The sequence below is a fragment of the Glycomyces terrestris genome, from assembly GCF_003933745.1.
GTDB classification, from domain to species: domain Bacteria; phylum Actinomycetota; class Actinomycetes; order Mycobacteriales; family Micromonosporaceae; genus Glycomyces; species Glycomyces terrestris.
The window spans coordinates 502,092-559,072 of record NZ_RSEB01000001.1 but is presented as its reverse complement, the minus strand read 5'-3'; the positions used below and the strand labels follow the sequence as shown (position 1 = coordinate 559,072).

The 56,981-nt window shown below is 72.0% G+C and carries 51 protein-coding genes (2 of these 51 cut by a window edge); 30 read left to right on the top strand and 21 right to left on the bottom strand.

Annotated features, from left to right (window positions below; genetic code table 11):
- From EIW28_RS02640 to EIW28_RS02625, 4 genes are all read left to right on the top strand, one after another.
- Positions 1–771, top strand: the 3' end of a protein-coding gene (locus EIW28_RS02640) for a 5-oxoprolinase/urea amidolyase family protein (RefSeq protein WP_125246154.1). The gene continues 2,751 nt to the left of window position 1, outside the view; 771 of the gene's 3,522 nt are visible here — the last part of the coding sequence; its start codon lies beyond the left edge, outside the window; it ends in the stop codon at positions 769–771.
- Positions 772–981: 210 nt separating this feature from the next.
- Complete coding sequence (locus EIW28_RS02635) at positions 982–2,127, top strand: alkaline phosphatase PhoX (RefSeq protein WP_125246153.1); 1,146 nt, start codon at positions 982–984, stop codon at positions 2,125–2,127.
- Between the two features lie 103 nt (positions 2,128–2,230).
- Positions 2,231–3,196 (top strand): NAD(P)/FAD-dependent oxidoreductase, encoded by a 966-nt coding sequence (locus EIW28_RS02630; protein WP_197717091.1) that lies wholly within the window; start codon positions 2,231–2,233, stop codon positions 3,194–3,196.
- Positions 3,197–3,298: 102 nt separating this feature from the next.
- Positions 3,299–4,264 carry an NAD(P)H-quinone oxidoreductase gene (locus tag EIW28_RS02625; RefSeq protein ID WP_125246152.1) on the top strand — a complete coding sequence of 322 codons (966 nt, stop codon included), beginning with the start codon at positions 3,299–3,301 and terminating at the stop codon, positions 4,262–4,264.
- Positions 4,265–4,588: 324 nt separating this feature from the next.
- Here the strand turns inward: EIW28_RS02625 and EIW28_RS02620 are convergent, their stop codons facing one another.
- A complete protein-coding gene (locus EIW28_RS02620; protein ID WP_125246151.1) occupies positions 4,589–5,023 on the bottom strand; it encodes a MerR family transcriptional regulator in 435 nt (144 codons plus the stop codon).
- Positions 5,024–5,182: 159 nt separating this feature from the next.
- On the opposite strand from EIW28_RS02620, the gene thrS reads away from it, so the two are divergent.
- Positions 5,183–7,201 carry a threonine--tRNA ligase gene (thrS, locus tag EIW28_RS02615; RefSeq protein ID WP_125246150.1) on the top strand — a complete coding sequence of 673 codons (2,019 nt, stop codon included), beginning with the start codon at positions 5,183–5,185 and terminating at the stop codon, positions 7,199–7,201.
- A gap of 48 nt (positions 7,202–7,249) precedes the next feature.
- On the opposite strand, the gene EIW28_RS02610 is transcribed toward thrS, so the two are convergent.
- The 6 genes from EIW28_RS02610 to EIW28_RS02590 form a co-directional block, all read right to left on the bottom strand.
- Entirely contained in the window at positions 7,250–9,304 is a 2,055-nt protein-coding gene (locus EIW28_RS02610; RefSeq protein WP_125246149.1) for an Hsp70 family protein, read from the bottom strand.
- A gap of 25 nt (positions 9,305–9,329) precedes the next feature.
- A complete protein-coding gene (locus EIW28_RS02605) occupies positions 9,330–11,198 on the bottom strand; it encodes a dynamin family protein (protein ID WP_158630264.1) in 1,869 nt (622 codons plus the stop codon).
- Positions 11,195–11,752: a nucleotide exchange factor GrpE gene (locus EIW28_RS24060; protein ID WP_158630263.1), complete on the bottom strand. Its 558-nt coding sequence runs from the start codon at positions 11,750–11,752 to the stop codon at positions 11,195–11,197. The genes EIW28_RS02605 and EIW28_RS24060 overlap by 4 nt, the downstream gene beginning before the upstream one ends.
- 2 nt (positions 11,753–11,754) lie before the next feature.
- Positions 11,755–13,344 carry a dynamin family protein gene (locus EIW28_RS02600; RefSeq protein WP_158630262.1) on the bottom strand — a complete coding sequence of 530 codons (1,590 nt, stop codon included), beginning with the start codon at positions 13,342–13,344 and terminating at the stop codon, positions 11,755–11,757.
- Between the two features lie 85 nt (positions 13,345–13,429).
- Positions 13,430–13,840: a hypothetical protein gene (locus EIW28_RS02595; protein WP_125246146.1), complete on the bottom strand. Its 411-nt coding sequence runs from the start codon at positions 13,838–13,840 to the stop codon at positions 13,430–13,432.
- Between the two features lie 41 nt (positions 13,841–13,881).
- Entirely contained in the window at positions 13,882–15,375 is a 1,494-nt protein-coding gene (locus tag EIW28_RS02590; RefSeq protein WP_125246145.1) for a potassium/proton antiporter, read from the bottom strand.
- A gap of 81 nt (positions 15,376–15,456) precedes the next feature.
- On the opposite strand from EIW28_RS02590, the gene EIW28_RS02585 reads away from it, so the two are divergent.
- The 6 genes from EIW28_RS02585 (at position 15,457) to pdxS (ending at position 20,414) form a co-directional block, all read left to right on the top strand.
- Positions 15,457–16,002, top strand: a complete 546-nt coding sequence (locus EIW28_RS02585) for an HIT family protein (protein WP_232013775.1) — start codon at positions 15,457–15,459, stop codon at positions 16,000–16,002.
- A gap of 113 nt (positions 16,003–16,115) precedes the next feature.
- Positions 16,116–16,745, top strand: a complete 630-nt coding sequence (gene pgsA / locus EIW28_RS02580) for a phosphatidylinositol phosphate synthase (protein WP_125246144.1) — start codon at positions 16,116–16,118, stop codon at positions 16,743–16,745.
- Positions 16,738–17,622 (top strand): phosphatidylinositol mannoside acyltransferase, encoded by an 885-nt coding sequence (locus EIW28_RS02575; RefSeq protein ID WP_125246143.1) that lies wholly within the window; start codon positions 16,738–16,740, stop codon positions 17,620–17,622. The genes pgsA and EIW28_RS02575 overlap by 8 nt, the downstream gene beginning before the upstream one ends.
- 10 nt (positions 17,623–17,632) lie before the next feature.
- The gene (locus EIW28_RS02570) at positions 17,633–18,751 is read left to right on the top strand and encodes a glycosyltransferase family 4 protein (RefSeq protein ID WP_125246702.1); all 1,119 of its coding nucleotides are present in this window, start codon (positions 17,633–17,635) and stop codon (positions 18,749–18,751) included.
- 131 nt (positions 18,752–18,882) lie between these two features.
- A complete protein-coding gene (locus EIW28_RS02565) occupies positions 18,883–19,362 on the top strand; it encodes a hypothetical protein (RefSeq protein ID WP_125246142.1) in 480 nt (159 codons plus the stop codon).
- Between the two features lie 131 nt (positions 19,363–19,493).
- Complete coding sequence (pdxS, locus tag EIW28_RS02560; RefSeq protein ID WP_125246141.1) at positions 19,494–20,414, top strand: pyridoxal 5'-phosphate synthase lyase subunit PdxS; 921 nt, start codon at positions 19,494–19,496, stop codon at positions 20,412–20,414.
- A 58-nt stretch (positions 20,415–20,472) separates the two neighbouring features.
- Here the strand turns inward: pdxS and EIW28_RS02555 are convergent, their stop codons facing one another.
- Positions 20,473–20,892, bottom strand: coding sequence for an SSI family serine proteinase inhibitor (locus EIW28_RS02555; RefSeq protein ID WP_125246140.1), 420 nt, complete (start codon positions 20,890–20,892; stop codon positions 20,473–20,475).
- Positions 20,893–20,952: 60 nt separating this feature from the next.
- Between EIW28_RS02555 and EIW28_RS02550 the strand changes: the two genes are divergently transcribed.
- Positions 20,953–21,252 carry a hypothetical protein gene (locus EIW28_RS02550; protein WP_125246139.1) on the top strand — a complete coding sequence of 100 codons (300 nt, stop codon included), beginning with the start codon at positions 20,953–20,955 and terminating at the stop codon, positions 21,250–21,252.
- On the opposite strand, the gene EIW28_RS02545 is transcribed toward EIW28_RS02550, so the two are convergent.
- The gene (locus EIW28_RS02545) at positions 21,249–21,848 is read right to left on the bottom strand and encodes a hypothetical protein (protein WP_125246138.1); all 600 of its coding nucleotides are present in this window, start codon (positions 21,846–21,848) and stop codon (positions 21,249–21,251) included. The two genes, EIW28_RS02550 and EIW28_RS02545, sit on opposite strands and share 4 nt — an antisense overlap.
- Before the next feature lie 34 nt (positions 21,849–21,882).
- A complete protein-coding gene (locus EIW28_RS02540; protein ID WP_125246137.1) occupies positions 21,883–22,293 on the bottom strand; it encodes a hypothetical protein in 411 nt (136 codons plus the stop codon).
- A gap of 178 nt (positions 22,294–22,471) precedes the next feature.
- Between EIW28_RS02540 and pdxT the strand changes: the two genes are divergently transcribed.
- Positions 22,472–23,086, top strand: coding sequence for a pyridoxal 5'-phosphate synthase glutaminase subunit PdxT (gene pdxT, locus EIW28_RS02535; protein WP_125246136.1), 615 nt, complete (start codon positions 22,472–22,474; stop codon positions 23,084–23,086).
- A gap of 40 nt (positions 23,087–23,126) precedes the next feature.
- Positions 23,127–23,888, top strand: coding sequence for a YebC/PmpR family DNA-binding transcriptional regulator (locus EIW28_RS02530; RefSeq protein WP_125246135.1), 762 nt, complete (start codon positions 23,127–23,129; stop codon positions 23,886–23,888).
- A gap of 54 nt (positions 23,889–23,942) precedes the next feature.
- On the opposite strand, the gene EIW28_RS02525 is transcribed toward EIW28_RS02530, so the two are convergent.
- Entirely contained in the window at positions 23,943–25,127 is a 1,185-nt protein-coding gene (locus EIW28_RS02525; RefSeq protein ID WP_158630261.1) for a multidrug effflux MFS transporter, read from the bottom strand.
- 350 nt (positions 25,128–25,477) lie between these two features.
- On the opposite strand from EIW28_RS02525, the gene ruvC reads away from it, so the two are divergent.
- From ruvC to secF, 6 genes are all read left to right on the top strand, one after another.
- Positions 25,478–25,996: a crossover junction endodeoxyribonuclease RuvC gene (gene ruvC, locus EIW28_RS02520; protein WP_187350560.1), complete on the top strand. Its 519-nt coding sequence runs from the start codon at positions 25,478–25,480 to the stop codon at positions 25,994–25,996.
- A complete protein-coding gene (ruvA, locus tag EIW28_RS02515; RefSeq protein WP_125246132.1) occupies positions 25,993–26,592 on the top strand; it encodes a Holliday junction branch migration protein RuvA in 600 nt (199 codons plus the stop codon). Before ruvC ends, ruvA begins: the two co-directional genes overlap by 4 nt.
- A gap of 3 nt (positions 26,593–26,595) precedes the next feature.
- A complete protein-coding gene (gene ruvB / locus EIW28_RS02510; protein ID WP_125246131.1) occupies positions 26,596–27,654 on the top strand; it encodes a Holliday junction branch migration DNA helicase RuvB in 1,059 nt (352 codons plus the stop codon).
- Positions 27,655–27,748: 94 nt separating this feature from the next.
- Positions 27,749–28,189, top strand: coding sequence for a preprotein translocase subunit YajC (yajC, locus tag EIW28_RS02505; RefSeq protein WP_197717028.1), 441 nt, complete (start codon positions 27,749–27,751; stop codon positions 28,187–28,189).
- A 165-nt stretch (positions 28,190–28,354) separates the two neighbouring features.
- Positions 28,355–30,190: a protein translocase subunit SecD gene (gene secD / locus EIW28_RS02500; RefSeq protein ID WP_125246130.1), complete on the top strand. Its 1,836-nt coding sequence runs from the start codon at positions 28,355–28,357 to the stop codon at positions 30,188–30,190.
- Positions 30,191–30,196: 6 nt separating this feature from the next.
- A complete protein-coding gene (gene secF, locus EIW28_RS02495) occupies positions 30,197–31,390 on the top strand; it encodes a protein translocase subunit SecF (RefSeq protein WP_125246129.1) in 1,194 nt (397 codons plus the stop codon).
- Positions 31,391–31,469: 79 nt separating this feature from the next.
- On the opposite strand, the gene EIW28_RS02490 is transcribed toward secF, so the two are convergent.
- Positions 31,470–31,661 carry a YtxH domain-containing protein gene (locus tag EIW28_RS02490; protein WP_125246128.1) on the bottom strand — a complete coding sequence of 64 codons (192 nt, stop codon included), beginning with the start codon at positions 31,659–31,661 and terminating at the stop codon, positions 31,470–31,472.
- A 144-nt stretch (positions 31,662–31,805) separates the two neighbouring features.
- Here EIW28_RS02490 and EIW28_RS02485 point away from each other — a divergent pair, with 144 nt between their 5' ends.
- On the top strand, positions 31,806–33,032 hold the full coding sequence (locus tag EIW28_RS02485) for an FAD-dependent oxidoreductase (RefSeq protein WP_125246127.1): 1,227 nt from the start codon (positions 31,806–31,808) through the stop codon (positions 33,030–33,032).
- Positions 33,033–33,542: a hypothetical protein gene (locus EIW28_RS02480; RefSeq protein ID WP_125246126.1), complete on the top strand. Its 510-nt coding sequence runs from the start codon at positions 33,033–33,035 to the stop codon at positions 33,540–33,542.
- A 54-nt stretch (positions 33,543–33,596) separates the two neighbouring features.
- On the opposite strand, the gene EIW28_RS02475 is transcribed toward EIW28_RS02480, so the two are convergent.
- The 4 genes from EIW28_RS02475 to EIW28_RS02455 form a co-directional block, all read right to left on the bottom strand.
- Complete coding sequence (locus tag EIW28_RS02475; RefSeq protein ID WP_125246125.1) at positions 33,597–34,070, bottom strand: hypothetical protein; 474 nt, start codon at positions 34,068–34,070, stop codon at positions 33,597–33,599.
- A gap of 65 nt (positions 34,071–34,135) precedes the next feature.
- A complete protein-coding gene (locus EIW28_RS02470; protein ID WP_269462586.1) occupies positions 34,136–36,484 on the bottom strand; it encodes a RelA/SpoT family protein in 2,349 nt (782 codons plus the stop codon).
- A gap of 128 nt (positions 36,485–36,612) precedes the next feature.
- Positions 36,613–37,506 carry a peptidylprolyl isomerase gene (locus tag EIW28_RS24780; protein WP_232013773.1) on the bottom strand — a complete coding sequence of 298 codons (894 nt, stop codon included), beginning with the start codon at positions 37,504–37,506 and terminating at the stop codon, positions 36,613–36,615.
- Between the two features lie 27 nt (positions 37,507–37,533).
- On the bottom strand, positions 37,534–37,872 hold the full coding sequence (locus EIW28_RS02455; RefSeq protein ID WP_125246124.1) for a hypothetical protein: 339 nt from the start codon (positions 37,870–37,872) through the stop codon (positions 37,534–37,536).
- A 125-nt stretch (positions 37,873–37,997) separates the two neighbouring features.
- Here EIW28_RS02455 and EIW28_RS02450 point away from each other — a divergent pair, with 125 nt between their 5' ends.
- Together EIW28_RS02450 and hisS are read left to right on the top strand one after the other, a co-directional pair.
- Entirely contained in the window at positions 37,998–38,669 is a 672-nt protein-coding gene (locus tag EIW28_RS02450) for an MBL fold metallo-hydrolase (protein WP_125246123.1), read from the top strand.
- A 51-nt stretch (positions 38,670–38,720) separates the two neighbouring features.
- Complete coding sequence (hisS, locus tag EIW28_RS02445) at positions 38,721–40,046, top strand: histidine--tRNA ligase (RefSeq protein ID WP_125246122.1); 1,326 nt, start codon at positions 38,721–38,723, stop codon at positions 40,044–40,046.
- Between the two features lie 52 nt (positions 40,047–40,098).
- Here hisS and EIW28_RS02440 read toward each other — a convergent pair whose 3' ends face one another.
- The 5 genes from EIW28_RS02440 to EIW28_RS24460 all read right to left on the bottom strand — a co-directional run bounded on the left by EIW28_RS02440 (position 40,099) and on the right by EIW28_RS24460 (position 45,281).
- Positions 40,099–40,956, bottom strand: coding sequence for a hypothetical protein (locus EIW28_RS02440; protein ID WP_125246121.1), 858 nt, complete (start codon positions 40,954–40,956; stop codon positions 40,099–40,101).
- Positions 40,957–41,074: 118 nt separating this feature from the next.
- The gene (locus EIW28_RS02435) at positions 41,075–42,268 is read right to left on the bottom strand and encodes an NAD(P)/FAD-dependent oxidoreductase (RefSeq protein WP_125246120.1); all 1,194 of its coding nucleotides are present in this window, start codon (positions 42,266–42,268) and stop codon (positions 41,075–41,077) included.
- Between the two features lie 102 nt (positions 42,269–42,370).
- Entirely contained in the window at positions 42,371–43,318 is a 948-nt protein-coding gene (sigJ, locus tag EIW28_RS02430; protein WP_125246119.1) for an RNA polymerase sigma factor SigJ, read from the bottom strand.
- A 53-nt stretch (positions 43,319–43,371) separates the two neighbouring features.
- Positions 43,372–44,211: a hypothetical protein gene (locus EIW28_RS02425; RefSeq protein ID WP_125246118.1), complete on the bottom strand. Its 840-nt coding sequence runs from the start codon at positions 44,209–44,211 to the stop codon at positions 43,372–43,374.
- A gap of 134 nt (positions 44,212–44,345) precedes the next feature.
- Positions 44,346–45,281: a hypothetical protein gene (locus EIW28_RS24460; RefSeq protein WP_187350559.1), complete on the bottom strand. Its 936-nt coding sequence runs from the start codon at positions 45,279–45,281 to the stop codon at positions 44,346–44,348.
- A gap of 287 nt (positions 45,282–45,568) precedes the next feature.
- On the opposite strand from EIW28_RS24460, the gene gltB reads away from it, so the two are divergent.
- From gltB to EIW28_RS02390, 6 genes are all read left to right on the top strand, one after another.
- On the top strand, positions 45,569–50,113 hold the full coding sequence (gene gltB, locus EIW28_RS02415; RefSeq protein ID WP_125246117.1) for a glutamate synthase large subunit: 4,545 nt from the start codon (positions 45,569–45,571) through the stop codon (positions 50,111–50,113).
- Entirely contained in the window at positions 50,106–51,575 is a 1,470-nt protein-coding gene (locus tag EIW28_RS02410; protein ID WP_125246116.1) for a glutamate synthase subunit beta, read from the top strand. The genes gltB and EIW28_RS02410 overlap by 8 nt, the downstream gene beginning before the upstream one ends.
- Before the next feature lie 169 nt (positions 51,576–51,744).
- On the top strand, positions 51,745–53,154 hold the full coding sequence (gene pyk / locus EIW28_RS02405) for a pyruvate kinase (protein ID WP_125246115.1): 1,410 nt from the start codon (positions 51,745–51,747) through the stop codon (positions 53,152–53,154).
- Entirely contained in the window at positions 53,155–54,048 is an 894-nt protein-coding gene (locus EIW28_RS02400; RefSeq protein ID WP_125246114.1) for an acyl-CoA thioesterase, read from the top strand.
- Positions 54,049–54,240: 192 nt separating this feature from the next.
- On the top strand, positions 54,241–56,418 hold the full coding sequence (locus EIW28_RS02395; protein WP_158630260.1) for an acyltransferase family protein: 2,178 nt from the start codon (positions 54,241–54,243) through the stop codon (positions 56,416–56,418).
- A 95-nt stretch (positions 56,419–56,513) separates the two neighbouring features.
- Positions 56,514–56,981, top strand: the beginning of a protein-coding gene (locus tag EIW28_RS02390) for a sulfotransferase family protein (protein WP_125246112.1). The gene runs 717 nt beyond the window's last position; 468 of the gene's 1,185 nt are visible here — the first part of the coding sequence; its start codon is at positions 56,514–56,516; its stop codon lies off the right edge, out of view.

Here is a 56,981-nt window from a genome sequence, read left to right as displayed (position 1 = left end):
ATGGTCCTGGGCCTGGGAGACGTCTACCTCGGCGCGCCCGTGGCCACCCCGCTCGACCCGCGGCACCGGCTCGTGACCACCAAGTACAACCCGGCGCGCACCTGGACGCCGCAGAACGCCGTCGGCATCGGCGGCGCGTACCTGTGCGTCTACGGCATGGAGGGACCCGGCGGGTACCAGTTCGTCGGCCGCACCGTCCAGGTCTGGAACACCCACCGCGCCCGCGGCCCCTTCGCTGAGGGCAAGCCGTGGCTGCTGCGGTTCTTCGACCGCATCCGCTGGTACCCGGTGTCCACCACCGAACTCGACGAGCTGCGCGCGGAGATGGCCGCGGGCCGCTTCACCCCCGAGACCAGTGACGGCGTCTTCCGCTACAGCGACTACCGGGCCTTCCTGGACGCCGAGGCCGAGGGCATCGCCGAATTCCGGGCCCGCCAGACCGCGGCCTTCGCCGCCGAGCGCGCCGCATGGGAGGCCTCGGGCGAGTTCGACCGCCAGCAGGTCGAGCCGCCCGCGGCCGAACCCGGGACGGTCGAGGCCCCGCCCGGCGGCGCGGTCGCGTCCTCCCCGCTCGCCGCGGCGGTCTGGAAGGTCGCGGTCCGCCCCGGCGACGAGGTCGCGGCCGGGCAGGTCCTGGTCGTCCTGGAGGCGATGAAGATGGAGACCCCGGTGACCGCCCCCCAGGCGGGCCGGGTCCTGAAGGTCCTCGCCGAGCCCGGCGGGCAGGTCGGCGCGGGCGCGCCCCTGGTGGTGCTCGACTGTCCCTCCTGAACGACGCCCCTCCTGAACGACGCCCTTTCTGAACGACGCCCCGCCTGAAGCGCCGCCGCCGAGTGGACGACCCCTGACGTTCAAGGGAACGACTACAGTCCGTCACTGGAACGTCTCGTGAGATCTACTCGCAAAAGCCGCGAATTGCCTACGCTGGCCTGCGGCAGCGATTCCGCTGCGTCCCATCCTCCCTCAAAAAGGACTGCCTCGATGAAACGACGGAACGTCATGCGCGCCGCGGTCGCCGGCGCCGGATCGGTCGCCCTCGGCTTCACGATGACCCGCCCCTCCTTCGCCTACCCCGCGCTCCCCGGCCCCAGCCCCTACGGCGCCCTCCAGGCCGCCGACGCCCGCGGCATCCAGCTGCCCGCCGGGTTCTCCTCCCGGATCGTCGCCCGCTCCTCCCAGACCGTGCCCGGCACCTCCTACACCTGGCACGGCGCCCCCGACGGCGGCGCGTGCTTCGCCGACGGCGACGGCTGGATCTACGTCTCCAACGCCGAGCTCTCCACCGGCGGCGGCGCGGGCGCGCTCCGCTTCGACGCCTCCGGGAACGTCGTGGACGCCTACCGCATCCTCAGCGGCACCCGCACCAACTGCGCGGGCGGCGCGACCCCGTGGAACACCTGGCTCTCCTGCGAGGAGGTCGACCGCGGCTACGTCTACGAGACCGACCCGTTCGGCGCGAACGCCGCCGTCCAGCGCCCCGCCATGGGCCGCTTCAAGCACGAGGCCGCCGCGGCCGACGCCGACCACGGCGTCATCTACCTCACCGAGGACGTCAGCGACGGCGCCTTCTACCGCTTCCGCCCCACCACCTGGGGCAACCTGGCCTCCGGCGCCCTCGAGGTCCTCACCCAGACCGGCTCGACCCTTGCCTGGGCCCGGGTGCCCGACCCCGACGGCTCCCCGACCGCCACCCGCAACCAGGTCGCGAACACCAAGCGCTTCAACGGCGGCGAGGGCTGCTACTACACCGACGGCATCTGCTTCTTCACCACCAAGGGCGACAACCGGGTCTGGGCCTACGACGCCGACGCGAACACCCTCGCCACCGTCTACGACGACAACGTCTCCGGCGCCCCGCTCACCGGCGTCGACAACATCACCGGCGCGAGCGGCAGCGGCGACCTGTTCGTGGCCGAGGACGGCGGCAACATGGAGATCTGCGTGATCACTCCCGACGACGTCGTCGCGCCGTTCCTGCGCGTCACCGGCCAGAGCGGCTCCGAGATCTGCGGCCCCGCGTTCAACCCGGCCGGGAATCGCCTCTACTTCTCGTCCCAGCGCGGCACCAGCGGCTCCAGCAGCGGCGGCATCACCTACGAGGTCACCGGACCCTTCCGCGGGGTCTGACCGCCCCGGGGCCGCACGAAACGTGCGGCCCCGCCGGGCCCCGTCCACCGCTACGATCGGGGGAACTGCCGCGACAACGGAGTCGGTGACGCCCTTGCCTCCCATCACAGTGGACCTCGCGATCGTCGGCGCGGGCCCGACGGGCCTGTTCGCCGCGTACTACGCCGGCTTCCGCGGCCTGCGCACCGCCGTCGTCGACGCCCTCCCCGAGGCCGGCGGCCAGATCACCGCCATGTACCCCGAGAAGCAGATCTACGACGTCGCCGGCTTCCCTGCGATCAAAGGCCGCGACCTCGTCGAGAACCTCCTGCGCCAGGCCGCCCCCTTCGAGCCGGTCTACCTCCTCGGCCACCAGGCCCGGACCCTCGACCACGTCGACGGCCTGCCCGTCCTCGGCCTCTCCGGCGGCGTCACCGTCGCGGCGAAGGCCCTGCTCATCACCGGCGGCCTCGGCAGCTTCTCGCCCCGGCCCCTCCCGGCCGCCGCCGGCTTCCGCGGCGCCGGGATCGTCTACTTCGTCCCCGAGCTCGCCGCCCACGCCGGCCAGGACGTCGTCATCGTCGGCGGCGGCGACTCCGCCTTCGACTGGGCCCTCGCGCTCCACGGCGTCGCCCGCAGCACCGTCATCGTCCACCGCCGCGAGAAGTTCCGCGCCCACCAGGCCACCGTCGACCGGGTGCGCGCCCTCGGCGTCCCGATCATCGTGAACGCCCAGGTCACCGCCGTCCGCGGCACCGCGCACGTCGAAGGCATCGCCGTCGACGTCAAGGACGAGGGCCCGCGCGAGCTCCCCGCCGACGCGATCGTGGCCGCCCTCGGCTTCACCGCCGACCTCGGGCCGCTGGGGGAGTGGGGCCTGGACCTCGACCACCGCACGATCACCGTCGACTCGACCATGGCCGCCAGCCTCCCGCGCACCTACGCCGCCGGCGACATCGCCTCCTACCCCGGCAAGGTCAAGCTCATCGCCACCGGGTTCGGCGAGGCCGCCACCGCCGTCAACAACGCCGCCGTCGCGATCGACCCCGCCGCCCACCTCTTCCCGGGGCACTCCAGCGAGAACCCCTAGAAGCGTTGCGGCACAACGGAATCGATGAAAGAGCGCGGTCCTGATATGACTTACCGACGGGTATGTCGCCTTGGGCTCCAGACGCAGTCATACTATGCGGGAATGCTTGCCATGACCGTGTCCGGCGGGAGCCTCACCGCCGCCCAGGTGCCCGAACCCGCGCCCGGCCCCGACGAAGTCCTCATCGAGGTCGCCGCCGCCGGCGTCAACCGCGCCGACCTCCTCCAGGCCGCCGGCCACTACCCGCCCCCGCAGGGCGCCCCCGCCTGGCCCGGCCTCGAAGTCTCCGGCACCATCGTCGACGTCGGCAGCGCCGACAACGCCACCCTCCTCGGCGCCGAGGTCTGCGCCCTCCTCCCCGGCGGCGGCTATGCCCAGTACGCCGCCGTGGACGCCGGACTCGTGCTCCCCGTCCCCGAACACGTCGACCCCGTCGACGCCGCCGGCCTGCCCGAGGCCGCCGCGACCGTCTACTCCAACCTCGGCTACCTCCTCGGCGAGGACGCGTCCCGCAAGCGCCGCGTCCTCGTCCACGGCGGCTCCGGCGGCATCGGCACCTTCGCGGTCCAGTTCGCCCGCAAGCTCGCCGACGCCGAGACCTGGACCACCGCCCGCGCCGACTTCACCAAGCAGCTCGAAGCCCTCGGCGCCGACCGGGTGATCGACTACCGCAGCGAGGACTTCGCCGCCCTCGCCCAGGAGGCCGGCGGCGCCGACGCCATCCTCGACGTCATCGGCGCGGCCTACTTCGAGCCCAACCTCAAGGCCCTCGCCCAGGACGGCCGCCTCGCCATCATCGGCCTCCAGAAGGGCAACGCCGCCCAGATCCACCTCGGCGGCCTCCTCGCCAAGCGCGCCACCATCACCGGCACCACGCTCCGCGCCCGCCCCCTGGAGCAGCGCCGCCAGATCCTCGCCGAGGTCTTCGAACGCGTCTGGCCCGCCCTCGACACCGGCGAGGTCAAACCGGTCGTCACCACCCGCCTGCCCCTCGGCGAGGCCGCCGAGGCCCACCGCCTCATGAACGCCGGCGGCCACTTCGGCAAGATCGTCCTCACCGCGAAATAGCGGGCCCGCGGCCCGCCGCGTGTCGGACCCCGGGGGCACCCTTGATCAAGGGGCGCAAAGGATGCCCGAAATGCGGCGAACCGCCGAGACACACCGACACGCACCCGCGCCCCGGCTGACGCGTCGGACCCGTGCGGCACCCTTGAATCCGGGGTGCCGGCGGATGCCCGATTCGCACCGAACCGCCGAGACACGCCCGCGGCCGGCCCCTTCGGAGCCGGCCGCGGTCAGGTTCGCGCTACTTCTCGCAGCAGCCGTGGCAGCAGTCCTCGCCCGCACACTGGCACGCGTCGTCGTTGCAGCAGTTGCAGCACTCGTCGCTCATCACTTGCACTCACCTCCATCGGCGATTCTCGGGGGACACCAGTTCTCCGGCAGCGGCGCGTCGCACGTGCCCGCCTCCACCGCGCCGAGCATCGACGTCAGCTGCGACCGCAGGCCCTCCAGCCGCGCGATCTCCGCCGACACCTCCGCGATCCGCCGCTCCAGATGCGACTCCGCCGGCTCGCACGGGCACGTGCCCGTGTCCCGCACCGCCAGCAGGTCCCCGATGTCGGACAGGCGCAGCCCCGCGCGCTGGCACGCCCGGATGAACCGGGCGCGGTCGAGTTCGGCGGGCCCGTAGCGCCGGTACCCGGCGGCCGAGCGCTCGGCGGCCGGGAACAGGCCCTCGCGCTCCCAGTGGCGGATGGCGTCGGTGGTCACGCCCGCCGCCTCGGCGAGCCGGCCCACGGTCAACGGTGCTGTCGCGGTGGTCATGCATCGACGGTAAACCCCGGTGCCGGGACCAAGGTCAAGTCCGAGCCGGAAGTTTCCGCGAACACGCCTCACCCGCCGGTAATGGGCTCGAACGCCGGCCCGGGCGGCGACTACCATGGACCCGAACGTCGAGCGCCGGCCCGCAGGCCGGCCCATTCCATGAGGAGAACCGTGGCTTCCGCAGCACCGAATCAGAGTCCAGGCGTCGTCGAACCCCTCTGGGTGACGGCTGGCACTACCGGTGCCGACGCGGTGGCCGAGGCCGGCCTCCCCGTCTCAGGGCCGCACGCGATCGTCGTCCTCCGCGACGCCGAAGGGCGGCTGCGCGACCTCTCGTGGGCCCCCGAGACCGACCAGAAGGTCGAGCCCGTCCCGCTGAACAGCCCCGACGGGCTCAACGTGCTGCGCCACTCGGCCGCGCACGTCATGGCCCAGGCCGTCCAGGAGCTCCACGAGGCCAAGCTCGGCATCGGCCCGCCCATCACCGACGGCTTCTACTACGACTTCGACGTCGCCGAGCCGTTCAACCCCGACGACCTCAAGGCCGTCGAGAAGCGCATGCTCCAGATCATCAAGCAGGGGCAGACCTTCCACCGCCGCAAGTTCTCCTCGCTCGACGAGGCCCGCACCGAGCTCGCGAACGAGCCGTACAAGCTCGAACTCATCGAGACCAAGGGCGAGGGCACCGACGCCGACGAGGTCATGGAGGTCGGCGGCGGCGAACTCACCGCGTACGACAACCGCGACCGCACCGGCGAGAAGGTCTGGTCCGACCTCTGCCGCGGCCCGCACCTGCCCTCGACCAAGCTCATCGGCGCCGTCAAGATCATGCGCTCGGCCGCCGCGTACTGGATGGGCTCGGAGAAGAACCCGCAGCTCCAGCGCATCTACGGCACCGCGTGGCCGACCGTCCAGGAGCAGAAGGACTACCTCGCGCGCCTCGCCGAGGCCGAGAAGCGCGACCACCGCAAGCTCGGGCAGCAGCTCGACCTCTTCTCGTTCCCCGACGAGCTCGGCTCCGGGCTCCCGGTGTTCCACCCCAAGGGCGGCATCATCCGGCACGAGATGGAGTCCTACCTGCGCGAACGCCAGCGCGAGGCCGGGTACGAGGTGGTGAACACCCCGCACATCACCAAGGACAACCTGTTCCACACCTCCGGGCACCTGCCGTACTACGCGGACACCATGTACCCGCCGATGGAGCTCGAGGGCGCGAACTACTACCTCAAGGCCATGAACTGCCCGATGCACAACCTGATCTTCCAGTCGCGGGGGCGCTCCTACCGGGAGCTGCCGCTGCGCCTGTCGGAGTTCGGGACCGTGTACCGGTACGAGAAGTCGGGCGTCGTGCACGGCCTCACCCGCGTCCGCGGCCTGACCCAGGACGACGCGCACATCTACTGCACCGAGGAGCAGGCGCCCGGCGAGATCAAGAGCCTGCTCGAGTTCGTGCTCCGGCTGCTGCGCGACTACGGGCTCAACGACTTCTACCTGGAGCTCTCCACCAAGGGCGACTCCGAGAAGTTCATCGGCTCCGATGAGCTGTGGGAGTCGGCCACCGAGACCCTGCGCCAGGTCGCCGAGGAGTCCGGGCTCGAACTCGTGCCCGACCCGGGCGGGGCGGCCTTCTACGGCCCCAAGATCTCCGTGCAGGCCCGCGACGCGATCGGCCGCACCTGGCAGATGTCGACCATCCAGCTCGACTTCAACCAGCCGGTCCGCTTCGGCCTGGAGTACTCGGCGTCGGACGGCACCCGCAAGCAGCCGGTCATGATCCACCGCGCCCTCTTCGGCTCGATCGAGCGCTTCTTCGGCGTCCTCACCGAGCACTACGCGGGCGCGTTCCCGGCCTGGCTCGCGCCGGTCCAGGCCGTGGGCATCCCGGTCCGGGATGAGAACGCCGACTACCTGGAGGCGTTCTTCTCGCGCCTGCGCGCCGAGGGCCTGCGCGCCGAGGTCGACCACTCCGACGACCGCATGCAGAAGAAGGTCCGCAACGCCCAGCTCCAGAAGATCCCGTTCATGATCATCGCCGGCGACGACGACCAGAACGCCGGGACCGTCTCCTTCCGCTACCGCGACGGCTCCCAGCGCAACGGCGTCCCCGCCGACGAGGCGATCGCCCACGTGGCCGAGGTCGTCCGCTCCCGCGTGAACGAGGGGCCTTCGGCCGCATAGCAAGTGCGCACGCGGGCGCCCCCGGCCGCTCGGCCGGAGGCGCCCGCGTCAGTCTGTGGAGGCGACGAGGAACGACACGGCCGCGAGGTTCCCGAGCGCGAACGCCGCGACCGTCCCCGCAGTGCCGGCCAGGTTGTAGTCCACGATGACGGCCGCGGCAGTCAACACCAGGCACAGGAACGCGAACAGGATCTGGAATCCGTCGACGGCCATCTCATCGTCCAGGAAGACGAGCAGAGCGAGGGTGATGACGACGGCCACGAGCGCCGCGGCCGTTCCGGCGATCCCGCCCATCCATCCGGTCGTGAAGACTTCGGGCAGCCGCGGTTCCGCCCAGGCGGCGAGCTTGCCGAAGGCGAGCGCGGACCACCAGGTGAAGAGGGCGGTGCCGCCGGCGGCCAGGAGGGTCGGCCAGGTGTCGGGAAGCGCCTCACCGATGCCGAGGTAGAGGTGCGAGACGTGCTCGACCGCGACGAGATAGGTGATGAGCGCCAGGTTGAGCAGGACCACGATCGGAATCGCGGCGCCGTCCCAGCCCGAGAAGTGCCACCAGATCGTGGCACCGCAGATCGCCATGTAGGACAAGGTGATCCACATAGTCGCCATGGTGCCGGGCCGGCTGTCCTCGACGTGGCTTTCGGTCCGGACCACGACGATCAGGGCGGCCAGCATGCAGGCGGTGCCCGCGATGCCCGCGCTCCAGCCCGGCGGCAGCCAGTCCGGGCCCGTCTCCTCCACGAATGCGGCGAGTCCCGTGTAGGCCATGAGCCCGAGCTTCACGAGCCCGGCCAGGGCGACACAGGCGCCGAGCATCGTCCAGGCGAGCTTCGCCGTGTCGGCCTTGCGCGTCGCCGACGGATAGTCGCCGTAGTAGTCCAGATAGTCCGAGGCCGTCGGCCGCGCCGGGGCGGGCTTCTCGTCGGTGCTCGGCAGCGGCACCGTCGTGTGGGTCGCGGCCTCCTCGGGCGCCGCGGCCTCTTCGGGTGCGGCCTCCGCTTCCGTGACGCGGTCCTCGACGCCGTTGAGGAGGTCCTTGGCGTGGAGGGCCGCGCCGCGCGCCACCGCGAGCTCCGGCTCGTCGATCTTCACGACGGTGCGGGCGTGGTCCCGCAGCAGCTTCGCGATGAGCGGCAGCCGGGTGCTGCCGCCGACCGGGACGACCTGGTCGCCCTCGCCCCAGCCCAGGTCGGCCGCGTACAGCAGCTCGTTGCAGGCGGCGACGGTCTCCTCCAGCATCTCGCCGATCGCCTCCTCCAAGACCTCCAGGTCGATCTCGATCGGTCCGCCCTCGGGCAGGTTCAGCCACGCCGACGGCTGGGTGGACAGCACGCGCTTGGTGTTCTCGCACTCCTCGCGGAAGCTCAGGTGCATGCGGGAAGCGGCGTCGTCGTCGGGGTCGAGGTGCAGCCAGTCCTCGCGCGGCGGTTCGAACCCCTGCGCCACCGTCGTCATGAGCGCGGTGGTGAAGTCGATCCCGCCGATGTGGGGGCGGCCGCCGGGGAGGCCCACGACCGTGTAGCCCCCGGCGGTGTTCCCGCGCGCGAGCGCGCAGTCGAACGTGCCGCCGCCGAGGTCGTACACCAGGACGGTGCTCTCGGCGATGAGCAGGTCGCCTTCGAAGGCGTACCGGAGGGCCGCCACGGGCTCGGGCAGGAGGGTCACGGTCGCGGGGTCGAAGCCGGCCCGCTCGGCCGCGTCCTTCATCCGCTCGCACTGCGCCTCGTCCCACGAGGCCGGCACGGTGATGACGACCTGGCTCGGCGGGGTGGGGACGCGGTCCATGGCGCACTCGCGCAGGCGCGCGAGCAGTGCCGACACGAGCTCGTCGGTGCGCAGGGTGCGGCCGCCGAGCACGCTCGGGACCGTGGACCGGAACTCGCGTTTGAACTGGGTCCGGAAGGCGCCCAGGTTCAGCTGCTTCTGCCGTTCGGCCGCCGTGCCGACGATGAGGCGGCCGGCGTCGTTCACGAACGCGCTCGACGGGAACGTGTACGAGGTGTGCGCGGACTCCGGATCGGAGACCAGCGTGGTCTTGCCCCGGTCGTCGACGACGATGATCGCCGAGGTCGAGGTGCCGAAGTCGATGCCGTATCCGATGGCCATGCGGGGGTCGCTCCTGTCTGGACGGTCAGAGCCGTGTCAGCCGGTCGTGGAGGGCGTTCAGCCGCCCGGTGAGGACCTCGTACTCCTCGTTCCGGCGGCGCAGCTCGGCGAGGCGGTCCTCCAGGCCCCGCGCGTCGCGGTCGGCGGACGCCTCCAGCCGCTGCACCGAGGCTTCGAGGCTGGTCAGCGACCGCTCCACCTCGTCCTCGACGCGGTGCTCCAGATCGCTCCGCTGCCGCCGGACCACGGCGTCGAACCGTCGCCCGATCTCGAGGATCTCCCGGTCCAGGGCCGGCACCATGAGGCGGGCCATGCGCTTGGCCTGGTGGATGCGCTGCTCGCCGCGCTGCTGCTGGAACTCCCCGCTGGCGCCGCTGATGAACCCGATGATGTTGAACAGGAGCCCGCCGACGATCCCGCCGATGACCATGCCGGCCCCCGGCGCGAAGACCGACGCCACCGCGCCGCCGAGCGTGGCGCCGAACGCCCCTGCGGCCCATGAGGAGTCGAATCCGGTGCGGAGCCAGCTCAGGTCGCGCTTGCGGCCGGGCTCCTTGCCCGCCGGCACGGCGATCACCGGCAGGTACCGCTCGTGCCCGGTGCCTTCCACCGTCAGCGGCACCGCGATGCGCTCGGCGATCGACGCGGCGGCGAGGCTGGTCCGCTCGATCATCGCGGCCTCGACCTCGTCGACGATCGCGCCGATCTCGGCGATCACCTGGCCGGCGAGCTGCCGGGCGTCGGCCCCGCCGGTGGGGTTCTCGGCCTGGAACCTGAACTCCCGCTTGGCCTCCTGGCAGCGCCGGTCGAGTTCGACGCGCAGCTCCCGCTCGATCTCGCCGACGCGGCGCCGCAGCTCCATCCGCCACGGGGCGGTCGGGCCGCGCAGCTCGGTGGCGCGCGCCCGCTCCTTCGCGAGCTGCTCCAGGGTCTCGCCGAGGTCGGTGCCCGGACCCATGCTCGCGAACTCGTTGACGACCGGCGCGGCCGACTCGCGCACGACCGCGGTGATCTCGCCGAGCGCCCGCTCGACGCGCGGCGCGACGCAGGTCGCCGCCAGGCCCTCCCACAGCTGCCGTTCCAGCTCGGCGAAGCCGGAGTCGCCGTCCTCTCGGCCCTCGGCGAGCTCGGCCTCGCGCTCGGTCGCCGAGACGGCAACGACCCGGACCTGCTCCGGCGGGAGGTCGAGCGCCCCGCCGATCCGCTCGGCGATGTCGGCGACGGCGCCCGCGGCGTCGTAGATCCGGTCGGCCTTGGTCGCGGCGACCAGCACCGTCGGGCAGCACCGGTTGGCGCGCCGCAGGAACTCCAGCTCCGGCTTCGACATCGGGTCGATCACGTTGCACACGAACAGGATGCCGTCGGTGCGCGGGAGGAGCGCGTTCGTCACGGCGGTGTGCTCGGGGTAGAGCGTGCCGATCCCGGGCGTGTCGACCAGGACCAGGCCGCGGCGCAGCACCGGGGACGGCACGGTGACGTCGATGGAGCGGACGCGCTCGCGGTTGCGCGGGTTGCCGGCCTGGGAGCCGTACCGGGCGAGGAGGCCGACCGGGACCTCCCGCTGGACGGGGCGCCCGTCCTCGCCGTCGGTGCGGACCGCCGCCTTCGCCTCGGCGCCCCAGTGGATCGTGGCGATCGTCGAGGTCGTCGCGCGGATGCCGACCGGCAGCAGGTCGGGGCGGCCGACGAGCGCGTTGATCAGGCTCGACTTGCCGCGGCTGTACTCGCCGCACACCGTGACCGTGTACCTGTCGGAGGCGAGCCGGGAGCGGCTCTCGCGCAGGCGCACCCGCGACGCCTCCGAGAGGTCCGCCCCGGTGACGCGGACGACCTCCCGGTACAGGTCGAGGACCTCGCGCCGCAGTGCCGCGACCGCGTCGTGCACGCCCGTCACCGGCCCTCCTCCACGTACGCGACGACCTGCTGGGGCCGGATGAGCCGGCCGTTCCAGCGGACGCCGGGCCGCACGGTGCGGGCCACGTGGTGGACCAGGGCGGGGTCGGCGGTCGGGACGGTCGAGAGGACCTCGTGCAGCGGGGGCTGGAGGGGCCCGTCCCGCTCGACCAGGTCCGCTCCGGAAACGGCGAGCAGCTCGAGGACGTCGTTCCGGAACCGCTTGACGAGCGGCGCCGACTCGGCGTCCCGGTCGGCCGCCATGTCGAGCCGGTCGTGGACGCGCACGAGCTTGAGCACGATCTCCGGGGGCCCCTGGCCGGGCGGCGGCGCGGCGCGCTCGGCCTCGGCCTCGACCGGGGCGAGGCCGTCGAGGACCGCGAGCGCGAACTCGAGCTCCGCGACCTCGTCGATCCGCCGGGCCGACAGGTCCTCCCGCCCGTCGCCCACCCCGTACAGCTCGGCGACGCGGTAGGCGATCTGCGCGGTCAGCTCCCGGCGCCGCCGCGAGCGCCGCCCGCCGCGCCCCGGGAGCCGCAGGAGGTCTCTCATCATCGTCACTCCCTGATGTCCAGCAGCGCATGGGCCTGCCTGACGCGGTTGAGGATCCGTTCGTAGCTGTCGCGGATGATCCGCGCGACGTAGCGGCTGCGGCCGGGCAGCGAGCCGCCCTCGGAGCGGCGCGCCCAGTGCGCGACCCGCGCCACGGCGTGCGCCTCCAGCGCCCGCAGCGGCGTCCCCTCCTCCTGGCCGAGCCGCTGCTCGCAGCGGGTGCCGTGCTCGCCGGTGACGCGCAGGATCTCCTCGCGCTCCTCGTCGGTGAACCCGGTGACGCCGGCGTAGAACGCGGCCAGGGCGTTCAGCTCGTCGAGGCTGGAGTCCTCGTATTCGAGCGAGTTGAGCTTGCGTTCGACGAGCGCGAGGACCGCCAGCTCGGCCCGGTCCGCGCCCGGCTTGGCCGCGGCGGCGCTGCGCCGCACCCGGTGGAGGCCGGAGTGGAGCTTGATGAACGCCGCGCGGTTCCCGAAGTGCTGCGACAGCCGCTCGTTGAGCGTGTCGACGCCGCTGATCGACCGCAGGTGCGCCCGCAGCTCGTCCCCTCCGGCCTCGGGGTGCTTCGCGAGGTGGCGGCAGGCCCGGTACACGCCCCACGCCTGGAGTGCCTCGAACAGCGCCAGCCGGTCCTCGGCGGTGGTCTCGCCCGCGCCGTCGGCGCCGTCGACGAACCGGCGTCCTGATCGCAGCCGCGACGCCAGCTCGGCCGGGTCCGTCCGCGACAGGGCCCGCAGGGTCGCGAGCATCCCGGGGGTGAGCCGGGCCGCGCCGTGGGCGGCGACGGCCGCGACCGGGAGGGTGACGAAGAAGTACCGCGAGAGCTGCGGCCCCGGCTGCCGGCCGCCGGAGGCCCGCATCATCCGCTCGAGCGGGTCGGCCTCGGGATCGCTCGCGCGCCAATGGAGGTCGCATTTGGCGTAGACGCCGATCGCGTAGACCGGGGTGACCTTCCCGGGGGTCTTCTCCGCGAACCGCTCGACGAGCGCGAAGTCCTCCTCGTGGACTTCGCTGTCGATGAGGAAGACGAGCGCGTCGGCGGCGCGCAGGGCCGACTCGCTGTCGCGGTGGGACCGGAGCCCGAGGGCCTCCTCGGTCGCCGAGCCGTCCTCTTCGTACACGCTCGCCAGTCCGGGCGTGTCGAGCAGCCGGAAGGACTTCAGGAACTCGCTCGGGACGCCGTACTCGACCCGCGCGACCCCCGGTGCGGGGCGCTCGCCGTCGCCGCCGCGGACGGTCAGCCGGTGCAGGTCCTCGGGGCGGCCGCGGGCGACGCTCCCGTCCTCGTACCTGACGGTGACGGCGGGGCGGTCGGCGTAGGACAGCTCGGTGACGACCGCGGTGGTCTCGGCCCGACCCACCGCGAGCTCGTCGCGGCCGATCATGGCGTTGACCAGGGTGGACTTGCCGCGGCTGGCCTGGCCGGCGATGGCGACGCGCAGGGGCCGGCCGAGCCGTTCGCGCGCGGCGGCCAGCTCGCCGTGCAGACCGGCGAGATGCGGCAGCCCGCGCGTCAGGTTCAGGCACTCGTCGAAGACGGTCTGGCTGCGGGACGGATTCTGGGATTCAGACTGGCTCGGGGGGTGTCCGGACACACGCGCCTCCACGCGGGAAGGGAACGGCCGTGACTCCAGTATGGCCCACCGCCGCACGTCGCGGTTCCCCCGCGGGCGCGGGCGTCTAGGACGCGAGGACGAGGTCGAGGCGGGCGGCCGCGCCCGGTTCGACGACGACCGTGCCGAGGTCGTTCGTGCCGTCGCGGACGGTCGCGACCTGGTACTCGCCGAGGAGGCCGGTGATCTCGATCGTGCCGTCGGGGCCGGTCAGCGGCGCGGACTCCCAGTCGGGGACGGTGTTGTCGATGTCGAGCGCGGTGAGTTCGAGCGGGACGCCCTCCAGGGGCGTGCCGGCGTCGTCGGTCACCGCGACGACGAGCGTGCCGGTCTCCTGCTCGGACTCCGCCGGGGCGGCGGGACCCACCTCGGCCGCGTCGGTCGCCGGGTCGGCGGGGGCCAGGGTCGGTGTGGCGACCCCGCACGCCGCGGCCGCGGGGACGAGGGCCAGGAGTGCCAGGGCACCGAGGAGCTTCATGCGCATGGCGGTAGGACGCCCCCGCCGCCGGATCGGTTGCATCAGTCCTTGCCGGTCTCGCCGAGCCAGCGAGCGAGCCGCCCCGCCCGCGCCAGGGCCGTGAGGCGCTGCTCGGTGGCCTCGCGCAGGCGCGGCGTGGTGACGACGATGAGCTGGTCGCCCGAGCGCAGCCGGTCGGCCTTGGCGGGCACGAAGAGCCGGTCGACGCGGACCACGCCCGCGATGGCGCTGCCCTCGGGCAGGCGCAGCTCGAAGATCCGGATGCCCGCCAGGCCCGACCCCTTGGGGACGGTGATGGTGAGGACCTCGCCGTCCACGGCGTCCAGCGGGGCCGTCTCGATGTCGACCTCCTGCACCACGCCCGACTGCGCCAGCCCGAGCCGCTTCGCGACCCAGGGCAGGGTCGGGCTCTGGAGCAGCGTGAACACCACGACGAGGATGAACACCAGGTCCCACAGCGACTGCGCGCCCGGCAGGTGCTCGGAGCGGGGGATCGTCGCCAGGACGATCGGCACCGCCCCGCGCAGGCCCGCCCACGACAGCAGCGCCTTCTCCTTGGCGGAGAACCGGAACGGGACCAGGCTGAGCCACGCCGACACCGGCCGCGCCACCAGCGTCAGGACCGCGCCGAGGACCAGCGCCGGCACCAGCATCCGCAGCAGGTTGTCCGGGGACGCGAGGAGCCCGAGCATCACGAACATGCCCAGCTGCGCCACCCAGCCCAGGCCGCTCGCGAACGACTGCGTCGCGGCCCGGTGCGGCAGCCGCGAGTTCCCCAGCACCAGCGCCGCCAGGTACGCGGCGATGAACCCCGACGCGTGCAGCGTCCCGGCCGCCGCGAACGCGGCCATGCCCAGGCTGAACACCGCGAGCGGGTACAGGCCCGACACCGGCAACGCCAGCCGCCGCAGCAGCCACGCCCCGCCCGCGCCCACCGCCAGGCCGAGGAGCGAGCCGACGGCCAGCTCCCACACCAGCAGCCCGAGCAGCTCGAACGTGTTCGGCAGCCCCTCGGCCGCCGAGAACGCCAGCACCAGGATCACCGCGGGCGCGTCGTTGAAGCCCGACTCGGCCTCCAGCGTCCCGCTCAGCCGCTTCGGCAGCCCCACCCCGCGCAGCTCCGAGAACACCGCCGCCGCGTCCGTCGACGCCAGGACCGCGCCCATGACCAGGGCCGTCTGCCACTCGAAGCCGAGCAGGTAGTGCGCGCCCAGCGCCGTCACCGTCACCGAGACGCCGACGCCGGCCGTCGCGAGCATCGACGCCGGCGCCAGCTGCCCCGAGATCGCCCGCCAGCGCGTCGACAGGCCGCCCTCGATGAGGATGAGCGCGAGCGCGAACGTCCCCAGCACCTGCGCCAGCTCGAAGTCCTCGAAGGGGATGCCGACGCCGTCCTCGCCCAGGACCATGCCGGCCGCGAGGAACACCAGCAGCGCGGGGAGCCCGAGCCGGTGGGTCGCCCGGATCGCGGCGATGGAGACGAGCACGGTGACGCAGCCGATGAGCACTACGAGGTACAGCTGGGGCAACGTCACGTCCGGAGCTTAACCGAGGAGGCGTGTCCTGGGGATTTCGTCGGGTTACCGGTTTCCGACCCGGTGGCCTAGGATCGTCCCGTGGAAGAGCGCGAAGGCGAAGGCGTCGGCGTCCCCGACGGGTACGAGCGGCTGTGGACGCCGCACCGCATGGCCTACATCCAGGGGGAGGGCAAGCCCACCGGCGACGACGCGGACATCGAGGGCTGCCCCTTCTGCGAGATCCCCAAGCTCGACGACCGCGAGGGCAACATCGTCGCCCGCGGCCAGTCGATGTTCGTGGTGCTGAACAAGTACCCGTACAACTCCGGGCACCTCATGGTCGTGCCCTTCCGGCACGTCCCCGACTACACCGACCTCGACGTCGACGAGGTCGCCGAGATGGGCGCGCTCATCCAGCGCACCATGACCGTCCTGCGCTCGGCCCTGGGCGCCCACGGGTTCAACATCGGCATGAACCAGGGCCAGGTCGCCGGGGCCGGCATCGCCGGGCACCTGCACCAGCACGTCGTCCCGCGCTGGGGCGGGGACGCGAACTTCATGCCGATCATCGGGCGCACCAAGACCCTCCCGCAATACCTCTCGGACACCCGCGACCGACTCGCGACCGCATGGGAGCGGGTGTGACCGCCCGGGCACGGTTAGAGTCAGTGCTATGGACCCGTTCCGGTCGGCCGGAGCGGGCGCCGCACCCATCCGCCCGAACACCCACTTGGGCGCTGCCGAGAAACCAGGAGACCATGGCGAAGTTCCTTCGGACCTCCGGCCGAGCGGGCGTACGCCGCTACGTCGACGCCGCCGCGAGACTCCTCATCCGCGCGGGCGTGTCCGCCAACGCCGTCACCATCACCGGCACCGCGATCGTGGCCGCCGCCTCCCTCACCCTGCTCTCGCAGGGCCGCCTGCTCGCCGGGCTCGTCGTCGTCTCCCTGTCCGTGCTCACCGACATGTTCGACGGCGCGATCGCCCGCGTCAAGGGCACCACCAGCCGCTTCGGCGCGCTCCTCGACTCCGTCTGCGACCGCCTCGCCGACGGCGCGATCTTCGCCAGCCTCGCGTACTTCCTGCTCACCGAGGACCGGTTCGCCGGCGCCGCGCTCGCGCTCACCGCCCTGGTCTCCGGCCAGGTCGTGTCCTATGTGAAGGCCCGCGCCGAGAGCCTGGGCATCGAGTGCAACGTCGGCATCGCCGAGCGCCCCGAGCGCCTCATCCTCGGCGGCCTCGCGGTCCTCGCCGAGGTCCTCGGCGTGCCGTTCGCGCTCGAGGCCGGCATGGGCCTGCTCGCGGTCCTCTCCTCGATCACCGTGGTCCAGCGCGTCGTCCACGCCCGCGCCGCGTTCGCCGCGAGTGAGGAGCACGTCGATGCCTGAGCGCCTCACCGAGCTGGCCTACCTGGCCGCCTGGCGCGGCGTGCGGCTCCTCCCCGAGTCCGCGGCATACGCCCTGAGCAGGCGCTTCGCCGACCGGGCCGCCCGCAGGAACGGCCGGGGCGTGCAGCAGCTGCGCCGCAACCTCGCCCGCGTCGTCGGCGGCGAGCCGGACGAGGCGCTCGTGCGCGACGCCATGCGCTCCTACGCCCGGTATTGGATCGAGGCGTTCCGGCTCCCCTCGATGGACGACGCGCACCTCCGGCGCCGCTTCGAGATGATCGGCTTCGAGCCGGTCAGCGCCCGCGCGAAGCGCGGCCTCGGCTCCATCGTGGCCCTGCCGCACTGCGGGAACTGGGACCTCGCCGGCGCCTGGGTCTCGCGCGTCTCCGGCGACCCGGTCACCACCGTCGCCGAGCGGCTCAAGCCCGAAGGCGTCTACCGGCGCTTCCTCGCCTACCGCGAGTCGCTGGGGCTGCGCATCGTCCCGACCTCCGGCGGCGACCGCAACCCCCAAGCGGCCCTGAGCGAAGCGCTGAACGCCGGGCACGTGGTCGCGCTCGTCGCCGACCGCGACCTGGCCCGCTCGGGCACCGAGGTGAAGTTCTTCGGGGAGGCCACGACCTTCCCCTCCGGCCCGGCGCTGCTCGCGATCCGCAACCGGGTCGAGCTGTTCACCGCCGCCATCCACTACGAGCCGGACCGGGCCGTCTGCCGGATCTCGGGTCCGGTCGACACCGGCGCCGGGCCGCTGCGCGAGCGCCTGGCGTCCACCACCCAGCGCGTGGCCGACGCGTTCGAGGAGGGCATCCGCGCCCACCCGGCGGACTGGCACATGCTCCAGCGGTTCTGGACCGCCGACTTCGCGGTGCGGCCCTGACATGGGCGACCTGCGGATCGGGATCGTCAGCCCGTACTCCTTCGACGTCCCCGGCGGCGTCCAGCTCCACATCCGCGACCTGGCCGAGACCCTCATCGACGCCGGCCACGACGTCTCGGTCCTGGCCCCGGCCACCGACACCGAGCACCTGCCCGACTTCGTCGTCTCCGGCGGCAAGGCCGTCGCCGTGCCCTACAACGGGTCGATCGCGCGCCTGGCGTTCGGGCCGCTCTCGGCCGCGCGGGTCCGCAAGTGGTGCAACGAGGGCGGCTTCGACGTCATCCACGTCCACGAGCCGCTCACGCCGAGCCTGTCGTGCCTGGCGGTGCTCAACGCTCGCTGCCCGGTCGTGGCGACCTTCCACACCGCGATGACGCGCTCGCGGATGCTCGCGGCCGGCAAGCACATGGCGCAGCTGGTCCTGGAGAACCTCTCGGCGCGGATCGCGGTGAGCGCGTACGCGCGCAAGGTCCAGGTCGAGCACCTCGGCGGCGGCGCCGTCGAGATCCCCAACGGCGTCCCGGTCGCGTTCTACCGCAAGGCCGCGCCGCTCGCCGACCGGCCCGAGGGCCCCACGATCGGGTTCATGGGCCGCTTCTCCGAGCCCCGCAAGGGCTTCCCGATCCTGCGGGACGCCTTCGCGCGCCTGGCCGCCGACCGCCCCGACCTGCACCTCCTCGTCGTCGGCCGCGGCGACCCCGAGGCCGCCACCGCCGGGCTCGACCCCGGGACCGCCTCCCGGGTGCGCTTCCTCGGCGCGGTCTCGGACGAGGAGAAGGCGTCGATGCTCGCCGGCGTCGACCTGTACGTCGCCCCGAACACCGGCGGCGAGTCCTTCGGCATGATCCTCACCGAGGCCATGGCCGCCGGCACCTGCGTGCTCGCCAGCGACATCGAGGCGTTCCGCTCGGTCCTGGACGACGGCCGCGCGGGGGAGCTGTTCGCCGTCGGCGACGCCGCCGACCTCGCCGCGAAGGCCGGGCGGCTCCTCGACGACACGGCGCTGCGCACGGCCTACGTCGAGCGGGCGAACGAGTGGGTCCGCCGCTACGACTGGCCCGAGGTCGCCGCCCGGCTGCTGGAGGTCTACCGGGCCGCGATCGAGGCCGGCGCGGAGCGGCGACGCTGAGCGTCCGTCTTCACTGGGCTTTCGGGTCCGTGTTGAGGGCGGCGGTCCGCGCAGTTCCGTGCGGCCGCACGCGCGCCGAGCGCCCGCCGCCGGGAGAGCGGCGGCGCGCGCGTGCCCGTACGATGATCACCGTGTGGTGGCTGGCCGTGCTCGTGGCGATCGTGGCCGTCGTGGGCGCGTACGCGACATGGACGGTCGCGCGGGTCGAGCGCCTGCACCGCCGCGCCCGCGCCGCCGAGACCGCCCTCATCGCGAAGCTCGACGACCGCGCCGAGACCGTCCTCAAGTTCGTCGGCAACCCCGGCTTCGAGGAGGTCGTGGCCCTCGCCCTCTCCGTGGTCGCCGTCCCCGCCGCGACGCGGCGCCAGCGCGAGCTGCGCGAGTACGCCGAGAACGACCTCACGCACGCCCTGCGGGAGCTGTCCCGCGATCCGGTCTGGACCGACGAGCTCGAGTCCGCGAACCGCCGGGTGGCCCTGGCCCGCCAGATCCACACCGACTTCGTGCGCGACGCCGTCGCCTCCCGGTCGCTGCGCATCGCGGTCCTGCTGCGCCTCCACAACCGGCTCCCGCGCCCGCAGTACTGGGACATCGACGACCCCGTGCAGTGATCGCTCACCCGCCGGCCGGTTTGTATCACCGGGCTTGTGAGGTCCGTCGCGGCGTAGAATCGGCCAGGTCAGCACCCCGCCTCGGCGACGCTTGCGAGCCGCGAACCCGCCGAGTAGCCCGAAGTACCCAGATGGAGCCGGTGACCGTGTCAGAGACCCAGAAGACCGAGGCCGAGGTCGGGACCGCCCGCGTCAAGCGCGGCATGGCCGACATGCTGAAAGGCGGCGTCATCATGGACGTCGTCACCCCCGAGCAGGCCAGGATCGCCGAGGACGCCGGGGCCGTCGCGGTCATGGCGCTCGAGCGCGTGCCCGCGGACATCCGCGCCGAGGGCGGGGTCTCCCGCATGTCCGACCCCGACATGATCGACGGCATCATCGAGGCCGTCTCGATCCCCGTCATGGCCAAGGCCCGCATCGGCCACTTCGTCGAGGCCCAGGTCCTGGAGTCCCTCGGCGTCGACTACGTGGACGAGTCCGAGGTCCTCACCCCCGCCGACGAGGCGAACCACATCGACAAGTGGAAGTACAACGTGCCGTTCGTGTGCGGCGCGACGAACCTGGGCGAGGCCCTGCGCCGCATCGCCGAGGGCGCGGCCATGATCCGCTCCAAGGGCGAGGCCGGCACCGGCAACGTCGTCGAGGCGACCCGCCACATGCGCCAGATCCGCCAGGACATCGGCCGCCTCACCACCCTCGACGAGGCCGAGCTGTACGCGGCCGCCAAGGAGCTGCGCGCCCCCTACGAGCTCGTCGCCGAGGTCGCGAAGCTCGGGAAGCTCCCGGTCGTGCTCTTCACCGCGGGCGGCATCGCCACCCCCGCCGACGCGGCCATGATGATGCAGCTGGGCGCCGAGGGCGTCTTCGTCGGCTCCGGCATCTTCAAGTCCGGCGACCCGGCCAAGCGCGCCGCCGCGATCGTCAAGGCCACGGCCTTCCACGACGACCCGAAGATCATCGCCGAGGTCTCCCGCGGCCTCGGCGAGGCCATGGTCGGCATCAACGTCGACACGCTCCCCGAGGAGCAGAAGCTCGCCAAGCGCGGCTGGTAGCACGCACGCGGAAGGGCCCGGGGCGCGACGCCCCGGGCCCTTCCCGTGTCCTACCGCGTCAGTCCGCGGCGATGTCGAAGAGCGTCCCGCCGGTCGCGAGCGTGCCCTCGCAGTGGTTGCCGAAGTCGCCCTCGTAGTACACGAACCGGCCCTCCCAGATCCCGAAACCCTTGAGGGTCACCGGGTCGTGCTCCTTGGTGCACATCCCGTCGGCCGCCTCGAGGGCCCCGATCTCGCCGTCGACGGCGGTCAGCTGGATGCAGGCCTCCTCGCCGCGCGCGTGGCCCTGCCCGCTCGGGCACGCGAGGACGGCGCGTTCGGTCGCACCCTGCTCGCGGTCGACCTCCAGGTACAGGAACCCGGCCCCGACGCCGCTGCCGATGCCCGGGTCGACGGGGATCGGTTCGGCATGGGCGGGAGCGGGAGTCATCGCCGCGAGAGCGGCGGCGCCCAAGGCGGCTGCTGCGAGTTTGCGCATGGGCAGATCCTAAGGACCCGACGGGCTCCGATCCGGCTCCGACACGCCTAGTCTTGGGCCATGAACGCAACCGAACTGGACCAGTACTCGACTCCCGAGCTCCAGAAGCGCGCCTTCGCGCTCGCGCGCGACCGCCGCGACTGGCGGTTCTTCATCGACCTGTTCCGGCACACCCCGACCGCCCTCGAAGCCGAGGACCTCGACCCCGACGTCGCCGAGATCGGCGTCGCCATCGACGACCTGGTCGGGATCTGGCGGGAGGCCACCAAGGGGGACTGGGGTGCCTCGGAGCCGCTCGCGCGGGCGGCCTTCATCGACTACATCGCGACGCACGGCGGCGCCGACGACGGCAGCGACTAGTCCTCGTCCTTCGCGCCCTCGGTCTTCCGCGGCTCTCTTGCGGCGGCCGGGGCCGGGCCGCCGTCCATCCACCAGCGCACGTCGGAGGAGAACAGCCACCACAGCGCCAGCACCGAGGCGAACACCCACGGGCCGACGTACAGGCCGAAGACGGTCGACATGAACATGCCGACGATGAACAGGACCGCGGTGGCGCCCACGGCCCACCAGCGCACGGCCTTCTGGCGGGTCTTGAACCGGATCGCGCACATGGCGGCGATGATCGCGGCGACGAGCGCGAAGCCGGCGATGGCGAGGTTCGAGACCAGGAAGTTCGTGCTCTGGTAGAGGTCGTGGGCCTGCTGGGCGGTGCCGGCCGGGTCGTCGATCTCGGCGTCTTCGTAGATGCCGGTGAGCTCCTCGACGGTGGCCGAGCGCAGCGAGAACGCGTAGAACGCGAGGATGTTCCCGGCGACGACGGCGCTGACGACCTGGATCCACAGGGCGATCTGGAGGCGCAGGACCTTCTTGGGCTTGGCGTTCGGGTCGTCCCCCTCTGGCTCGGGCGCGCCCTTGCCTGGATCGCGGTCGCGGCCGAAGTTCGGTTGGGGGAGCATCTGCGTGCCTCTCAGACGGGGATCGGTCGCCGCCCTAGTGGTTGAACCAGCGGCGGGCGAAGCGCTCGGTAAGCGTTCCCAGAATCGTAATCGGGATGATCGCCAGGCCGATGCACAGCGCCCAGTACAGGCCGCCGGTGAACAGCAGCCAGCCGAGGCCGACGAGGGCGGCGGTCTGGACGAGCAGGTTGAGCAGCCACAGGATCCGCCACTGGAAGCGCATGAGCAGGGTCGAGAGCAGCAGGAACACCGCGAGGGCCCCGAGGCCGGCCGCGCCGCGGTAGACGTCGTGCTCGGCGGCGGGCGGCACGAAGTCCTGCGCGGTGCGGTGGAGCAGCACGATCAGGCCGCCGGTGACGAGGGCGACGCCCGCCTCCAGCCACATCGTGTTGCGCGCGGCGCGCACCGAGCGGGGCATCGGGTTGCGCTTCGAGGTCTTGGCCATTTGCTTACTCCCGGGCGTCAAGGGGTGCGTCATGTTCGATCGGTGACTTTAACGGATCGTCACCCATCCCCCGTGATCAGGCCGGTTTCGGTCACAGTGGCAATCGCGCAGGCAGACGCGCCCGCCGGACGCGACTACCCTTGAGGCGCCCGCTGCCGCCTACCTTTGGAGTTCTCTCATGACCGTGCCCCGGATCGGCGTGCTCGCCCTGCAGGGCGACGTGGTGGACCACATGCGCGCCCTGGAGGCCGCGGGGGCCGAGGCCGCGCCGGTGCGCCGCGCCGCCGAGCTCGACGCGGTCGAGGGCCTGGTGATCCCCGGCGGGGAGTCCACCACGATGAGCAAGCTCCTGGACATCTTCGACCTGTTCGACCCGGTCAAGAAGCGCCTCGACGAGGGCATGCCGGCGTTCGGCTCCTGCGCGGGCATGATCATGCTCGCCGAGGAGGTCCTCGACGGCCGCCCCGACCAGCGCTCCTTCGGCGCGATCCCCATGACCGTGCGCCGCAACGCGTTCGGACGCCAGGTGGACTCCTTCGAGACCGAGATCGGCATCGAAGGCGTCGGCGGCGGCCCGTTCAAGGCCGTGTTCATCCGCGCGCCGTGGGTCGAGCGGGTCGGCGACGGGGTCGAAGTGCTGGCCCGGGTCGACAGCGGCGCAGAGGGCGCCGGGGCACCGGGCGGTAGGATCGTCGCGGTACGTGCGGGCGCCTGCCTGGCCACCTCCTTCCACCCGGAGGTGACCCCCGACGCGCGGGTGCACCAGTACTTCGTGGACATGGTCCGAGGCTGAGAGCCGGACCGGACGAGCAAGAGGAACGAGGAACGCCGGGATGAGTGGTCACTCCAAGTGGGCGACGACCAAGCACAAGAAGGCCGCGATCGACGCCAAGCGGGGCAAGATCTTCGCGAAGCTGATCAAGAACATCGAGGTCGCGGCGCGTACCGGCGGTCCTGACCCCGCGGGCAACCCCACGCTCTACGACGCGATCCAGAAGGCCAAGAAGAGCTCGGTCCCCAACGACAACATCGACCGCGCCGTCAAGCGCGGCGGCGGCCTCGACGGCGGCGGCGTCGACTACGAGACCCTCATGTACGAGGGCTACGCGCCGGGCGGCGTCGCGGTCCTCATCGAGTGCCTCACCGACAACCGCAACCGCGCCGCGGCCGAGGTCCGCGTGGCGCTGACGCGCAACGGCGGCTCCCTGGGCGAGGCCGGCTCGGTCGCCTACATGTTCTCCCGCAAGGGCGTCATCATGGTCCCGGCCGCTGACGGCCTGACCGAGGACGACCTGCTCATGGCGGTCCTGGACGCCGGCGCCGAAGAGGTCAACGCCCTGGGCGAGGACGGCTTCGAGGTCCTGTGCGAGCCGACCGACCTGGTCGCGGTCCGCACCGCCCTCCAGGAGGCCGGGATCGACTACGACTCCGCCGAGGCCGGCTTCCAGCCGTCGGTGCAGATCGAGGTCGACGTCGAAGGAGCACGCAAAGTCATGCGCGTGGTCGACGCCCTCGAAGACTCCGACGAGGTCCAGAACGTGTGGACCAACGCCGACATTCCGGACTCGGTGCTCGCGAAGCTCGACGAGGAGTAGACGAAACGTGAAGGGGCCCGGAGCGACTCGCTCCGGGCCCCTGTCGCATGCCTCCTAGGCGATCCCGGGGACCGGGTCGCGGCGGTACACCGCGATCGTCCACGCGACCGCGGCCGCCGTCGCGACCGCGTACACGCCCACGCCGAGCGTCATGTTCGCGAGCGTCACGCCGCCGATCGTCGCCAGCGCCGGCATGACGCCGCCCGCGGCCATCTGGGTCGCGCCCATGAACGCCGAGGCCGTGCCCGCGATCTGCGGCGGCTGCGAGGACATCGCCGCGGCGCCCGCGTTCGGGAACACCACGCCGCAGCCGAACATCATGACCGCGATGCCGATCGGGACCGTCCACAGGTTCACCACGTCGAACAGCTGCGTCGCGGCGATCCAGGCGACGCCCGCCAGCGAGACGGCCATGCCGACGACCATGCGGCTGCTCGACCGGCTGCGGTCGATCGCCATCATGTTCGCCTGGTTCCCGGCCAGCAGCGCGAGCGTGCCGATCGCGAACAGCAGCGAGAAGAACCCGGGGGAGGCTCCGAGCTCCTCCTGTGAGATGAAGCTGAACGTCGAGACGTACGTGAACAGCATCGAGAAGTTCATCAGGACCGCGATCGTGGGCGCGATGAAGTGCGCGTCGCGCACCAGCGTCGCCACCGCGGCGCCGAACTCGCGGGCCGTCATCGTGCGGCGGTCCTCCGCCGGCAGGCTCTCCGGCAGGAAGCGCCACACCAGGAACGTCGACAGCGCCGACAGGACCGCCATGAACACGAACACGGTCTGCCACGGCCCGAAGCGGATCAGCTGGGCGCCGACGACCGGGCCGAGCATCGGCGCGAGCATCGTGACGAACATCATCTTGGCCGTGAACCGGGTCATGTCGTCCCCGGCGAAGTGGTCCCGGATGACCGCGCGGGCCACGACCACGCCGGCCGCGCCGGACAGGCCCTGGAGGAAGCGCAGGCCGATGAGCAGGTCGGCGCTGGTCGCCACCGCGCAGAGCAGCGAGGCGACCGTGAAGACCGACATGCCGATGAGCAGCGGCTTGCGGCGGCCGTAGCGGTCCGAGAGCGGCCCGACGACCGCCTGGCCCAGGCCCATGCCGATCATCATCGACGTGAGCGTGAGCTGGATGCGGCTCTCCGGCGTGCCGAAGGCGTCGGCCATCGCCGGGAACGCGGGGAGGTAGAGGTCGATCGCGATCGGCGCGGTCGCGGAGAGCGCGCCGAGGACGAACACCATCGTGGCTATGAAGCGTCGTGAGTGGCCGTCGGCGGCGACGGGCGGCATAAAGGCGGCAGCAGACACAGTTGTTCCCAAGCAGTGGTTCGCGAGCGGAGTGCAGGGCGGGGCCGCGCCCGCAGGTCGCCTCATTGCGCCGATGGGGAGCGCGTGCGGTGCGATCGGCCGACTCCAACGAAATCACGTCACTTGCCGACCGGCAAGTGGTTTATGGGCAAGGCCACCAGTCCGATTCCCGACCACGTCCGGTCGGTCGCCGGCCGCGTTCGAACGCACCGGCGGCGGCGCTTGCGGACCGAACGTCGGACCGGCCGGATAAGCTGACGCGAACCGAGCGACTGGAGGAGCGCGTGCGCGTCATGGGGATCGACCCGGGCCTGACCCGCTGCGGCGTCGGGGTCGTCGAAGGGCGCCCCGGCGCGCCCGGCACCATGGTCGCCGTCGACGTCGTGCGCACCGATCCCGAAGCGGGCCTTGCCGACCGGCTCCTCGCCCTCGACGAAGGGCTCCGCGCCCTCATCGACGCCCACCGCCCCGAGGCCGTCGCCGTCGAACGCGTCTTCAGCCAGCACAACGTCGCCAGCGTCATCGGCACCGCCCAGGCCTCCGGCATCGCGCTCCTCGCCGCCGCCCGGAGCGGCCTGCCCTCCGCCACGTACACGCCCTCCGAGGTCAAGAACGCCGTGTGCGGCAACGGCACCGCCGACAAGCGCCAGGTCACCACCATGATCACGCGCATCCTCCGCCTCACCGAGCCCCCCAAGCCCGCCGACGCGGCCGACGCGCTCGCCATCGCCGTCTGCCACTTGTGGAGGGGCGGCGTCCAAGCCCGCATCGCACAGGCCGCAGCGAAGGAGCGCATCCGATGATCGCCCAGCTCACCGGAACCGTCGCCGCCGTCGGCGAAGCGTACGCCGTGGTCAACGTCAACGGCGTCGGCTACGCCGTCCACGCCGGCGCCCACACCCTCGCCAACCTCAAGGTCGGCTCCGAAGCGGTCCTGGCGATCTCCACCATCGTCCGCGAGGACTCGATCACCCTGCACGGCTTCAACACCGCCGAGGAGCGCGACCTGTTCGAACTGCTCCAGGGCGCCCAAAAGATCGGTCCGCGCATCGCCCGCGACGCCATCGAGGCCCTGCGCCCCGACGTCATCCGCCACGCGATCGCCACCGCCGACACCACCACGCTCTCGCGCATCCCCGGCGTCGGCAAGAAGAGCGCCGAGCGCATCGTGCTCGACCTCGCCGACAAGATCGGCCCCGTCGACCTCCACGGCGTCCCCAAGCAGGCCGGCGGCCGCCCCGGCGGCTGGCGCACCCAGGTCAGCCAGGGCCTCCAGGCCCTCGGCTGGACCGCGAAGGAGGCCGAGACCGCCATCGAGAAGCTCGACGCCGAAGGCGCCGACGGCCAGGACGTGCCCACCCTCCTCAAGCAGGCCATCCGACTCCTCGGGAAGCGGTAGCGCATGGACGACGACATCGAGTACACCGCGGAGGAGTGGGACCGGGCCCTCACCGCCGCCGAGGCCACCGAGCTCGAACGCAAGGCCGAGGCCGGCATCCGCCCCGGCAAGCTCGACGAGATCATCGGCCAGGGCCGCGTCCGCGAGCAGATCGGCCTCATCCTCGAAGGCGCCCGCCACCGCGGCACCCCGCCCGACCACATCCTCCTGTCGGGCCCGCCCGGCCTCGGCAAGACCACCCTCTCCATGATCATCGCCGCCGAGCTCGGCGTGAGCCTGCGCCAGACCTCCGGCCCCGCCCTCGAGCGCTCCGGCGACCTCGCCGCCATCCTCACCAGCCTCGAACCGCGCGAAGTCCTCTTCATCGACGAGATCCACCGCATGGCCCGCCCCGCCGAGGAGCTCCTCTACACCGCCATGGAGGACTACCGCGTCGACGTCGTCGTCGGCAAGGGCCCCGGCGCCACCGCCATCCCGCTCGAACTCGAGCCGTTCACCCTCGTCGGCGCCACCACCCGCGCCGGCCTGCTCACCGGGCCCCTGCGCGACCGCTTCGGCTTCCTCGGCCAACTCGAGTTCTACACCGAGGGCGAGCTGGAGGCCATCGTCAACCGCTCCGCCGCCATCCTCGACGTCGGCATCACCCCCGAGGGCGCCGCCCAGATCGCCGGCCGCTCCCGCGGCACGCCCCGCATCGCCAACCGCCTCCTGCGCCGCGTCCGCGACTTCGCGCAGGTCCGCGCCGGAGGCACCATCACCGAGGCCGTCGCCGTCGAGGCCCTGCGCCTCTACGACGTCGACTCCCTCGGCCTCGACCGCCTCGACCGCGCCGTCCTCGCCGCCCTCGTCAAGACCTTCAACGGCGGCCCCGTCGGGCCCAAGACCCTCGCCGTCGCCGTCGGCGAGCAGCCCGACACCGTCGAGGAGGTCTGCGAGCCCTTCCTCGTGCGCGCCGGCCTCGTCGCCCGCACCCCCCGCGGCCGCGTCGCCACCGACGCCGCCTGGCACCACCTGGGCCTGCGCCCGCCGAGCGCCGAGGGGCTCTTCCGCGGGGACGCGTAGGGTGGGCCGTGGGGGAGGGGTCCCACCGCGTACCGGATAGACTCCGCGCACGTCACCCTCCCAGACCGTGACCACCACGACGAAAGGCACTACTGTGCTCGCAACCGCAGACGTCCTCGCGCAGTCAGCCGGCGGCTCCAACCTGACGTTCCTGCTCATGATCGTCGGCTTCATCGCGCTCATGTACTTCGTGATGATCCGCCCGCAGCGCAAGCGGCAGCGCGAGCAGCAGGACATGCAGAACAACGTCCAGCCGGGTGCCCGCGTCATGACCATCGGCGGCCTCTACGGCACCGTCGTGGACTCCGACGACGAGACCATCACCCTCGAGGCCAGCGACGACACCTTCCTCGTCTTCGCCCGCCAGGCCATCGCCAAGGTCGTCACCCCGGCCGAGGCCGAGGAGACCGCCGAGGAGCCCGCCGCCGAGACCGAGGCCACCCTCTCCGACGAGGACCTCGAGAAGCTCGCGAACGGTGACGAGCAGACCGAGGGCGACAAGCACTCCGGGAACCCCGACCGCAAGGAGTACTAGGCCCTGCTCGCCCTTTGCGGCACCCGTCCTAGAATGAGCCCCGCCGAGGGTACGTGTGCGAGCCCACCCCCTCCGGCCCGCCGTAACGGCGAGCCGGCGCCCGCTACCGTCTGCGCGGTCGCACTGCGCCCGCCCCTGTCCGAGTTCTGAGGAAGAGACCGACCATTGGCTTCAGTAACGGGCGCTGACCGCCCACGGAAGAAGATCCAGCGCAAGCGCCTGGCAGTCGCCCCGTACTTCGTGGCACTGCTCGCCGTGCTCGCGGTCCTGTGGGTGTCCGCGCTGGCGGGCTCCGGATGGAAGTTCCCCACGCCGAAGCTCGGGCTCGACCTCCAGGGCGGCCTGTCGATGACGCTCACGGCCTACCAGCAGGGCAGCGACGAGCCGCCCACGCCGGAGACGATGGAGCAGGCGCGCCAGATCATCGAGAACCGCGTCAACTCGACCGGCGTCTCCGAGCCCGAGGTCTACGTCGAGGGCAACGAGAACATCGTCGTGAACGTCGCCGGCGACGACATCGACGAGGAGGCGCTGCGCGACGTCGGCGCCCCGGCCGAGCTGCGGTTCCGCATCGTCACCAACTCGACCATGGACACCTCCGCGCTGGAGGACGCCCTCGCCGAGGAGACCCCCACCGACGAGCCGACCGACGGCGCCTCCGAGACCCCAGCCGAGGAGACCACCGAGACCCCGGCCGAGGACGGCTCGGCCACCCCGACCGAGGAGGCGACCGAGGAGGACACCGGCTCCGGCCAGGCCCCGACCACCGAGGACGAGGACGTCACCCTCGACGGCGTGTGGGAGAAGGTCGGCCCCGAGGCCGCCGCGGCCGCGCAGGCCCTCACCGCGGCCCCCGCGGACGAGGCCACCATGGCCCTCCTGGAGCCCTTCGGCGAGCTCACCCCCGCAGAGGTCTCGCTCCTGCCGGCGAACGTCCAGTTCTTCGTCCCGCAGATCACCTGCGAGCAGCTCGACAACCGCCCGCCCGGCGCCGTGCAGCAGGCCGACATCGAGGTCGTGGCGTGCTCGGCCCCCGAGCCGTACTCCGCCGACGACCCCTCCCTGACGGTCTCGTACAAGTACCTGCTCCAGCCGGCGACCGTGCTCGGCTCGGACGTCACCTCCGCCGACGTCGGCACCGACCAGGCGAACCCGAACATGTTCGTCGTGAACGTCCAGTTCTCCTCCTCCGGGGCCGAGAACTGGGGCGCGCTCACCGCCGAGAACACCGGCTCGCAGGTCGCGATCGTCCTCGACAACGAGGTCGTCTCCGCGCCCACGATCCAGGAGGCGTCGACGAACTCGACGCAGATCTCCGGCGACTTCACCGCCGACGAGGCCAACCAGCTCGCCGACCAGCTCAACTTCGGCTCGCTGCCGACCACGTTCGTGGTCGAGACCGTCAACGAGGTCACCGCGACCCTCGGCGTGGACCAGCTCGAGGCCGGCATGTACGCGATGATGCTCGGCCTGATCCTGGTGTTCCTGTACTCGATGGTCTACTACCGGCTCATGGGCTTCGTCGTCCTCGGATCGCTCATCGTCGCCACCGCCGTGCTCTACCCGGCGATCGCGCTCCTGGGCTCCCAGGTCGGCCTGACGCTGACCCTCGCCGGCGTCGCGGGCTTCGTGGTCTCGATCGGCATCACGGCCGACTCGTTCATCGTCTACTTCGAACGCATCAAGGAGGAGATGGCCGGGGGCCGCTCGGCCCGCTCCGCCATCCCCCGCGCCTGGGTGCGCGCGCGGCGCACGATCCTGTCGGCGAACGCCATCTCGATGATCTCCGCGATCGTCCTGTACATCCTGGCCATCGGCCCGGTGCGCGCGTTCGCGTTCTCGCTCGGCATCTCCACGATCGTCGACGTCATGATCGTCTTCCTGTTCACCCACCCGATCGCCGAATGGCTCGCCCGCGGGAGGGTCCTCAACAGCCGGGCCCTCTCCGGCCTGCACACCAAGACCGCCCCGGCCACCGGCGACGCGGCCGCGAAAGGCTAAGGACCGATGAGCACCAAGCAGACCGAGAAGCGGCCGAACGTCCTCAGCCAGCTCTACCGCGGCGAGACGAACTTCCAGTTCATCCCCAACCGCCGGAAGTTCTACATCGCCTCCGGCATCGTCATCGCCGCCCTCATCGCCGTCATGATCGTCAAGGGCTTCGTCCTCGGCATCGACTTCGCCGGCGGCATCCAGTACAGCGTCCCCGCCTCGGGCACCGAGGCGTCCCTCGAGGACGTCGAGAACGCCGCCGAGGACGCCGGAGCCGAGGTCGCCTCCGGCCAGGTCGCCGGCACCGGCGACGGCCGGTCCTACATCGTCCGCGTCGGCACCATGGACACCGACGCGGCCGCCGAGGTCCGCGACTCCATGGCCGCCGCGGCCGGCATCGGGGCCGACTCGATCTCCGTCTCCGAGGTCTCCGCGACCTGGGGCGCGGCCGTGTCCAAGCAGGCCCTCATCGCCCTCATCGTGTTCCTGGTGCTGGTCTCGGCCTTCATCTGGATCCGGTACGAGCGGCGCATGGCGATCGCCTCGCTCGGCGCGCTCGCGCACGACATCATCATCACCGCGGGCATCTACGCGCTCGTCGGCTTCGAGATCACGCCCTCGACGATCGTCGGCATGCTGACCATCCTCGGCTACTCGATCTACGACACCGTCGTCGTGTTCGACAAGGTCCAGGAGAACACGGCGCAGCTGCTGCGCTCGCGGCACCAGACCTTCGCCGAGGCGGTCAACGACGCGGTCAACCAGACGCTCATGCGCTCGATCAACACCTCGATCATCGGCGTCCTGCCGGTGGCCGCGCTGCTGTTCGTCGGCGTGGGCGCCCTCGGCGTCGGCACCCTAAAGGACCTGGCGCTCGTGCTGTTCGTCGGCATGGTCGTCGGCGCGTACTCCTCGATCTTCCTGGCCGCCCCCTGGGTCGTGGACCTGGCCGAGCGCAGCGCCGCCTTCCAGCGCCACAACAAGAAGGTTGCCAACGCCCGCGCCGCGGGCGGCGAGGACAAGTCCGAGAAGCCCGCGGCCCGGGCCGAGGACGACGAGGACGACGACCGCCTCGAACTCGCCAAGACCGACGAGATCCCGCTCGAACTGCTGGAGGAGCCCGTCAAGTCCGGCAGCGGCGCCCGCTCGGGCCCCTCGCGGCCCTCCTCCTCGCGTCCGAGCGGCGCGAAGAAGCGCAAGCGGCGCTAGGCGCGCACACGTGAAAGCGGCGGGCGGACCGATCGGTCCGCCCGCCGCTTCGCAGCTGGCTGGCTCAACGGGAGCCGGACTACTCGGGACCCCTGTCTCCCTTGAGCTTGGAGAGCAGGCCCTGGGCCTTTTCCTTGACCTGGTCCGAGACGTCGTCCAGTTTGTCGCCGATCGGCGACTCCTTGGCCTTGTTGTACAGGTCTTCGGCCTTGTCCCGGGCGTCGTCGGCCATGTCGCCGGCCTTGTCCTTGAACTCGTTGAACTTGTCCACGTGAACCCCTCCCTACGTGAGTCGGTATCACTATATGAGCGGATTCGGGTTCTCGAAGAGGTTTCCCCGTACAACCCCGGTCGAATCCCGAACGCTACCGCAGGGTGACGCCAGGCGGGCCGGTTGCGCCATACCGTGCCTTCCATGACGAACTCCCAGCTCCGCAAGGCCCGGACCGCCCTGGTCATCGGCGGCGGCGTCGCCGGCCCCGTCGCCGCCCTCGCCCTGCGCAAGGCCGGCATCGACGCGCAGGTCTTCGAGGCCTACCGGCCCGGCACCGGCTCCCAGGGCGGGCCCCTCGGCCTCGCCTCGAACGGCCTGAACGCCCTGAGTGTGGTCGGCGCCGACGCCGACGTGGCCGCCGAGGGCATGCCCACGCCCCGCATGGTCATCTCCTCCGGGTCCGGCAAGGTCCTCGGCACGATCGACACCGACCCGTCCCTGCCTGTGCGCGTCACGCTCCCGCGCGGCCGCATCTCGGCGCTCCTGCAAGCCCGCGCCGAGGCCGAGGGCGTCCCGATCACCTACGGCAAGCGCTTCGAGGGCGCCGTGGACACCGGCCGCAGCGTCATCGCCCAGTTCGACGACCGCACCACCGCCGAGGCCGACATCCTCATCGGCGCCGACGGCATCCGCTCCGCCGTGCGCGGCCTCATCGACCCCTCCGTCAGGCCCCGCTACACCGGCCTGATCGGCCTCGGCGGCTACATCGACGGCCCCGCGGGCGTCCCGCCCACCGGCGGCGACTTCCGCATGGTCTTCGGCCGCCGCGCCTTCTTCGGACACCTCTCCGACGGCGAGCGGACCGGCTGGTTCGCGAACCTGCCCTACAAGCGCATCGAGGACGCCGACCTCCGGAACACCACCTTCGCCGAATGGATGGCCCGCATGAGGGCCGCCTTCGCCGACGACGCCGGCCCCGCGCTCCAGATCCTCGACCACGTCACGCCCGACGGGTTCATTCCGCCCTCGCCCCTCGAGGACCTCCCGCACGTCCCGGTCTGGTGCAAGGGCCGCATCGTCCTCCTCGGCGACGCCGCCCACGCCACTTCACCGTCCTCCGGCCAGGGCGCCAGCCTCGCCGCCGAGTCCGCCGTCGAACTCGCCAAGTGCCTCCGCGACCTGCCCGTCGCCGACGCGTTCGCGACCTTCGAGTCCCGCCGGCGCGCCCGCGTCGAACGCGTCATCGCCGAGGCCGCCCGCACCAACCAGTCCAAGGCCGCCGGCCCCATCGCCGCCCGCTTCCGCGACGCATTCATGCCGTTCTTCATGTCCCGCTTCACCACCCCGGAGAAGACCGCCTGGCAGTACGCCCACACGATCGAGTGGTTACCGGTGCGGCAACCGGGGATTCGGTGCGACGCTCCATAGATGACGACCCCTGAGACCCCCACGGAAGCCGGTACCCCCGTGCCGCCCGACGCCCCCGAGTCCCGACCGGCCGAATTCCTGCCCGCCGCACCGCCGCGTCGGCGCAACCCGCTCCTGGTGTGGGTGATCGTCGGACCGGCCGCCGCGTTCTTCATCGGCCTGACCGTCGGCCTCACCGGGAACGGGTCCGGCGGCGGCGCGGCCGCGGACGACGACCACTTCGAGGCCGTCAAGGAGGCCTGCGCCGTCGGTTCCTCCGACGTCCGCGTCGGCGACGGCGGGGACACCTTGAGCATCGACCGCGCCGGGGCGGAGGAGATGCCTGGCGCGACCCTCACCCAGTACTACTGCATCCTCGACGAGCTCGAGGTCCCCGACTCGGTCAGGGACCGGATGGACAACACCCGCGCGCTCGACGGATACCAGGAGGCCGAGTTCGACGGGATCACGGTGACGTGGAACTACCATCCCGACGACGGCGTCAACATGACCTTCACCAGGGCCTCCTGACACGCCGCAGGCCCGCGCCCCATCGGGCGCGGGCCTGCGGGTCTGTCGCCGCGGTCAGCCGTTCAGGGCCCGTTCCAGGTCTTCGAGGAAGAGGCGCTCGCCTTCGCTGATGGCGACCTTCCGGCTGAGCAGGCCGCCCTCGCGGGACTTGACGGCGCTCGCGACCTCGGTGGCGAGGTGGAGGAGCCAGCCGGTGTAGACGGCGGCGTCCTCGGGGTCGGCCTTTTCGCGCAGGAGGGCGCTCGCCTCGCGGGCGAGCTTGAGCGCCTGCGGCATGGCCTCCTCGGTCACCGGCAGCTCCGAGTCCTCGTCGAGGCCCCGGTGCTTCAGCGCCAGCGCCACCGATTTGACGAAGGCGTTCTCGTGCCGCTGGGCCTGCTTGAAGACCCGGGCGCCCGCGGTGACCTCCTTGAGGAACACGAGCGGGCTCGTGGAGCCGTCGGCGACGATGGCGCCCTTGAGGACCACGCCGGGGGTGTCGAGGAGGAGGTCGCGCTCGTCGTCGTCGAACTGGGACAGCTGCGTCATGACCGTGCTTTCTGGGTGCGCTGGGTACCGACCGGCACACTGTAACCCGGGAATGCGAAAGCCGGTCAGCTGCGTTCGGCGCCCGTGAGGCGGTACGCGTCGTAGACGCCGTCGACCTTCCGGATCACCTTGATGATGTGGTCGAGGTGCTCGGGGTTCGCCATCTCGAACGTGAAGCGCGACAAGGCGACCCGGTCGCGCGTCGTGGTGACCGTGGCCGAGAGGATCGAGACGCGCTCGCCCGAGAGGACCTGCGTGACGTCCGCGAGGAGCCGGTGCCGGTCGAGGGCCTCGACCTGGACCGTGGCCACGAACGTGGCCTGGTCGTCCTCGTGGGACCAGTGGACCTCCAGGACCCGGTCGGGCTGGAGCTCGACGCGCTCCTCGGCGTTCTCGCAGTCCCTGCGGTGCACCGAGATCACGTGGTAGCGGGTCGCGAAGCCGATGATCGAGTCGCCCGGGATCGGGTTGCAGCAGTGGGCGAGGCGCACCGGCATCTCGCCCTCCTCCATGCCGGCGACCGTGACGGCGGCGTGGATGTCGCCGTGCGCCTCGGGCACGATGCGGGCCGGCTGGGTCGGGGCGGTGGCCTCGGCCATGTCCTCGGCGGCGCCCTCGGCCCCGCCCTGGACCTCGAGGAGCTTCTGCACGACGTTCGAGGCCGAGATGTGGTGCTCGCCGAGCGCGGCGTACAGGGCCTCGACGTCCTTGAGGTTGAGGTCCTTCGCGAGCGAGGTGAGGTTGTCGTGGGTGAGCATCCGCTGGAGCGGCAGGCGGCGCTTGCGCATCGCGCGCGTGAGCTCGTCCTTGCCCAGCTCGATGGCCTCCTCGCGCCGCTCGCGCTTGAAGTGCTGCTTGATCTTGGTGCGGGCGCGCGGGCTCTTGACGAACGCGAGCCAGTCCTCGCTGGGGGTCGCGTTCTCGGAGTTCGAGGTGAAGACCTCGACGACGTCGCCGTTGGACAGCGTCGACTCCAGCGGCACGATCTTGCCGTTGACCTGGGCGCCGATGCAGCGGTTGCCGACCTCGGTGTGCACCGCGTACGCGAAGTCCACCGGCGTCGACCCCGCCGGCAGGGCGATGACGTCGCCCTTGGGCGTGAACACGTACGCCTCGGAGGAGGCCAGGTCGAAGCGGAGCGCGTCGAGGAACTCGGACGGGTCGGCGGCCTCGCGCTGCCAGTCGAGGAGCTGGCGCAGCCACGCCATGTCGTCGATGTGCGCGGGCGGGCCGGCGACGGTGGAGTTCTTGGTCTCCTTGTACTTCCAGTGCGCGGCGATGCCGTACTCGGCGGTGCGGTGCATCGCCCAGGTGCGGATCTGCATCTCGACGGGCTTGCCGTTCGGGCCGATCACCGTGGTGTGCAGCGACTGGTACATGTTGAACTTCGGCATCGCGATGTAGTCCTTGAAGCGCCCCGGCACCGGCTGCCAGTTCGCGTGGATCACACCGAGGGCCGCGTAGCAGTCGCGCTCGTCCTCGACGAGGATGCGCAGGCCCACGAGGTCGTAGATGTCGTTGAAGTCGCGGCCGCGCACGATCATCTTCTGGTAGATCGAGTACAGGTGCTTCGGGCGCCCGGAGACCTCGGCCTTGATGCGCGAGCCCTTGAGGTGGTCCTTGACCTGCGCGACGACCTGCTGGAGGAGCATCTCGCGCTGCGGGGAGTGCTCGGAGACCAGGCGCGCGATCTCGGCGTAGCGCTTCTTGTAGAGCGTGGCGAAGGACAGGTCCTCCAGCTCCCACTTGATCGTGTTCATGCCGAGCCGGTGGGCCAGCGGCGCGAGGATCTCGAGCGTCTCGCGGGCCTTCTGCTCCTGCTTCTCGGGCGGCAGGAACGTGAGTGTGCGCATGTTGTGGAGGCGGTCGGCGAGCTTGATGACCAGGACGCGGGGGTCCTTCGCCATCGCGACGACCATCTTGCGGATCGTCTCGGCCTTCGCCGCGTCGCCGAGCTTCACCTTGTCGAGCTTGGTGACGCCGTCGACCAGGAGCGCGACCTCGCCGCCGAACTCGGCGCCGAGCTCGTCGAGCTGGTACTCGGTGTCCTCCACGGTGTCGTGCAGGAGCGCGGCCACGAGCGTGTTCGTGTCCATGCCGAGCTCGGCGAGGATGGAGGCGACCGCGAGCGGGTGCGTGATGTACGGGTCGCCGGACTTGCGGAACTGCCCGTTGTGCAGCTGCTCGGCGCGCGTGTACGCCTGCTGGAGGAGCCGCACGTCCGCGCGGGGGTGCGCGGCCCGGTGGGCCGCCACCAGCGGCTCCAGGACCTCGGGGAGGGTGGAGGACTGCCAGGGCGCGTTGAAGCGCGCCAGCCGGGCCCGCATGCGACGCCCGGTCGGCGGCCCGATGGGGCCGCCCGACGTGGGCGCGGCGTCGGCGGGTCTGCCGGACGCGGCTCGCTCGGTCACCACGCACGCCTCCTCGTATCGCACGGCACTTCGGGTATGTGCAGCCTCGACAAGGCCGCGCTACGCATCAATCCTAGCCGCGCGGCGCAGCCCGGGCCGCCACCGCTGCCCGGACCGCGCCCGCGATTGGATCACATGACGCCTGCGGCGGCCACCTGCTCGACGATGTCCAGGCCGGAGGTGATCTGGCCGAGGATCGTGTAGTCCGCGGGGAGCGTGGTGTCCTCGTAGACGATGAAGAACTGGCTGCCGGTGGTGCCGGCGCCGGCGTTCGCCATGGCGATGGTCCCGGCCGGGTAGTTCGCCTCGGCCTCGACCGGGGTGTTCTCCTCGCCGTACTGGTAGCCGGGGGAGCCCGCGCCGGCCATCTCCGGGGTGCCGGCCTCGATCGCGGCGCGCGCGTCGGGGTCGCCGCACTGGAGGACCCAGATGCCGTCCGTGGTCAGGCGGTGGCACTGCTGGCCGTCGAAGTACCCGTCCTGGGCGAGGAACGTGTAGGAGCCGGCGGTGCACGGGGCGCCGGCGGTGTCGATGTCGGCGGTGATGACGCCGAGGTTCGTCACGATCGTCATGACCTGCGTCCCGGCGGCGGGCTGGGTCGCGAGCGGGACCGGGCTGGTGCCGTCCATCGAGGTGTACATGCACGCCGCGGTCTCCGAGGCGTCCGGGGCGCTCATCTGGAGGCACTCGAGGTAGACGTCCTGCGCGGGGCGGCCGTCGGTGAGGCCCTCGGTCGGCGCGCCGGTGGCGCCCTCGCCGCTGGGCTCGACGCCGTCGCAGCGGGTCGAGGCCGCCTCGGCGTCGTTCACGAGCTGCTGCACGTCGGGATCGGCGGAGGAGCCGGAGTCGTCGGGGGCGAGCCACACGAAGGCCCCCCACGCCAGGAGTCCGAGGGCCACGAGGGCGGCCACGCCCCCGATGCTCCACGCGACGGTGCGCCGGCGGCGCTCCTCCTCGGCCTTGACGGCCATGCGCTGCTGCAACTGCTGCCGGGCCGCCAGTCGCTGGGCTTGTTTCGACGCCACCGTCGGATCTCCTTCGCGCGGTAGGGGTTACTCGGTCGTTTCGGTCGGAGACGCGGACGACTCCGTGGTGGGGGTCGCGCCGTCGGTCGCGGCGTCCGTGGCGCCCTCACCGGCCGGATCGGTCGCCAGCGGGTCCACCGACTCGCTGACCTCCGAGGTCGGCACCTCTTCGCCGGCGGGCTCCTCGTCCTTGAAGAACCCGTCCTGCCACAGGTAGACCAGCGTGAGCACGGCCGCGACGGCGAGGAGTCCGCCCAGCGCCTGGAGCTGGCGGCGCCGGCGCAGCTTGCCCGCGAGGCGCGCGTTCTTCTTCGCGTTCGCGATGCGCTGCTTGCGCTGCTCCATGTGCTTGGACTTCGCGGGCACCTGGACTCCTCATGACGTTCGCTTGTGTTGGGGGTTACGAGTTCCGCAGTCTAACCGGGTCAAGTCAGGCGCGTCACCGCAGGATGCCCGGTGTATCCTGACGCGCGGAGGAGGGGTGAGAGCGGGTGCTCATCGAGACGCTGGTGGCGGATGCGTTCGGCACGAACTGCTATGTGCTGTCGTCCGGTCCCGGCGCCGAGTGCGTGGTCGTGGACCCGGGCATCGGCATCGCCCCGCGCCTGGACGACCTGCTCACCGACCGCGGGCTCAAGCCCGTCGCCGTGGTCCTCACCCACGGGCACCTCGACCACACGTTCTCGGTGACCCCGGTGTGCGGCGCGAACGACGTGCCCGCCTACATCCACACCGACGACGCCCACCTGCTCGCCGACCCCGCCAAGGGCTTCAGCGCGAACATGATGTCGCTCGTCGGCACCGGCCTGGACTGGACCGAGCCCGACGACGTGCAGACGCTCGCCGACGGCGGGATCGTCGAGCTCGCCGGGATGCGCTTCACCGTCGACCACGCGCCCGGGCACACCGCCGGCTCGGCCATGTTCCACACCGGCGACGCCGAGGGCCTGTACACGCTCACCGGCGACGTGCTGTTCCGCGGCGCGATCGGCCGCACCGACCTGCCCGGCGGATCCGACGCGGCCATGCAGGAGACGCTGCGCACGAAGGTCCTCCCGCTCGACGACGCCGTCGTCGTCCTCCCCGGGCACGGCCCGGCCACCACGATCGCGGCCGAACGCGCCCGCAACCCGTACCTGAAGCGGGCCGCGGGCGCCCATTAGGCCGCCGCGCTCCCGCTCAGTCGACACACCGAATTCCTTTAGGAGACACCCATGTCACGACCTCAGCCGCTCTCGGGCTTCCCCGAACTGCTGCCCCGGCAGCGGATCGTCGAGCAGCAGGTCGTCGACCATCTCCGCCGCGCCTTCGAACTCCACGGCTTCGCGAACCTCCAGACGCGCGCCGTCGAGCCCATGGACCAGCTGCTGCGCAAGGGCGAGACGTCCAAGGAGGTGTACGTGCTGCGCCGCCTCCAGGCCGACGCGCGCGACACCAGCGACGCCGAGCTGGGCCTGCACTTCGATCTGACCGTGCCGTTCGCGCGCTACGTGCTCGAGAACGCCGGGAAGCTCAACTTCCCGTTCCGCCGCTACCAGATCCAGCCGGTGTGGCGCGGCGAGCGGCCCCAGGGCGGGCGCTACCGCGAGTTCTGGCAGGCCGACATCGACATCGTCGACCAGGGCGAGCTGCCCGCGCACTACGAGGCCGAGGTCGCGCTCGTCGTCGCCGACGCGCTCAAGGACCTGCCGATCCCCAAGGTGCGCATGCACGTCAACAACCGCAAGCTCTCCCAGGGCTTCTACCAGGGCCTCGGCATCGCCGACACCGAGGAGGCGCTGCGGATCATCGACAAGCTCGACAAGATCGGGCCCGACGCCACTGCGAAGCTCCTCGTCGACGGCGTGGACGCGACCCCCGAGCAGGCCGAGGCGTGCCTCCAGCTCGCCGCGATCAGCAGCGAGGACACCTCGTTCGTCGCCCGGATCCGCGCGCTCGGCGTCAGCGACCCGCTCCTGGAGGAGGGCCTGACCGAACTCGCGGCCGTCGTCGACGCGGTCGCGACCGCCGCTCCCGGCTTCGTCGTGGCCGACATGAAGATCGCCCGCGGCCTCGACTACTACACCGGGACCGTCTACGAGGTCTTCATCGAAGGCGAGGAGCACCTCGGCTCGGTCTGCTCGGGCGGCCGCTACGACAGGCTCGCCTCCGACGGCAAGAACGCCTATCCCGGCGTGGGCCTCTCGATCGGCGTCTCCCGCCTCCTGGTGCCCCTGCTCCAGGCCGGCCGCCTCGACGCCACCCGCGAGGTCCCCACCTGCGTCCTGGTCGCGCTGGCGAACGAGGAGGACCGCCCCGCCGCGACCGCCCTCGCCCAGCGCCTGCGCGCCCGCGGCATCCCGACCCAGCTCTCGCCCTCGGCCGCGAAGTTCGGCAAGCAGATCAAGTTCGCCGACAAGCGCGGCATCCCCTTCGTCCTCTTCACCACCGATGAAGGGACCCAGATGAAGGACATCCGCTCCGGCGACCAGCTCACGGTCGACGTCGACACCTGGAACCCTCCCGCGGAAGACCTCCACCCGCGGATCATCACCGAATAGCGAACGAAGCGGGCGGCCCGAGGGCCGCCCGCTTCGTGTCATGCGGTGGTGATCAGCCGATGATGGCCTTGACCGAGGGTGCGGTCGCGGCGAGCTTGAGCCAGGAGTTCAGCTCGTTGAGGTCCTGGCAGGTCTCGATCCTGCGACGTTCGTCGTCGGAGAGCGACAGGCCGCGCGACTCGATGATGATCAGGAGCGCGTTGGCTTCCCCCTCGGCCCTGCCGCGGGCTTCTCGCTCGGCGAGGAGTTCGCTCTGGTACGGATAGGTGTCTTGCTCCATCAGGGCCTCCAGGATTCTGCGGGGCTGCTCGCTGAGCTGCCCCAACATGTACTCAGTGTATCGTTTGGCCTTCTCCGGCGGGACCAGCGCGAGCTCCGCGTTCACGGCGGCGAACAGCTGCTCGATCTCCTCCGCGTGCTCGTGGATGAGGGTGCCGAGCACCATCTCCTCCGCAAGCTCGCCTGATCCCGAAGGCTCGGTGAGCTTCGGATAGTTGCGCGGACCGAGCACGAGCGGCCGGAAGGTGAAGCCGGGGTGGCCGAGCTCGATCGCCTCGGCGGCCCAGGCCGCGACGGCCGGCTGCTGGCAGACGACGATCAGCGCGACCGGGGCGGTGAGCCGGTGGCGGATGTTGACTTGATAAGCGGGCCAGGAGAACCGCTTGCGCTCGTCCTTGCCCCGCTGGACTTCGACGATGATGCCGAAGCGGTTCTCCTCGCCTTCGCGGCAGAGGACGACGTTGTCGGCGTTGAGGTCCCGGACCTCGCTGTCCGTCCCGGACTCGGAGTAGGCATGGACTTCGCTGTGTGCGGGGATCGGGACACCGAGGAGGTCTCTGGCGAGGCGGACGGCGAAAGCGGGTTCCTCTCGGCAGAGTTTGATCGGGTTGTCGTGTGCTTGAGTCGTCACCCAGACGAGGCTACGAACCACTCGTCCAGTGACGAAATGCGTAACCTTCGAGATTTTCTCGTTAGCGACGGACTTCACCTCCGCCTGACGCTCAGCGGAGGTGAAGTCGGTTGTCCTGCTAGGCGAGGGCCTTCGTCGTCGTGCGGTTCGGGGCGGGGGTCGCGGTGCGGCGGCGGCGGGTTGGGGCGCCGTAGGTCGGGTTGGCGGCGCCCCAGGCGGCTCCCTTGCAGATGAGCTCCTTGTAGCCGGCGGCGAAGCGGCCGCGGATCGAGGCCGAGCGGGCCCGGTCGTCGGCGGTGACGAACTGGATGAGGCCCTCCTTGCGGCCCAGGCTGACGCACTGCTGGAAGTAGGCGAGCGGCGCGCGGCCGGCCTTGGCGCCGGTGAGGCGGGCGGTGATGGCGTCGGCGGCGACCTGGGCCATCGGTATGCCCGAGGCGCACGACATGCGCAGCGGCTTGCCCGCGTCGCCGATCGCGTAGCCGGCGTCGCCCACGGCGAACACGTCCGGGTGCGAGACCGAGGCCATGTCGCGGTCGACGACGATCTGGCCGCGGTCGGTGGTGTCCATCGTGGTGGCGGCCGCGATCGGGTGGACGGCGAAGCCGGCGGTCCACACCGTGGCCGCGCTGGGGATCTCGGCGCCGCCGGCGGTGACGACGGCGTCGGGGCGGACCTCGGCCACCTCGGTGTGCTCGTGGACGGTGATGCCGAGCTTCGCGAAGACCTTCCGCAGGTGCCGCTGCCCCTTCGGCGAGACCCAGTCGCCGAGGCCGCCGCGGGCGACGAGCGCGACCTTCAGGTCCGGGCGCGCCTCGGCGAACTCGGTGGCCGCCTCCACGCCGGTGAGGCCGCCGCCGACGACCGTGATGGTCTGGCCGGCGTCCATGCGCGCCAAGCGGTCCCGCAGCTTCAGGGCCCCGGGCCGGCTCGCGATCTCGAAGGCGTGCTCGGCGGCGCCGGGGACGCCCTGCGCGTTCCAGCCGCTGCCGAGCGCGTACACGAGCGTGTCGTACCGGAGGGTCTCGGTCCCGTTCGCGGTCGTGACCGCGACGGTCTTGGCGTCGGCGTCGACCGCGGTGACCTTCGCGAGCTTGAGTTCGACGCCGGTCCCGGCGAACATGTCCGCGAAGGGCCGCGGCTTGAGGTCCTGGCCGGCGGCGACCTGGTGCATGCGGACGCGTTCGACGAAGTCGGGCTCGGCGTTGACGAGGGTGACGGCGACGTCCTCGGGGTGCAGCCGCCGCGCGAGGCGGCCGGCGGCGAAGGCGCCGGTGTAGCCGGCGCCGAGGACGAGGATGCGGTGCTGCATGGTCGTGCTCCTGTCTGGTTCGGGTTCGCCCCTTGAACCGGGCGGGCCCGCGAAAACTGACAGGAACCCGCAGTGAAGCACGTCACACGACGATGAGCGAGGTCAGAACGCCTGCACGACCAGCGGCTTCCCGTGGTCGAGCGTCGCCCACACGGCCGTGGCGCGTTCGAGCTTGTCGGGGTTGACCTGGCTGCGGAGCGCGGCGATGCCGTCCGGGCCGACCTCCAGGCACATGACGCCGATGACGCGCCCGTCGAGGACCGCGACGGCCGCGGGCCCGCCGTTCGCCGTCCACGCGTACACCTCGGGCGAGCCGCCGGCGATCCGTCGCTTGGCCGGGGCGGGCCGGAACAGGCCCCACAGGAACTTGGCGACCGCCTTCGCGCCGGTGTACGGGCTGGCCTTCGCCGGGATCTTGCCGCCGCCGTCGCCGTACGCGACCGCGTCGCCCGTGAGCAGCTCGACCAGCGGCGCCACGGAGCCGCCGGTGGCGGCCGCGAGGAACTCCTCGACGATGCGGCGGGCCGCGGCCGCGTCGATCTCGGTGCGGGCGCGGCCGGCGGCGAGGTGCTTCTTCGCGCGGTGGTGGATCTGCTGGCTCGCCGCGGGCGTGATGTCGAGGATGCCGGCGATCTCGCGGTGCGGGTAGTCGAACGCCTCGCGCAGCACGTACACGGCGCGCTCGTTCGGCGTCAGCCGCTCCATGAGCGTCAGCACCGCGTACGAGACCGACTCGCGCTGCTCGGCCGTGTCGGCCGGGCCGAGCATCGGGTCGCCGCCCAGGAGCGGTTCGGGCAGCCACTCGCCGACGTACGTCTCGCGCCGCGCCCGCGCCGACGTCAGCTGGTTCAGGCACAGGTTCGTGAGGACCTTCGTCAGCCACGCCTCGGGGACCTCGATCCGCTCCACGTCGGCGGCCTGCCAGCGCAGGAACACCTCCTGGACGGCGTCCTCCGCCTCGCCCGCGGAGCCGAGCATGCGGTAGGCGATGGCCGCCAGGCGCGGCCTGGCGGCCTCGAACCGGTCGACGTCAAGGGCGGTGAGGGCCATGGCCCGATCCTAGCCCGCCCGGCGGAGGGCGGCGGCTTCCTTGGGGCCCTGGGCTATCCGTTCTCGCGCACGCAGTAGATCGCGGTGATCGAGTCGATCTCGGGGTCCCAGTCGCGGCCGGCCGCGATCGCCGTGTCGGTGTAGTAGTACTGGGTCCACTCGTAGCCGTCGCACGCGTCGGCGGCGGCCACGGCGTGCGTCGGGTCGGACGGGTCGGAGTCCTCGGGGCTCTGGACGATGTGGACGACGTACCAGTACGCGTCCTCGGAGGCGCAGTCGACGACGTAGAACCCGGTGGTGACGTTCTCGATGCACTCGCCCTCGACCGGGACGCGGTACTCGGACTCGGCCGCGCTCGTGGCCTCCTCCTCGGTCGGCTCGGCCGCGGTGGTCGGCTCGTCCTCCTCTTCGGCGGCGGTCGTCTCCTCGGCCTCCTGGGTGGTCTCCTGCGCGGCGTCGTCCTTCCCGTCGTCGCCGCCGAGGTTCATGGCGAGGACGGTGCCGCCGATCGCGACCACGAGGACGACGGCGACGAGGCTGACGATGAGCGTGGCGTTGCCGCCGCTGCGCGGGGGCGGGGGCGCGGCCTGGCCGGGCTGGAACGCGCCGCCCGGGGGCTGGAAGCCGCCGCCGGGCGGCTGGAAGGACCCGGTGGGCTGGGCCGGGGCCTGGCCGGGCACGTAGCCGGGCGCGCCGGGGGAGTAGGGGGTGCCGGGCGGGGCGCTGCCGGGGTGGACGTGCACCGGCGGGTTGCCGTAGCCGGTGCCGGGCCCGTACGTGTCGGGGCGCGAGTACGGGTCGGCGTCGGTCGTGTAGTGCTGGGGCGCCGAGGGCTGGCCGTAGCCCGGCTGCTGCTGCGAGGGGTCGTAGGGGTTCGGGGGCGGGTAGGTCATGGCGGCTCTCCGTCGGGTGGCCGTGCACGGGGCGGTTCCCCGCCATCATATTCGGCCGCCGCGAGGAGGCCCTCCGCCGAGACGGCGCAGGCCGCCCCCGCGCGCGGCGGGAGCGGCCTGCGGACGATCAGCGGTTACGCGTTGTCGTCGGAGCAGTACGCGCCCCAGATGAGGTTGTCGCCGCCGTACAGCGGCGTCGCGTAGTAGGCCGGGGAGTTCGGGCAGCCCCCGACGGCCGTGGTCTGGTCCCACGACGCCTCCTCGACCGGCGGGTCGTAGGTCTCGACCTCCTGGACGATGTAGAGCGCGCCCGCGGCGGAGCAGTCGAGCTTGCGGCCCTCGCCGTCGGTGCAGTCGCCGGTGTTCGGGGTGATCGGGAGGGCGCCGTTGGCGTCCTCCTTCTCGATCGCGGTCAGGCACAGCAGGTAGTCCACCGCGCCGCCGTCCCAGTCGTACACGTAGAAGTACGACTGCCACAGCTCGCCGAACGCGCCGCGCAGGGCCACGGCCCCGCACTCGGTCTCGATGCCGGTGTACTCCTCGAGCTCGCCGAGGGAGTCGGCCCGCAGGTCGGGGTTGTCGACGACCTTGTTGACCGTCCAGAACGCCTCGGCCGCCTCGCACTCGGCCGTCAGGCCGGCGGTCGGGTCCGTGTCGCTGGAGGTCGTGGTCGAGGTCAGGTCCTCGATGAGGCAGTCGCCCTCCGCGACGGAGGCCGAGGTGTCGGAGTCGGTGAGGTCGTCGAGGGCGTTGCCGGCGTCGCCGTCGTTCGCCACCAGGCGGATGACGAACCAGATGCCGAGGCCGAGGACGACGAGGATGGCGGGGACGATCTTCCACACCAGGCCGCCGCCACCGCCGCCGCCCGAGGGCGGGATCGGCGGGGGAGCGCCGTAGGGGCCGCCGGGCGTTCCGGGAGGCGGCGGGTAACCGGGCTGCTGGCCGTAGCCGGGCTGCGACGGCTGCCCGTAGGGCTGCTGCGGCTGAGGGGCGTACCCGCCCGGCTGCTGCGGCGGGTAGCCCGGCTGCTGCGGCTGCTGTCCGTAGCCAGGGGGCGGGGGATAGGTCATTGGTGAATGGCTCCTTGCGAACGTACTCTGGTCGAGGGGTGCTTGCACGGGACGGACGCCGTGCGATATGGGATCACTCTAACCACCCGTATCCACCGGCATTCACGGCCCGCCCCCCGCCCGAGCGGCTGTTACACGACCATTACACGCCGGTTGCGCGCTTCCTGAGCGTCCGTTCAGAAAAACCGCGCGACCTGCTCGGATCGTAGGACGATGGTGTCCGCCAGATGAGCGATGCATTACACTCGGCTGACACTTTGCATTCTCTCGGGCCGACGTCGTCCCGTATGAAACACCGCTGTGCTCCAGCGCCCCCACCTGCTGCGAGCGCTCGACGACGAAGGAGGCCACGGTTGGTTTCTGCCCTGCACACCGAACCCGGTCTTTACCGCCCCGCCTGGGAACACGACGCCTGCGGCGTCGCCTTCGTCGCGGACATGCAAGGCCGGGCCGCCCACGACGTCATCGAGCGCGGCCTCTCCGCGCTCGTGCGCATGGAGCACCGCGGCGCGACCGCACCCGACCCCGACTCGGGGGACGGCGCGGGCATCATGCTGCAGATCCCGGACGCCTTCTACCGCGACGCCGTCGACTTCACCCTGCCCGCCGCCGGCCACTACGCCGCCGGCCTGGTCTTCACGCCCGAGGGCGACGAGGAGACCCTGCGCGCCCGCGCGATCGTCGAGAAGTACGCCGTCGCCGAGGGCTGCCGCGTCCTCGGCTGGCGCGACGTGCCCACCGACCCGTCCGGGCTCGGCGCCGCCGCGCTCGCCTCCAAGCCCCGCGTCTCCCAGGTCTTCCTCGCCGCCGAGGACGCCGCCGCCGCCGGGATCGAGCTCGACCGGCTCGCGTTCTGCGTCCGCAAGCAGGCCGAGCGCGAGATGCGCGAGCGCCACCTCGACGGCGCCGCGATCGTCACGCTCTCCTCCCGCACCGTCGTGTACAAGGGCATGCTCACCCCGGCGCAGGTGCCCCAGTTCTACCCCGAGCTCGCCGACCCGCGCTTCGCCTCCGCGATCGCGCTGGTCCACTCGCGCTTCTCCACCAACACGTTCCCGTCGTGGCCGCTGGCCCACCCGTTCCGGATGGTCGCCCACAACGGCGAGATCAACACGATCCGCGGCAACCGCAACTGGATGACCGCCCGCCAGGCCGAGCTCGCCACCGAGGCCCTGCCCGGCCGCCTGCGCCGCCTGTTCCCGATCAACACGCCCGGCGGCTCCGACTCCCTCAACTTCGACGAGGTCGTCGAACTCCTCCACCTGGGCGGGCGCAGCCTGCCCCACGCCATGCTCATGATGGTGCCGGAGGCGTGGGAGCACAACGCGACCATGGACCCCAAGCGCCGCGACTTCTACCGCTACCACGCCTCGATCATGGAGCCGTGGGACGGACCGGCCGCCGTCTGCTTCACCGACGGCGTCCAGATCGGCGCGGTCCTCGACCGCAACGGCCTGCGCCCCGCCCGCTGGTGGCGCACCACCGACGACCTCGTCGTCCTCGCCTCCGAAGCCGGCGTCGTCGACATCGAGCCCGACCAGGTCGCCCAGAAGGGCCGCCTGGAGCCGGGCCGCATGTTCCTGGTCGACACCGAGGCCGGCCGCATCCTCGACGACGAGGAGGTCAAGGACGCGCTCGCGAAGGAGCACCCGTACGGGGACTGGCTCCACGCCGGGCTCATCCGCCTCGAGGAGCTGCCCGAGCGCAAGGCCCGCACCTACGACCCCGAGTCCGTGCGCCGCCGCCAGCTCACCTTCGGCTACACCGACGAGGAGCTGCGCATGTTCCTCGCCCCCATGGCCGCCAAGGGCGAGGAGCCCCTGGTCTCCATGGGCTCGGACACGCCGATCGCCGGGCTCTCGAAGCGCCCGAAGCTCCTGTTCGACTACTTCACGCAGCTGTTCGCGCAGGTCACCAACCCGCCGCTGGACGCCATCCGCGAGAAGCTGGTCACCGCGCTCGGCACCACCGTCGGCCCTGAGGGCAACCTCCTCGAACCCGGCCCGCACTCGTGCCGCCAGATCGAGCTGGCCCGCCCGATCCTGTCGAACGAGGAGCTCGCGAAGATCCTCCACATCGACGAGGACGGCGACATGCCCGGCTTCAAGGCCGTGCGCGTCTCCGGGGTCTACAAGGCCCGCCACGGCTCGCGGGGCCTGAAGGACCGCCTGGTCGAGATCTGCCGCCACGTCTCCGAGGCCATCGAGGACGGCGTGCGCATCCTCGTGCTCTCCGACCGCGACTCCACCGCCGACCTCGCGCCGATCCCCTCGCTCCTGCTCACCGCCGCCGTGCACCAGCACCTCGTGCGCGAGCAGACCCGCACCAAGGTCGCGCTCCTGGTCGAGACCGGCGACTGCCGCGAGGTCCACCACGCGGCGGTCCTCCTCGGCTACGGCGCCGCCGCGATCAACCCGTACCTCGCGTTCGACTCCGTCGAGGAGCTGTGCGCGCAGGGCGTGGTCGACGTCGAGCCCGCGCAGGCGGTCGAGAACTACATCAACGCGCTGTGCAAGGGCGTGCTCAAGGTGATGTCGAAGATCGGCATCTCCACGATCGCCTCCTACACCGGCGCGCAGATCTTCGAGGCCGTCGGCCTCGACGCCGACTTCGTGGACCGGTACTTCACCGGCACCGACTCCTCGATCGGCGGCATCGGCCTCCAGACCCTCGCCAAGGAGGTGGCCGAGCGCCACCGCGCCGCCTACGAGCGGACCGTCGAGGCCGCCGAGCCGCTGCCGCCGGGCGGCGACTACCAGTGGCGCCGCGAGGGCGAGGTCCACCTGTTCAACCCCGAGACGGTGTTCCTGCTCCAGCACGCCACCCGCTCGGGCCAGTACGAGGTGTTCAAGCGCTACACCGACAAGGTGAACGCGATCGCCGCCGACTCCGGGCTCCTGCGCGGCATGCTCGGCTTCGACGACTCCCGCGAGGCCGTCCCGCTCGAGGAGGTCGAGCCGGTCGAGTCGATCGTCAAGCGGTTCCACACCGGCGCGATGTCCTACGGCGCGCTCTCCTCGGAGTCCCACGAGACCCTCGCCGTCGCGATGAACCGCCTCGGCGGCCGCTCGAACTCCGGCGAGGGCGGCGAGGACGTCGACCGCCTCTACGACCCCGAGCGCCGCTCGGCGATCAAGCAGGTCGCCTCCGGCCGCTTCGGCGTCACCTCCGAGTACCTCGCCACCGCCGACGCCATCCAGATCAAGATGGCCCAGGGCGCCAAGCCCGGCGAGGGCGGCCAGCTGCCCGGCAACAAGGTCCACCCGTGGATCGCCAAGACCCGCAACGCGACCCCGGGCGTGGGCCTGATCAGCCCGCCCCCGCACCACGACATCTACTCCATCGAGGACCTCGCGCAGCTCATCCACGACCTCAAGCACGCCGGCGGCGGCGACGCCGAGGTCCACGTGAAGCTCGTGTCCGAGGTCGGCGTCGGCACCGTGGCCGCGGGCGTGTCCAAGGCCAAGGCCGACTCGATCCTCATCTCCGGCTACGACGGCGGCACCGGCGCCTCCCCGGCGAACTCGATCAAGCACGCGGGCACCCCGTGGGAGATCGGCCTCGCCGAGGCCCAGCAGACCCTCGTCCGCAACGGCCTGCGCGACCGCGTCAAGCTCGAAGTGGACGGCGCCATGAAGACCGGCCGCGACGTCGTCGTCGCCGCGCTCCTGGGCGCCGAGGGCTTCGGCTTCGCCACCGCGCCGCTCGTCGTCGCCGGCTGCGTCATGATGCGCGTCTGCCACCTCGACACCTGCCCGGTCGGCGTCGCCACCCAGGACCCGGTCCTGCGCCAGCGCTACACCGGCAAGCCCGAGTTCGTGGAGAACTTCTTCCGCTACATCGCCGAAGAGGTCCGCGAGCTCCTCGCCGAGCTCGGCTACCGCAGCCTCGACGAGGCCATCGGCAACGTCGAGCGGCTCCGCCAGCTCCCCGCGCCCGGCCGCAAGGCCGCCCGCGTGGACCTGTCGAACGTCATCGCCGCCCCCGTCGCCGGCCCGCGCGTCCAGGCCACCGTCCAGGACCACGGCGTCGCCGACACCCTCGGGGCCCGGCTGGTGGACCTGGTCCGCCCGGCGATCGACGGCGGCGAGCGCGTCGAGGCCGAGCTGCCGATCCGCAACACCGACCGGTCCGTCGGCGCCCTCCTGGGCGCGGCCGTCTCCCGCGCGCACCGCGAGGGCCTGGCCGACGACGCGATCAAGGTGGTCTTCCGCGGCACCGCCGGCCAGTCGTTCGGCGCGTTCCTCACCCGGGGCGCGACGTTCAAGCTCGTCGGCGACGCCAACGACTACGTCGGCAAGGGCCTCTCGGGCGGGCGCCTGGTGCTCACGCCCGACGCCGGGGCCCCGTTCGCGGCCGAGGACAACGTCATCGCCGGCAACACGCTCCTGTACGGGGCGACCTCCGGCGAGGCGTACATCCGCGGGAAGGTCGGCGAGCGCTTCGCCGTCCGCAACTCCGGCGCCGTCGCGGTCGTCGAAGGCGTCGGCGACCACGGCTGCGAGTACATGACCGGCGGCACCGTCCTCGTGCTCGGGCCCACCGGCCGCAACTTCGCGGCCGGCATGTCCGGCGGCGTCGCCTACGTGTGGCGCCTGGACGAGTCCCGCACCAACACCGCGCTCGCGGACCTGGACCCGCTGTCGGCCTCCGACATCGACCTGGTCCACTCGCTGCTGCTGCGCCACGGCCGGGCCACCGGCTCGGCGGTCGCCGCGGAGCTGCTCGGCAACTGGCCCAAGGCCGCCAGCGGCTTCACCAAGGTCATCCCGCGCGAGTACAAGGCCGTTCTCGCCCTCCAGCAAGCCCAGACGGAGGCCGCCAATGCCTGACCCCAGCGGATTCCTCGAACACCAGCGCGAGGTGCCGAAGAAGCGCCCGATCCCGGTGCGCATCCTCGACAACCGCGAGGTGTACACCCGCACCACCAAGGAGCTCGTGACGGCCCAGGCGTCGCGCTGCATGGACTGCGGCATCCCGTTCTGCCACAACGGGTGCCCGCTCGGGAACCGCATCCCCGAGTGGAACGACCTGGCCCGCACCGACCGGTGGGGCGCCGCGATCGAGCAGCTGCACGCGACGAACAACTTCCCGGAGTTCACCGGGCGGCTGTGCCCGGCCCCGTGCGAGGCCGCGTGCGTCCTCGGCATCGGCGACGACCCGGTGACGATCAAGAACATCGAGGTCGAGATCATCGACCGGGCCTTCGACGACGGCAACGTCGAGCCGCGCCCGGCCGCGTTCGCGACCGGCAAGTCGGTGGCGGTCGTCGGCTCCGGCCCGGCCGGCCTGGCCGCGGCCCAGCAGCTGGCCCGCGCGGGCCACTCGGTGACGGTGTACGAGCGCGACGACGCCCCCGGCGGGCTCCTGCGCTACGGCATCCCCGACTTCAAGCTGGAGAAGCACCACATCGACCGCCGCGTGGCCCAGATGGAGGCCGAGGGCGTCGAGTTCCTGTGCGACGTGAACGTCGGCGTCGACATCACCGCCGCGGACCTGCGCGAGCGCCACGACGCGGTGGTGCTCGCCGTGGGCGCGCTCGAGGGCCGCGAGACCGACCAGCCCGGCCGCGAGCTCGCCGGCATCCACCAGGCGATGGAGCACCTGGTGGGCGCCAACCAGGTCGTGGCCGGCAAGGCCCCGTTCGCGCCGATCGACGCCAAGGGCAAGCACGTGGTCATCATCGGCGGCGGCGACACCGGCGCGGACTGCCTGGGCGTGGCCCACCGGCAGGGCGCGGCCTCGGTCCGCCAGCTCGACCTGTACCCGATGCCGCCGGCCGAGCGCGACGGCGGCAGGGACCCGTGGCCGACCTGGCCGGTCATCGTCCGCAACTACCCGGCCCACGAGGAGGGCGGCGAGCGCAACTACGGCTCGGCCGCCGCGGAGTTCATCGGCGACGAGCACGGGCACGTCCGCCAGATGCGCCTCTCGGAGGTCACCGTGGACAAGTCCCAGGGCCGCCGCGACGTGATCCCGGTGCCCGGCACCGAGCAGATCGTGCCCGCGGACCTGGTGCTGCTCGCGATCGGCTTCGCCGGGACCGAGGACCAGCCGCTGCTGCGCCAGCTCGGCATCGAGCGCACGCGCCGCAACGTGATCGACTGCGGCGAGGACTGGCAGACGGACGCGCCCGGCGTGTTCGTCGCCGGGGACGCCCACCGGGGCGCCTCGCTCATCGTGTGGGCGATCGCCGAGGGCCGCGCCGCGGCCGCCGCGGCGCACCGCTACCTCGGCGGCCAGACGGCCCTGCCGTCGCCGGTCGCCTCGACCGCACAACCGCTCGCCGCATAACGTGCAATAGGCGGAATTGAGCGCAGTAAATACGTCCGAACGCAAGCGCCCCGGACGCACTGCGCTCAATTCCGCCTACGCTCTTTTCGCAATTCCGGGGCGGTGAATTCCAGCTCTCAACTGCGGTGACCCCCTGAGTGCGAGTGAGCGTCCGATATAACATCGCAGGGTGACTCGTAGAGCAAAAATCGTCTGCACCATCGGGCCTGCGACCGCCACGCCCGAGCGCATGGCCGGCCTGATCGACGCCGGAATGAACGTCGCCCGCATGAACTTCTCCCACGGCGCCCAGGCCGACCACGAGGCCGTGTACCAGATGGTGCGCGAAGCCGCCGCGGCCGCCGGGAAGCCCGTCGCGATCCTCGCCGACATGCAGGGCCCCAAGATCCGCCTGGGCACCTTCGCGAACGGCTCCGAGCAGTGGAACGCCGGCGACCGCATCAAGATCACCTCCGACGACGTCGAGGGCACCCACGACCGCGTCTCCTGCACGTACAAGAAGCTCCCGGCCGAGGTCTCCAAGGGCGACCGCCTCCTGGTCGACGACGGCAAGCTGGCGCTCGAAGTGCTCGGCGCCGACGACACCGACGTCGAGTGCCTGGTCGTCGAGGGCGGCCCGGTCTCGAACAACAAGGGCCTGTCGCTGCCGAACGTGGCGATCTCCGTCCCGGCGCTGTCCGAGAAGGACATCTCGGACATGAAGTTCGCCCTGAACCTCGGCGTCGACCTCATCGCGATGTCGTTCGTGCGCACCCCCGACGACGTCCGCCTGGGCCACAAGGTCATGGACGAGGTCGGCGTGCGCCGCCCGATCGTCGCCAAGATCGAGAAGCCCGAGGCCGTCGCGCGCCTCGAGGAAATCGTCCTGGCCTTCGACGGCGTCATGGTCGCCCGCGGCGACCTGGGCGTCGAGATGCCCCTCGACGAGGTCCCGATCGTGCAGAAGGAGATCGTGCGCCTCTGCCGCGAGAACGCCAAGCCGGTCATCGTCGCCACCCAGATGCTCGACTCGATGATCGAGAACGCCCGCCCGACCCGCGCCGAGGTCTCCGACGTCGCCAACGCCGTCCTCGACGGCACCGACGCCGTGATGCTCTCGGGCGAGACCTCGGTCGGCAAGTACCCGATCGGCACCGTCCGCACCATGGCGAAGATCGTCGAGACCACCGAGTGCGGCCCGATCCCGCTGGCCGAGCTCAAGCACGACCCGCGCACCAAGTCCGGCGCCGTCACCCACGCCGCCGCCGACATCGCCGACGCGATCGGCGCGAAGGCCCTCGTCGCCTTCACCCAGACCGGCGACACCGTCAAGCGCCTCGCCCGCCTCAAGCCGAACCGCCCGATCTACGGCCTCACCCCGATCGAGTCGGTCCGCAACCAGATGGCCCTCTCCTGGGGCACCGACTCCTACCTCGTGGAGCACGTCGACCACACCGACCAGATGTTCCAGCTGGTCGACAAGACCCTCCAGGAGCACCACCTGGCCGCCCCCGGCGACCTCGTCGTGATCGTGGCCGGCACCCCGGCGGGCACCCCGGGCTCGACCAACACGGTCCGGGTCCACCAGATCGGCTCCTAGATGGTCGAGGTCCTCGTAGGACAGGACGCCGTGGACTCGCTCCTCGGCGTCCTCGACCTGGAGCGCGTCGACGCCGGGCTGTTCCGCGGCCCGCGCGCCGAGGTCGGCCTCCAGCGGGTCTTCGGCGGCCAGGTCGCCGGCCAGGCGCTCGTCGCCGCCGGGCGCACCGTGCCCGGCGACCGGCGCGTGCACTCCCTGCACGGCTACTTCGTGCGCCCCGGCGACTCGACCAAGCCGATCATCTACCAGGTCGAGAACATCCGCGACGGCCGCTCCTTCTCGGTGCGCCGCACGGTCGCCCTCCAGAACGGGCAGACGATCTTCTTCATGTCCGCCTCGTTCCACACCGGCGAGCCGGGCCTGGAGCACGCCGACGCGGCCCCGGCCGACCTGCCCGCCCCCGAGTCGATCCCGCCGCTCCCCGAGCAGCTGAAGTCGCACCCGGACCGGCTCGGCATGTGGGCGCGCGTGCCGCGCCCCATCGACGTGCGCTACATCGGCGGCTCGGGCTTCTCCGCCTCCGGCGAGCGCCCGGCCCAGGAGCACCAGCGGGTGTGGATGAAGGCCGACGGGAAGCTCCCCGACGACCCGCTCATCCACGTGTGCGTCCTCACCTACGCCTCGGACCTGACGCTCCTGGACTCGGTCCTGTCGCGCCACGGCGCCGTGTGGGGCCCCGGCGGCTACCTCGGCACGAGCCTGGACCACGCCCTGTGGTTCCACCGCCCGTTCCGCTTCGACGACTGGATCCTGTACGACTCGGTCTCCCCGACCGCGGCCGACGGCCGCGGCCTGGCCCAGGGCCGGTTCTTCGACGCCGCCGGCAACCACCTCGCCTCGGCGACCCAGGAGGGCCTGCTCCGGCAGACCCCCGAAGCGCCCGGCGTCCCGTAGACCGGGACGCCGCGCACCGGCCGTGATCGGCCGATCGAGACGGATTTCACCGGATTCGAGGGGGCCGGTCCCGGAATCGGACGAATGCTATGGTCGGCGTTCGTCCCCGAGACCGACCCCCCCATCCCCATCAAGGCCGGTCCAGCCCGACCGGCGACGTCCTGCCCGGTGAACCCAGCGGAGACCGAACACATGCGTCTGACCAACGCGGAACCCACGGCGACGCCCTCGGGCGGCGCCCCCATACGAGAACCGGCCGGAGCCCCGGCCCCCCGCGACCAGGCCCCCAGTGCGCGCCCCAGCCACTGGCGACCGGACATCGAAGGCCTCCGGGCCCTGGCCGTCGGCGCCGTCATCGCGGCCCACATCGGCTTCTTCCACTCCGAAGGCGGCTTCATCGGCGTCGACGTCTTCTTCGTCATCTCCGGCTTCCTCATCACCTCCCTCCTGCTGCGCGAGATCGACAGGACCGGCCGCGTCTCCATCGCCGGCTTCTACGCCCGCCGCGCCGTGCGCCTCCTGCCCGCCGCCACCGTCGTGCTGGCCGCGACCCTCGCCGCCGCCTGGGCCTGGCTCCCCCGCACCCGCCTGCCCGACATCGCCACCGACGCCGCGGCCGCCGCGCTCAACGTCCTCAACATCCGCCTCGCCCGCGAGGACACCGACTACCTCAACGCCGACGCCACCCCCTCGCCGCTCCAGCACTTCTGGTCCCTCGCGGTCGAGGAGCAGTTCTACCTCGCCTGGCCCCTCCTGCTGCTCGCGATCGCGCTGGCCGCCCGCCGCATCTGGGGCGGGCGCTTCGCGCGCGCCGGCCACCTGCGCCGCCGCCGCACCGCCGCGATCGCGGTCGTCCTGGCCGCCATCGGGATCGCCTCCTTCTGGTGTAGCGTCACCCGCTCCGGCCCCGACCCCACCTGGTCCTACTTCGGCATCCACACGCGCGCATGGGAACTCGCCGCGGGCGCGGGTGTCGCCCTCGCCGCCGGGCGCCTCAGGCGCCTCCCCGCCCGGGCCGCCGCGCCCCTCTCGTGGGCCGGCCTCGGCCTCATCGCCGCCTCCCTCGCCGTCATCGACGAGCGCACGACGTTCCCCGGCGCCGCCGCGGCCCTCCCCGTCGCCGGCACCGCCCTCGTCATCGCCGCCGGCTGCGCCCCGCACCGCTTCGGCGCCACGGCGCTCCTCGGCATCGCGCCCGCCCAGTACATCGGCAAGCTCTCCTACGGCCTCTACCTGTGGCACTGGCCGCTGCTCATGATCGGCCCCGCCGCCCTCGGCATCGACCACCCGCGCCTGCGCGACCGCCTCATGCTCATGGCCGCCGCGTTCCTCCTCTCGGTCGCCACCTTCCACCTGGTGGAGCACCCCATCCGCACCCGCCGCGCCCTCGTGCGGGTGCCCTCCCGGGCGCTCGCCATGGGCGGCGGGCTCATCACGGCCGCGCTGGCGATGTCGATCCTCGCCTCGCTCCAGCCGATGCCGGCGGCCACGCAGGAGGAGGCCGCCGAGGTCACGGGGAACGACGCGACCGTGTGGGAGCTGCTGGACGACTCCTCTGACGTCGACACCGTTCCGGCGAACCTGACGCCGTCCCTGGAGGACGCCGAACTGGACACGCCCGCGTCCTACGACGACGGCTGCCAGGTCGGCCGCGACGACTCCGAGGTCAACGAGGACTGCTGGTACGGCGACCCCGACGGTGAGCGCACCGTCGTCCTCTTCGGCGACTCCCATGCGGCTCAGTGGTTCCCGGCGCTCAACCAGAACGCCGAGGCGGCGGGGTGGCGGCTGCTGGTGATGACCAAGTCGAACTGCTCGGTCCCGCAGGTCGCCACGTACGACCCGTACCTCAAGCGCGAGTACACCGAGTGCGCGGTGTGGAAGGACGGCGTCTACGAGCTCCTCGACGAGGTCCGGCCGGACGCGGTCGTCGCGGCCGCCTACGACCGCAAGGAGATCCTCGCCGACGACCCCCAGCGGGCGTGGGTCGAGGGCTGGGCCGAGTCGGTCGAGCGGCTCGGGGAGACCGGCGCGGACGTCTACTACCTCGCCGACACGCCCGACGCGGGCTTCAACGTCCCCGAGTGCCTCGCCTCCAATCCGCGGGACGCGAGCGAGTGCGTCGGCGACCTCGACGAGGCGGTCGTGGACCCCGCCCGCCGGGAGGCGACCGTCGAGGCCGTCACCGCCGCCGGCGCGACCGCGGTCGACCCGATCCCGTGGATCTGCGACACGGACGGCGGCGCCTGCCCCGTCATCGTCGGCGACCTGCTGGTCTACCGGGACGCCAACCACCTGTCGGCGCGCTTCGTCGCCGAGCTCGCGCCGCAGCTCGCGGCCGCGATCCCGCTCGACCCGGAGGCGCAGTAGCAGACTGCACATACAGGCGGAGCGAGGTGGGCCCCCGTCCTACCGGGCGGTAGGCTCACCTCGTTTTCGTATGCGGCACAAAGGAGTCACAGCTCATGGAGCGCGTCGCGCCCTGGCTCAGGGCCGTCAACACGGTCCTCACCCCCGCGATCGCGGGCCGGCGCAAGAAGGTCGACCGCCTCATCGAGCGCGCGGTGCGCGAAGCCGAGGGCCGCACCGCCTCGACCGCGCGCGGCGACGAGGACTTCGTAGAGGACATGCGGGTCCTCCTGCGCGCCTACGCCGACGTCCCCGGCCTCACCCCGATGGGCTGGATCGGGATCTTCCAGGAGATCACCGACCGCATCGAGAACCACCTGCGCATCCGCAAGCTCCACGCCCTCAACCCCGAGCTCGCCGACGAGCGCGTCGACCGGCCGATCGTCGTCACCGGCGCGCCCCGCACCGGCACCGCCGTCCTCCAGCGCCTCCTCGCGGCCGCCGAGGGCCACCGCGCGCCGCTGCTCCACCAGCTCATGCACCCCGACCTGCCCTCCGCGCCGGCCGACGACGCCCGCCGCCGC

What these genes read in the sequence shown, in the direction of transcription:
- EIW28_RS02635 (WP_125246153.1), top strand. Translation starts at nt 982, where the DNA reads ATGAAACGACGGAACGTCATGCGCGCCGCGGTCGCCGGCGCCGGATCG.
- EIW28_RS02625 (WP_125246152.1), top strand. Translation starts at nt 3,299, where the DNA reads ATGCTTGCCATGACCGTGTCCGGCGGGAGCCTCACCGCCGCCCAGGTG.
- EIW28_RS02620 (WP_125246151.1), bottom strand. Translation starts at nt 5,023, where the DNA reads ATGACCACCGCGACAGCACCGTTGACCGTGGGCCGGCTCGCCGAGGCG.
- thrS (WP_125246150.1), top strand. Translation starts at nt 5,183, where the DNA reads ATGAGGAGAACCGTGGCTTCCGCAGCACCGAATCAGAGTCCAGGCGTC.
- EIW28_RS02610 (WP_125246149.1), bottom strand. Translation starts at nt 9,304, where the DNA reads ATGGCCATCGGATACGGCATCGACTTCGGCACCTCGACCTCGGCGATC.
- EIW28_RS24060 (WP_158630263.1), bottom strand. Translation starts at nt 11,752, where the DNA reads ATGATGAGAGACCTCCTGCGGCTCCCGGGGCGCGGCGGGCGGCGCTCG.
- EIW28_RS02595 (WP_125246146.1), bottom strand. Translation starts at nt 13,840, where the DNA reads ATGAAGCTCCTCGGTGCCCTGGCACTCCTGGCCCTCGTCCCCGCGGCC.
- pgsA (WP_125246144.1), top strand. Translation starts at nt 16,116, where the DNA reads ATGGCGAAGTTCCTTCGGACCTCCGGCCGAGCGGGCGTACGCCGCTAC.
- EIW28_RS02575 (WP_125246143.1), top strand. Translation starts at nt 16,738, where the DNA reads ATGCCTGAGCGCCTCACCGAGCTGGCCTACCTGGCCGCCTGGCGCGGC.
- pdxS (WP_125246141.1), top strand. Translation starts at nt 19,494, where the DNA reads ATGGAGCCGGTGACCGTGTCAGAGACCCAGAAGACCGAGGCCGAGGTC.
- EIW28_RS02555 (WP_125246140.1), bottom strand. Translation starts at nt 20,892, where the DNA reads ATGCGCAAACTCGCAGCAGCCGCCTTGGGCGCCGCCGCTCTCGCGGCG.
- EIW28_RS02550 (WP_125246139.1), top strand. Translation starts at nt 20,953, where the DNA reads ATGAACGCAACCGAACTGGACCAGTACTCGACTCCCGAGCTCCAGAAG.
- EIW28_RS02545 (WP_125246138.1), bottom strand. Translation starts at nt 21,848, where the DNA reads ATGCTCCCCCAACCGAACTTCGGCCGCGACCGCGATCCAGGCAAGGGC.
- EIW28_RS02540 (WP_125246137.1), bottom strand. Translation starts at nt 22,293, where the DNA reads ATGGCCAAGACCTCGAAGCGCAACCCGATGCCCCGCTCGGTGCGCGCC.
- pdxT (WP_125246136.1), top strand. Translation starts at nt 22,472, where the DNA reads ATGACCGTGCCCCGGATCGGCGTGCTCGCCCTGCAGGGCGACGTGGTG.
- EIW28_RS02530 (WP_125246135.1), top strand. Translation starts at nt 23,127, where the DNA reads ATGAGTGGTCACTCCAAGTGGGCGACGACCAAGCACAAGAAGGCCGCG.
- EIW28_RS02525 (WP_158630261.1), bottom strand. Translation starts at nt 25,127, where the DNA reads ATGGTGTTCGTCCTCGGCGCGCTCTCCGCGACCGCGCCGATCGCGATC.
- ruvA (WP_125246132.1), top strand. Translation starts at nt 25,993, where the DNA reads ATGATCGCCCAGCTCACCGGAACCGTCGCCGCCGTCGGCGAAGCGTAC.
- ruvB (WP_125246131.1), top strand. Translation starts at nt 26,596, where the DNA reads ATGGACGACGACATCGAGTACACCGCGGAGGAGTGGGACCGGGCCCTC.
- secF (WP_125246129.1), top strand. Translation starts at nt 30,197, where the DNA reads ATGAGCACCAAGCAGACCGAGAAGCGGCCGAACGTCCTCAGCCAGCTC.
- EIW28_RS02485 (WP_125246127.1), top strand. Translation starts at nt 31,806, where the DNA reads ATGACGAACTCCCAGCTCCGCAAGGCCCGGACCGCCCTGGTCATCGGC.
- EIW28_RS02480 (WP_125246126.1), top strand. Translation starts at nt 33,033, where the DNA reads ATGACGACCCCTGAGACCCCCACGGAAGCCGGTACCCCCGTGCCGCCC.
- EIW28_RS02475 (WP_125246125.1), bottom strand. Translation starts at nt 34,070, where the DNA reads ATGACGCAGCTGTCCCAGTTCGACGACGACGAGCGCGACCTCCTCCTC.
- hisS (WP_125246122.1), top strand. Translation starts at nt 38,721, where the DNA reads ATGTCACGACCTCAGCCGCTCTCGGGCTTCCCCGAACTGCTGCCCCGG.
- EIW28_RS02435 (WP_125246120.1), bottom strand. Translation starts at nt 42,268, where the DNA reads ATGCAGCACCGCATCCTCGTCCTCGGCGCCGGCTACACCGGCGCCTTC.
- sigJ (WP_125246119.1), bottom strand. Translation starts at nt 43,318, where the DNA reads ATGGCCCTCACCGCCCTTGACGTCGACCGGTTCGAGGCCGCCAGGCCG.
- EIW28_RS02425 (WP_125246118.1), bottom strand. Translation starts at nt 44,211, where the DNA reads ATGACCTACCCGCCCCCGAACCCCTACGACCCCTCGCAGCAGCAGCCG.
- EIW28_RS24460 (WP_187350559.1), bottom strand. Translation starts at nt 45,281, where the DNA reads ATGACCTATCCCCCGCCCCCTGGCTACGGACAGCAGCCGCAGCAGCCG.
- gltB (WP_125246117.1), top strand. Translation starts at nt 45,569, where the DNA reads ATGAAACACCGCTGTGCTCCAGCGCCCCCACCTGCTGCGAGCGCTCGA.
- EIW28_RS02410 (WP_125246116.1), top strand. Translation starts at nt 50,106, where the DNA reads ATGCCTGACCCCAGCGGATTCCTCGAACACCAGCGCGAGGTGCCGAAG.
- EIW28_RS02400 (WP_125246114.1), top strand. Translation starts at nt 53,155, where the DNA reads ATGGTCGAGGTCCTCGTAGGACAGGACGCCGTGGACTCGCTCCTCGGC.
- EIW28_RS02395 (WP_158630260.1), top strand. Translation starts at nt 54,241, where the DNA reads ATGCGTCTGACCAACGCGGAACCCACGGCGACGCCCTCGGGCGGCGCC.